General features: G+C 58.1%; 52 protein-coding genes (2 of these 52 cut by a window edge). 21 read left to right on the forward strand and 31 right to left on the reverse strand.

The window, feature by feature from the left end; translation table 11 throughout:
• On the forward strand, positions 1-133 hold the 3' portion of the coding sequence (locus tag LCM21_RS10885) for an OmpW/AlkL family protein (RefSeq protein WP_224890634.1). Its footprint begins 473 nt before the window's first position; the window shows 133 of its 606 coding nt (coding positions 474-606); its start codon lies beyond the left edge, outside the window; its stop codon occupies positions 131-133.
• Positions 134-177: 44 nt separating this feature from the next.
• Here LCM21_RS10885 and LCM21_RS10890 read toward each other — a convergent pair whose 3' ends face one another.
• From LCM21_RS10890 to LCM21_RS10900, 3 genes are all read right to left on the reverse strand, one after another.
• On the reverse strand, positions 178-1,341 hold the full coding sequence (locus LCM21_RS10890; RefSeq protein WP_068335571.1) for an isovaleryl-CoA dehydrogenase: 1,164 nt from the start codon (positions 1,339-1,341) through the stop codon (positions 178-180).
• Between the two features lie 169 nt (positions 1,342-1,510).
• Positions 1,511-2,701: a DegT/DnrJ/EryC1/StrS family aminotransferase gene (locus tag LCM21_RS10895; protein ID WP_224890635.1), complete on the reverse strand. Its 1,191-nt coding sequence runs from the start codon at positions 2,699-2,701 to the stop codon at positions 1,511-1,513.
• Positions 2,702-2,740: 39 nt separating this feature from the next.
• Positions 2,741-3,412 carry an HAD-IA family hydrolase gene (locus LCM21_RS10900; protein WP_224890636.1) on the reverse strand — a complete coding sequence of 224 codons (672 nt, stop codon included), beginning with the start codon at positions 3,410-3,412 and terminating at the stop codon, positions 2,741-2,743.
• A 134-nt stretch (positions 3,413-3,546) separates the two neighbouring features.
• On the opposite strand from LCM21_RS10900, the gene glmU reads away from it, so the two are divergent.
• The 4 genes from glmU to LCM21_RS10920 are packed head-to-tail and all read left to right on the forward strand — an operon-like array spanning position 3,547 to position 7,966.
• Positions 3,547-4,902, forward strand: coding sequence for a bifunctional UDP-N-acetylglucosamine diphosphorylase/glucosamine-1-phosphate N-acetyltransferase GlmU (gene glmU, locus LCM21_RS10905; RefSeq protein ID WP_224890637.1), 1,356 nt, complete (start codon positions 3,547-3,549; stop codon positions 4,900-4,902).
• 3 nt (positions 4,903-4,905) lie between these two features.
• Positions 4,906-6,726, forward strand: a complete 1,821-nt coding sequence (glmS, locus tag LCM21_RS10910) for a glutamine--fructose-6-phosphate transaminase (isomerizing) (protein ID WP_224890638.1) — start codon at positions 4,906-4,908, stop codon at positions 6,724-6,726.
• A 3-nt stretch (positions 6,727-6,729) separates the two neighbouring features.
• Entirely contained in the window at positions 6,730-7,272 is a 543-nt protein-coding gene (locus LCM21_RS10915; RefSeq protein WP_224890639.1) for a pyridoxamine 5'-phosphate oxidase family protein, read from the forward strand.
• Positions 7,273-7,279: 7 nt separating this feature from the next.
• Entirely contained in the window at positions 7,280-7,966 is a 687-nt protein-coding gene (locus LCM21_RS10920; protein WP_224890640.1) for a DNA alkylation repair protein, read from the forward strand.
• Here LCM21_RS10920 and LCM21_RS10925 read toward each other — a convergent pair.
• Positions 7,954-8,385: a hypothetical protein gene (locus LCM21_RS10925; RefSeq protein WP_224890641.1), complete on the reverse strand. Its 432-nt coding sequence runs from the start codon at positions 8,383-8,385 to the stop codon at positions 7,954-7,956. The genes LCM21_RS10920 and LCM21_RS10925 overlap by 13 nt on opposite strands.
• A gap of 90 nt (positions 8,386-8,475) precedes the next feature.
• Here LCM21_RS10925 and moaA point away from each other — a divergent pair, with 90 nt between their 5' ends.
• Together moaA and LCM21_RS10935 are read left to right on the forward strand one after the other, a co-directional pair.
• Positions 8,476-9,483, forward strand: coding sequence for a GTP 3',8-cyclase MoaA (gene moaA / locus LCM21_RS10930; protein WP_224890642.1), 1,008 nt, complete (start codon positions 8,476-8,478; stop codon positions 9,481-9,483).
• 1 nt (position 9,484) lies between these two features.
• A complete protein-coding gene (locus LCM21_RS10935; protein WP_224890643.1) occupies positions 9,485-10,807 on the forward strand; it encodes a 3-deoxy-D-manno-octulosonic acid transferase in 1,323 nt (440 codons plus the stop codon).
• 39 nt (positions 10,808-10,846) lie between these two features.
• Here LCM21_RS10935 and LCM21_RS10940 read toward each other — a convergent pair whose 3' ends face one another.
• From LCM21_RS10940 to LCM21_RS10970, 7 genes are all read right to left on the reverse strand, one after another.
• Complete coding sequence (locus tag LCM21_RS10940) at positions 10,847-12,010, reverse strand: M20 aminoacylase family protein (protein WP_224890644.1); 1,164 nt, start codon at positions 12,008-12,010, stop codon at positions 10,847-10,849.
• A gap of 55 nt (positions 12,011-12,065) precedes the next feature.
• Entirely contained in the window at positions 12,066-13,208 is a 1,143-nt protein-coding gene (locus LCM21_RS10945; protein WP_224890645.1) for an MFS transporter, read from the reverse strand.
• 69 nt (positions 13,209-13,277) lie between these two features.
• On the reverse strand, positions 13,278-14,555 hold the full coding sequence (locus LCM21_RS10950) for a DUF3422 family protein (RefSeq protein WP_224890646.1): 1,278 nt from the start codon (positions 14,553-14,555) through the stop codon (positions 13,278-13,280).
• A gap of 106 nt (positions 14,556-14,661) precedes the next feature.
• Positions 14,662-15,018, reverse strand: coding sequence for a VOC family protein (locus LCM21_RS10955; protein WP_224890647.1), 357 nt, complete (start codon positions 15,016-15,018; stop codon positions 14,662-14,664).
• 150 nt (positions 15,019-15,168) lie between these two features.
• A complete protein-coding gene (locus LCM21_RS10960) occupies positions 15,169-16,617 on the reverse strand; it encodes an NAD(P)(+) transhydrogenase (Re/Si-specific) subunit beta (RefSeq protein ID WP_224890648.1) in 1,449 nt (482 codons plus the stop codon).
• A gap of 13 nt (positions 16,618-16,630) precedes the next feature.
• Complete coding sequence (locus LCM21_RS10965; RefSeq protein WP_224890649.1) at positions 16,631-18,202, reverse strand: Re/Si-specific NAD(P)(+) transhydrogenase subunit alpha; 1,572 nt, start codon at positions 18,200-18,202, stop codon at positions 16,631-16,633.
• 129 nt (positions 18,203-18,331) lie between these two features.
• Entirely contained in the window at positions 18,332-18,781 is a 450-nt protein-coding gene (locus LCM21_RS10970) for a methyltransferase family protein (protein ID WP_224890650.1), read from the reverse strand.
• 174 nt (positions 18,782-18,955) lie between these two features.
• On the opposite strand from LCM21_RS10970, the gene kynU reads away from it, so the two are divergent.
• A complete protein-coding gene (gene kynU, locus LCM21_RS10975) occupies positions 18,956-20,149 on the forward strand; it encodes a kynureninase (RefSeq protein WP_224890651.1) in 1,194 nt (397 codons plus the stop codon).
• Here the strand turns inward: kynU and LCM21_RS10980 are convergent.
• A complete protein-coding gene (locus tag LCM21_RS10980) occupies positions 20,142-20,720 on the reverse strand; it encodes a TetR/AcrR family transcriptional regulator (protein ID WP_224890652.1) in 579 nt (192 codons plus the stop codon). The two genes, kynU and LCM21_RS10980, sit on opposite strands and share 8 nt — an antisense overlap.
• 99 nt (positions 20,721-20,819) lie before the next feature.
• On the opposite strand from LCM21_RS10980, the gene LCM21_RS10985 reads away from it, so the two are divergent.
• Together LCM21_RS10985 and LCM21_RS10990 are read left to right on the forward strand one after the other, a co-directional pair.
• Positions 20,820-21,284: a (2Fe-2S)-binding protein gene (locus LCM21_RS10985; protein ID WP_224890653.1), complete on the forward strand. Its 465-nt coding sequence runs from the start codon at positions 20,820-20,822 to the stop codon at positions 21,282-21,284.
• A 3-nt stretch (positions 21,285-21,287) separates the two neighbouring features.
• Positions 21,288-23,528: a xanthine dehydrogenase family protein molybdopterin-binding subunit gene (locus tag LCM21_RS10990; RefSeq protein WP_224890654.1), complete on the forward strand. Its 2,241-nt coding sequence runs from the start codon at positions 21,288-21,290 to the stop codon at positions 23,526-23,528.
• Between the two features lie 33 nt (positions 23,529-23,561).
• Here LCM21_RS10990 and LCM21_RS10995 read toward each other — a convergent pair whose 3' ends face one another.
• The 3 genes from LCM21_RS10995 to LCM21_RS11005 all read right to left on the reverse strand — a co-directional run bounded on the left by LCM21_RS10995 (position 23,562) and on the right by LCM21_RS11005 (position 27,126).
• The gene (locus tag LCM21_RS10995) at positions 23,562-24,338 is read right to left on the reverse strand and encodes a gamma-glutamyl-gamma-aminobutyrate hydrolase family protein (RefSeq protein ID WP_224890655.1); all 777 of its coding nucleotides are present in this window, start codon (positions 24,336-24,338) and stop codon (positions 23,562-23,564) included.
• 205 nt (positions 24,339-24,543) lie between these two features.
• The gene (locus LCM21_RS11000; protein ID WP_224890656.1) at positions 24,544-24,969 is read right to left on the reverse strand and encodes a GlcG/HbpS family heme-binding protein; all 426 of its coding nucleotides are present in this window, start codon (positions 24,967-24,969) and stop codon (positions 24,544-24,546) included.
• A 24-nt stretch (positions 24,970-24,993) separates the two neighbouring features.
• Entirely contained in the window at positions 24,994-27,126 is a 2,133-nt protein-coding gene (locus LCM21_RS11005; RefSeq protein WP_224890657.1) for a malate synthase G, read from the reverse strand.
• Between the two features lie 208 nt (positions 27,127-27,334).
• Between LCM21_RS11005 and pepN the strand changes: the two genes are divergently transcribed.
• The 5 genes from pepN to LCM21_RS11030 all read left to right on the forward strand — a co-directional run bounded on the left by pepN (position 27,335) and on the right by LCM21_RS11030 (position 33,838).
• Complete coding sequence (gene pepN / locus LCM21_RS11010; protein WP_224890658.1) at positions 27,335-29,887, forward strand: aminopeptidase N; 2,553 nt, start codon at positions 27,335-27,337, stop codon at positions 29,885-29,887.
• Positions 29,884-30,312: a hypothetical protein gene (locus LCM21_RS11015; protein ID WP_224890659.1), complete on the forward strand. Its 429-nt coding sequence runs from the start codon at positions 29,884-29,886 to the stop codon at positions 30,310-30,312. Before pepN ends, LCM21_RS11015 begins: the two co-directional genes overlap by 4 nt.
• Before the next feature lie 131 nt (positions 30,313-30,443).
• Complete coding sequence (locus LCM21_RS11020; protein ID WP_224890660.1) at positions 30,444-31,703, forward strand: hypothetical protein; 1,260 nt, start codon at positions 30,444-30,446, stop codon at positions 31,701-31,703.
• Positions 31,704-31,773: 70 nt separating this feature from the next.
• Positions 31,774-33,285: an Asp-tRNA(Asn)/Glu-tRNA(Gln) amidotransferase subunit GatB gene (gene gatB / locus LCM21_RS11025; protein ID WP_224890661.1), complete on the forward strand. Its 1,512-nt coding sequence runs from the start codon at positions 31,774-31,776 to the stop codon at positions 33,283-33,285.
• 142 nt (positions 33,286-33,427) lie between these two features.
• Positions 33,428-33,838, forward strand: a complete 411-nt coding sequence (locus tag LCM21_RS11030; RefSeq protein ID WP_224890662.1) for a DUF4177 domain-containing protein — start codon at positions 33,428-33,430, stop codon at positions 33,836-33,838.
• A gap of 116 nt (positions 33,839-33,954) precedes the next feature.
• Here the strand turns inward: LCM21_RS11030 and LCM21_RS11035 are convergent, their stop codons facing one another.
• Positions 33,955-34,209, reverse strand: a complete 255-nt coding sequence (locus LCM21_RS11035; RefSeq protein ID WP_068336346.1) for a BolA family protein — start codon at positions 34,207-34,209, stop codon at positions 33,955-33,957.
• 107 nt (positions 34,210-34,316) lie between these two features.
• Between LCM21_RS11035 and LCM21_RS11040 the strand changes: the two genes are divergently transcribed.
• Entirely contained in the window at positions 34,317-34,937 is a 621-nt protein-coding gene (locus LCM21_RS11040; RefSeq protein ID WP_224890663.1) for a J domain-containing protein, read from the forward strand.
• A gap of 5 nt (positions 34,938-34,942) precedes the next feature.
• Here the strand turns inward: LCM21_RS11040 and LCM21_RS11045 are convergent, their stop codons facing one another.
• Positions 34,943-35,848, reverse strand: a complete 906-nt coding sequence (locus LCM21_RS11045; RefSeq protein ID WP_224890664.1) for a Hint domain-containing protein — start codon at positions 35,846-35,848, stop codon at positions 34,943-34,945.
• A gap of 321 nt (positions 35,849-36,169) precedes the next feature.
• Between LCM21_RS11045 and cobS the strand changes: the two genes are divergently transcribed.
• From cobS to LCM21_RS11070, 5 genes are all read left to right on the forward strand, one after another.
• A complete protein-coding gene (gene cobS, locus LCM21_RS11050; protein WP_068335655.1) occupies positions 36,170-37,156 on the forward strand; it encodes a cobaltochelatase subunit CobS in 987 nt (328 codons plus the stop codon).
• Between the two features lie 3 nt (positions 37,157-37,159).
• Positions 37,160-37,882: a sulfotransferase family 2 domain-containing protein gene (locus tag LCM21_RS11055; protein ID WP_224890665.1), complete on the forward strand. Its 723-nt coding sequence runs from the start codon at positions 37,160-37,162 to the stop codon at positions 37,880-37,882.
• 263 nt (positions 37,883-38,145) lie between these two features.
• On the forward strand, positions 38,146-40,023 hold the full coding sequence (cobT, locus tag LCM21_RS11060) for a cobaltochelatase subunit CobT (RefSeq protein WP_224890666.1): 1,878 nt from the start codon (positions 38,146-38,148) through the stop codon (positions 40,021-40,023).
• A 74-nt stretch (positions 40,024-40,097) separates the two neighbouring features.
• Positions 40,098-41,879, forward strand: a complete 1,782-nt coding sequence (locus LCM21_RS11065; RefSeq protein WP_224890667.1) for an aminopeptidase P family protein — start codon at positions 40,098-40,100, stop codon at positions 41,877-41,879.
• A 58-nt stretch (positions 41,880-41,937) separates the two neighbouring features.
• Entirely contained in the window at positions 41,938-42,279 is a 342-nt protein-coding gene (locus LCM21_RS11070) for a DUF427 domain-containing protein (protein WP_068335669.1), read from the forward strand.
• Positions 42,280-42,353: 74 nt separating this feature from the next.
• Here LCM21_RS11070 and LCM21_RS11075 read toward each other — a convergent pair whose 3' ends face one another.
• The 14 genes from LCM21_RS11075 to LCM21_RS11140 all read right to left on the reverse strand — a co-directional run.
• Complete coding sequence (locus LCM21_RS11075; protein ID WP_224890668.1) at positions 42,354-44,039, reverse strand: chloride channel protein; 1,686 nt, start codon at positions 44,037-44,039, stop codon at positions 42,354-42,356.
• A 100-nt stretch (positions 44,040-44,139) separates the two neighbouring features.
• Complete coding sequence (gene recN, locus LCM21_RS11080) at positions 44,140-45,789, reverse strand: DNA repair protein RecN (protein WP_224890669.1); 1,650 nt, start codon at positions 45,787-45,789, stop codon at positions 44,140-44,142.
• Between the two features lie 35 nt (positions 45,790-45,824).
• Positions 45,825-46,667: an outer membrane protein assembly factor BamD gene (locus tag LCM21_RS11085; protein ID WP_068335676.1), complete on the reverse strand. Its 843-nt coding sequence runs from the start codon at positions 46,665-46,667 to the stop codon at positions 45,825-45,827.
• Between the two features lie 127 nt (positions 46,668-46,794).
• Positions 46,795-47,715 (reverse strand): UDP-3-O-acyl-N-acetylglucosamine deacetylase, encoded by a 921-nt coding sequence (lpxC, locus tag LCM21_RS11090; protein ID WP_068335679.1) that lies wholly within the window; start codon positions 47,713-47,715, stop codon positions 46,795-46,797.
• A gap of 213 nt (positions 47,716-47,928) precedes the next feature.
• Positions 47,929-49,551: a cell division protein FtsZ gene (gene ftsZ, locus LCM21_RS11095; RefSeq protein WP_224890670.1), complete on the reverse strand. Its 1,623-nt coding sequence runs from the start codon at positions 49,549-49,551 to the stop codon at positions 47,929-47,931.
• A 345-nt stretch (positions 49,552-49,896) separates the two neighbouring features.
• Entirely contained in the window at positions 49,897-50,313 is a 417-nt protein-coding gene (locus tag LCM21_RS11100) for a hypothetical protein (RefSeq protein WP_224890671.1), read from the reverse strand.
• Positions 50,300-51,634, reverse strand: a complete 1,335-nt coding sequence (gene ftsA / locus LCM21_RS11105; RefSeq protein ID WP_224890897.1) for a cell division protein FtsA — start codon at positions 51,632-51,634, stop codon at positions 50,300-50,302. The genes LCM21_RS11100 and ftsA overlap by 14 nt, the downstream gene beginning before the upstream one ends.
• Positions 51,634-52,644, reverse strand: coding sequence for a cell division protein FtsQ/DivIB (locus tag LCM21_RS11110; protein WP_224890672.1), 1,011 nt, complete (start codon positions 52,642-52,644; stop codon positions 51,634-51,636). The genes ftsA and LCM21_RS11110 overlap by 1 nt, the downstream gene beginning before the upstream one ends.
• Complete coding sequence (locus tag LCM21_RS11115) at positions 52,632-53,552, reverse strand: D-alanine--D-alanine ligase (RefSeq protein ID WP_224890673.1); 921 nt, start codon at positions 53,550-53,552, stop codon at positions 52,632-52,634. Before LCM21_RS11115 ends, LCM21_RS11110 begins: the two co-directional genes overlap by 13 nt.
• A gap of 104 nt (positions 53,553-53,656) precedes the next feature.
• Positions 53,657-54,619, reverse strand: a complete 963-nt coding sequence (murB, locus tag LCM21_RS11120; protein ID WP_224890674.1) for a UDP-N-acetylmuramate dehydrogenase — start codon at positions 54,617-54,619, stop codon at positions 53,657-53,659.
• A gap of 257 nt (positions 54,620-54,876) precedes the next feature.
• Positions 54,877-55,119: a DUF2484 family protein gene (locus tag LCM21_RS11125; RefSeq protein WP_224890675.1), complete on the reverse strand. Its 243-nt coding sequence runs from the start codon at positions 55,117-55,119 to the stop codon at positions 54,877-54,879.
• On the reverse strand, positions 55,116-55,364 hold the full coding sequence (locus tag LCM21_RS11130; protein ID WP_224890676.1) for a DUF2484 family protein: 249 nt from the start codon (positions 55,362-55,364) through the stop codon (positions 55,116-55,118). The genes LCM21_RS11125 and LCM21_RS11130 overlap by 4 nt, the downstream gene beginning before the upstream one ends.
• Before the next feature lie 76 nt (positions 55,365-55,440).
• Positions 55,441-56,850: a UDP-N-acetylmuramate--L-alanine ligase gene (gene murC, locus LCM21_RS11135; RefSeq protein WP_224890677.1), complete on the reverse strand. Its 1,410-nt coding sequence runs from the start codon at positions 56,848-56,850 to the stop codon at positions 55,441-55,443.
• A protein-coding gene (locus tag LCM21_RS11140; protein ID WP_224890678.1) for a UDP-N-acetylglucosamine--N-acetylmuramyl-(pentapeptide) pyrophosphoryl-undecaprenol N-acetylglucosamine transferase crosses the window boundary here: on the reverse strand, positions 56,847-57,671 show its 3' portion. Its footprint extends 273 nt past the window's final position; only the last 825 of its 1,098 coding nucleotides appear in the window; its start codon lies beyond the right edge, outside the window; its stop codon occupies positions 56,847-56,849. Before LCM21_RS11140 ends, murC begins: the two co-directional genes overlap by 4 nt.

The following is a 57,671-nucleotide window of genomic DNA, read 5'->3' on the forward strand; positions in this document are numbered from 1 at the left end:
TGAAAACGGTGCCGTTCGTCTGAATGTCCGCTGGTTCGACATCGACTCGGACGTCAAACTGGACGGAAACGATATCGGCACTGCCGAAATCGATCCCTGGCTGGTCGGCATATCCTACGTCCATCGCTTCTGAACCTTCTTCAAGACGCCCCGTCACATTCTGGCGGGGCGTTTTCCTCAGGTCATCTCGTTCATCATTTCGCGCCCAATCAGCATCCGGCGGATTTCGCTGGTGCCCGCGCCGATCTCCATAAGCTTTGCGTCGCGAAAAATGCGGCTGACCGCCGAATCTGACAGGAACCCGGCTCCACCCATCGCTTGAACGGCCTGATGCGCCTGCACCATCGCCTGTTCCGAGGCATAAAGACAACACGCCGCTGCATCCTGACGGGTCACATCACCCCGGTCACATGCCTTTGCGACCTCGTAAACATAAGCCCGCGCGGAATTCATCGCCGTGTACATATCGGCGATCTTACCTTGCATCAGTTGAAAGCTGCCAATCGGCTTGCCGAATTGCTTGCGCTCGGCCAAATACGGCATGATCTCATCCAGGCAGGCGGCCATGATCCCGGTTCCGATCCCGGCCAGAACCACACGTTCATAATCCAGACCGGACATCAGAACAGCAACGCCCTTGCCCTCTTCACCCAAGACGTTTTCAAACGGCACCTCGACATCTTCGAAAATCAGCTCGGCCGTGTTTGAACCCCGCATTCCCAGCTTGTCGAAATGAGGCGAGGTCGAGAACCCCTTCATCTCTTTCTCGATCAGAAACGCGGTTATTCCTTTTGAACCTGCATCCGGATCGGTCTTGGCATAAACCACCAGCGTATCCGCGTCCGGCCCGTTCGTAATCCAGTATTTGTTGCCGTTCAGGCGGTAGTGATCGTTGCGCTTTTCCGCGCGCAGTTTCATCGAAACCACGTCAGAACCGGCCGAGGCTTCGGACATCGCCAGCGCGCCCACATGTTCGCCCGAGATAAGACGCGGCAGGTACTTTGCTTTCTGCGCGTCATCGCCGTTCAGCTTAATCTGATTGACGCAAAGGTTCGAATGCGCCCCGTAAGACAGCGAGACCGAGGCCGAGGCCCGCGCGACCTCTTCCACAGCAACCGTATGGGCAAGATACGACATCCCCGCGCCGCCATATTCCTCGGGCACTGTAATACCAAGCAAGCCGAGATCGCCCATTTCTTTCCAAAGCTCATTCGGAAAAGCGTTAGACGCGTCGACATCGGCCGCCATCGGCTTGACCCGCTCCTGCGCCCAGCGATGCACCATCTCGCGCAAGGCATTCACGTCTTCGCCAAGATCGAATTGCATTGTGGCCGTGAACATTCGCGATCTCCTCCTTCGCATAAATGAACATACGTTCAATAAATTGATATCAGCCTGATCAAGCCGGGTCAACGATCCTCTGCAGCATGCCGATCAAAAAACGCAGACAACCGCCCACAAAGGGCGGCTGCAAAAAACTGAGCGTGCGCTGAAAGCGCACTCAATTGGATCAAGACTGATAGACCGCGCCGACCTCGGCCCGGATGATGCGCGCGATCAGGCGGCAATCATCCAGTGAAAAGGTAAGAGGCACGCGCATATCCATGACACCGGCGAGGATGCGGTCACTGGCTGGAAGCGGTTCACTATCCGCATAGCGCCAACTGTCATAGCGCGAGGTAAAACCCGTCGGCTCGGCCCCACCGAACCACTTCAACTCAACTCCTCGGGCCGCGCAGCGCCGGATGACCTCGGCTATACGTTCGGGCGACCAATCAAGCAGCAGGAACTGGATGGACGAGCCGACAAAGGTTTCTTGCGGTGGGCGCTCAACGATGGTTAGTCCGGGCGTGTTTCGAAGGCCGGCTTCAATCTCGTGATAGCGTTCGTTCCAGCGCCGCACCTGTCGGTCCAGATCGCGCAATTGAGGGCGCAGGATCGCGGCGCGCAGGTTGTCCATGCGTCCAGATACATTTGGGGTGGTGTATTTGATCCTTTCAAAAACTTCGGGACCCGGCGCGGCCAAATGGCGCTCGTACAGCATGTAAGAGCCTGACAGCATCGTAGCCTTGGCCGCAATCTCTTCGTGATCGGTGATCAGCAGACCACCCTCGCCGGAATTGACATGCTTATAGGTTTGGCAGGAATAGCACCCGATCGCACCCTGACGCCCCGACATCTGGCCGCGCCATGCGGCACCCATTGTGTGGGCGCAATCCTCGATCACCGTGACGCCGGCGGTATCACACATCTGCATCAGCCGATCCATATCGCACAAGTGCCCGCGCATATGGCTCAGCATCAGCACACGCGCCTGATGCAGCTTTGCCTCAAGATCATCCAGATCAATGGTGAGGTTTTCGGTCACGCCCACAAAGATCGGCTTGGCCCCGACCGAAGCAATCGACCCGGGCACCGGGGCGAGCGTGAAGGCGTTGGTCAGAACCGGATCACCCGGCTTGACCCCAACGGCCCGCAACGCGGTCGCCAAAGCATAGCCCCCGGACGACACAGCCAAGCAGTATTTTGCCCCCATATGGGCCGCAAATTCCCGCTCCAGAAGCGCGGTCTCGCCCAATTCACCGGGTACAATATTGTAACGGTGCAATCGTCCGTGACGCAGCACGGCCATCGCGGCCTCGATTGCCTCTTCGGGGATGGGTTCCTGCTGGGTGAAGCTGCCAGTGAATGTCTCGGTCATAAGCATGTTGTGGTGCTGCCGGGTGTCTGGGTCAAGGGATCAAGCCGCCGCACCGATCAGACCGGTGACGAGGTCAGGCAGATCGTCGAAATGATGCAACAGGGCTTCGGGCTCCAGTGCGGCCATATCGTCGCCGGATGGGCCAAACGTCACCAGGACCGAGGGCACACCCGCCGCCCGCGCCGTGTTCCTGTCAGTGTCCGAGTCGCCGATCAGCACACACCAATCCGGATGTCCGCCCGCCCGACGCGCAGCCTCGCGCAGCGGTTCCGGATCGGGTTTGCGCACTGGCAGCGTGTCGGCCCCCACAAGCGAGGCGAACTGATCACGCACCCCCATCTGGGTCAGTAACTGTTCTGCAAGTGCCTCTGGCTTATTGGTGCAGATACCCACGCCATAACCGGCAGATTTCAGCATCTCGACCGCTTCCAGCGCACCGGGATAGAAATGTGTATGGGTGTCGATGGCCTGCGAATAAGCCTGCAGTAACGTTGGATAATATGTATTAACAGTGCCCTCATCGTAGGCGCCGACCCGTTTCAGCCCATAGGTCAGCATCATCCGCCCGCCCCGCAATGCGACTGCCGCATCCTGCTCACGGCTCAGAACATCCCCATACCCCATCTGACGAAAACAGTGGTTCGCGGCGGCCAGCAAATCGCCCGATGTATCAGCCAAGGTTCCGTCCAAATCAAAGATAACCGTTCGCATGATACCTCCTGCCTCGGTGGATTTTTGCCGTATCGTGTTGCAAACGGTAATCTTGTTTGATGGCTGAACCGCTTGCGCCTTTACCCTCAGCGGATAAAACGGACGCCAACAAAACACAAAGAGAAATCGTTTTCATGAGCACTGCCCTTGTCATCCTTGCCGCAGGAAAAGGCACCAGGATGAAGTCGGATCTTCCAAAGGTTCTGCATTCCATAGCCCAAACGCCGATGCTGGTTCACGCCATGCGCGCGGGGGCCAGTCTTTCTCCGGCGCGTACCGTTATCGTGGCCGGCCACGGGGCCGAAGCCGTTGAAAAAACCGCGAAGGCAGAAGATGAAAGCGCAATCGTTGTGCGTCAGACGGAACAGCTTGGCACCGCTCATGCAGTCGCGCAGGCGCGCGAGGCTCTTGCAGGATTTGATGGTGACGTGATCGTCTTGTACGGCGATACGCCTTTTATCGAACCAGACACCTTGCGCCGAATGATCGACGCGCGGGCCTCGCATGACTTGGTGATGCTGGGTTTTGACATTGCCGAGGTTCAACCCCGGTACGGTCGCTTGATCATGGATGGCGATCGGCTAGAAAAGATCGTCGAATACAAAGACGCCACCGAGGAACAGCGCGCTATTCGGTTCACCAACAGTGGACTGCTGGCCTGCAACGCCGCGCTTTTGTTCGACCTGATCGACCAGGTCAGCAACGAAAATGCCTCGGGTGAGTACTACCTGACTGAGATCGTCTCCCTCGCCAATGCACGCGGTCTGAGCGCCACCGCGATCAAGTGTGCTGAATCCGAAACTCTGGGCGTGGACTCTCGCGCGGACCTTGCTGCTGCGGATGCTGAATTCCAGGCCCGGGCGCGTGCTGACCTGTTGGATGTAGGTGTTACCCTGATGGCCCCTGATACCGTCTACTTGGCGGCAGATACCGTCATCGGCCGCGACACAGTGATCGAACCAAACGTGGTCTTCGGCCCCGGCGTCACAGTCGAAAGTGGCGCGACCATCCGGGCGTTTTCGCACCTGGAGGGCTGCCACGTCAGCCGCGGCGCGATTGTAGGCCCATACGCACGCCTGCGCCCCGGCACTGAACTGGCCGAAAACACCCGCATCGGCAACTTCGTGGAAATCAAAAACGCTGAGATTGCCGAAGGCGCCAAGGTCAATCACCTCAGCTACATCGGTGATGCATCGGTGGGCGCTGCCACAAATATCGGCGCGGGCACGATCACCTGTAACTATGATGGCGTCATGAAGCACCGCACCACGATTGGTCAGAATGTATTTGTCGGCTCGAACACCATGTTGGTGGCCCCCGTAACCGTGGGCGATGGCGCAATGACGGCAACCGGCACAGTCGTTACACGCGATGTTGAGCCCGATGCACTGGCCGTGGCCCGCGCCAAGCAGGACAACAAGCCCGGCTATGCGCGCAAATTGTTTGACATGCTAAAGGCGAAGAAGGCTCGCCGCGACAAAGGAGCCTGATCCATGTGTGGAATCGTAGGTGTATTGGGCGATCACGAGGCCGCCCCCATTCTGGTCGAGGCTTTGAAACGGCTTGAATATCGTGGCTATGACAGTGCGGGTATAGCAACGGTCAATGATGGCGTTCTTGGGCGCCGCCGTGCGGTGGGCAAGCTGGTCAACCTCAGCGATTTGTTGGTGCATGATCCCCTGCCCGGAAAATCCGGCATCGGTCATACGCGCTGGGCCACTCACGGCGCACCCTCCGTGACCAACGCACATCCGCATCAGGCCGGACCAGTGGCCGTTGTGCACAACGGAATTGTCGAGAACTACCGCGAGCTTCGCGCCGAACTGGCCGAGAACGGCGTGAATTTCGTTACCGAGACGGACACCGAAACAGTCGCCCTGATGGCCGCGCACTACCTCGACGCTGGCCTTTCCCCGGTTGATGCCGCGTTCAAGACCATCAACCGACTGAAAGGGGCGTTTGCTTTGGCCTTTCTGTTCAACGGTGAAGATGACCTGATCGTGGCGGCGCGCAAGGGCTCTCCCCTCGCAATCGGGCATGGGGTGGGTGAGATGTTCGTAGGATCGGACGCCATTGCGCTGGCCCCGTTAACCGACCGCATCACTTACCTTGAGGAAGGCGACCGCGCGGTGGTAACGCGCACCTCGCTTGAAATCCGAAACGAGGCCGGTGAACTGGCGAACCGCAAAACCCGCCAGATCAAGCTGGATCAGACACGCGCGGACAAAGCGGGCCATAAACACTTCATGGCCAAGGAAATCGCTGAGCAACCTGTGGTAGTGGCCGAGGCTATCCGATCTTACCTGCCCACGGGCGGGGACGAGGTTGTTCTTCCGGGCAATCTTGATTTCTCCAAGCTGGACCGCCTTACAATGGTCGCCTGCGGTACAGCGTTCTATGCCTGCCTGACGGCGAAGTACTGGTTCGAACGTCTGGCCAAAATGCCCGTTGAGGTCGATATCGCCAGTGAATTCCGGTACCGCGAACCTCCGATTCCCGACCGAACGGCGGCTCTTTTTGTGAGCCAGTCGGGTGAAACCGCCGATACTCTGGCCGCGCTGCGCTATTGCGAAGGTAAGGCTGACAAGATCGTGTCGGTGATCAACGTCCCCGAAAGCTCAATCGCTCGGGAAAGCGACATCGCCCTGCCAATCCATGCGGGGGTCGAGATTGGTGTTGCGTCAACCAAGGCCTTCACCTGCCAACTCAGCGTGTTGCTGATGTTGGCTTTGAAAGCAGCCGCTGACCGGGGCACGTTGAGCGATGAGGATTTGGCCGACCATGCCGCCGCGCTGCGTGGCTTGCCAACGGCGCTGAACACGGCGCTGGATCAGGACCCCGCCATCAAGAAATCCGCCCAGCGCTTGTCCGAAGCGCGCGACGTGCTGTTCCTGGGTCGCGGCCTGATGTATCCGCTAGCGATGGAGGGTGCGCTGAAACTCAAGGAAATCAGCTATATCCACGCCGAAGGTTATGCTTCGGGCGAACTTAAGCACGGCCCCATCGCCCTGATCGACAAGCACATGCCGGTGGTTGTGATGGCACCGCGCGATGCGGTGTTCGACAAGTCCGTTTCAAACATGCAAGAGGTCATGGCGCGCAAGGGCAAAGTCATTCTGGTTTCAGACGATGACGGCATTGCCGAAGCCGGGGATGGCACCTGGAGCACAATTCGAATGCCTCATATCCATCCAAGCCTGGCTCCGATCCTCTATTCGATTCCAGCGCAGCTGCTGGCCTATCACACGGCAATCGCCAAGGGCACTGATGTGGACCAGCCCCGAAATCTGGCGAAATCAGTTACGGTGGAGTGAACCATGGCCAAGCAATTCCCGGAACTGCAAGACGCCCACAGCAAGTTCATCGAAGAGCAGCACATGTTCTTCGTTGGCACTGCCGCTCCGGATGGGCGAGTAAATATCTCGCCTAAGGGGATGGAATCCCTGCGCGTTCTGGGACCCAGTCGTATCGTTTGGATGAACCTGACCGGCAGTGGCAATGAAACAGCCGGGCACCTGCTAGAGACCAACCGCATGACCCTGATGTGGTGCTCCTTCACCACGCGGCCCATGATCCTGCGGGCCTACGGCACAGCTCGTACGCTGCATGTCGGAGACGTGGGCTGGGATGAAATGGCTGATCTGTTTCCCAGTCATCGCAGCGCGCGGCAGATATACGACTTGGAGATTGATCTGGTCCAAACCTCCTGTGGCTACGCGGTGCCGTTCATGGAATACCAATCTGATCGTGACACAATGCAGAAATGGGTTGATTCAAAGTCCGATGACGATATCCGTGCCTATTGGGTGGAAAAGAACCAACAAACCATTGATGGCAAGCCTACGCGCTTGGCCAAATGACGAACGGATGCTGAAAACCTATCTCGACCAGATCAAGGTACACGCTGATCCAAAGCGCGCTGTGCAAATGGCGGCCTACCACAAGGTCGACCGCCCTTACCTTGGTGTTGCAAATCCCGTTCTGAACGACCTGACAAAAGCCTGGCGTAAGGAGCTGGACGTGCCCGCGCGCGTGGAATTGGCAGACGCCCTTTGGCAAACCAACATTCATGAGGGCAGGCTGGCCGCTGCGAAACTGCTGACACAAGCGCGCATTCGCCCGGATGAGGCAGTCTGGGCGCTGTTGCAAAGCTGGCTATCCGATTTCGATGCCTGGGCCGTGGCGGATCACGCGTGCATGGCTATGCAGAAACGTCTGTCAGCCGACCCGGTCCGGTTGGATCAGGTCGAACTCTGGACGACCTCGGACCATATGTGGACCCGACGCGCGGCGCTGGTGGCCACGCTGCCTTGGACCAAGCAGAACCACCCCAAACCCGACGACTTGGCTCGGCGCGACCGCATCCTTGGGTGGGCTGCAGGTTACGTACCCGACCGCGATTGGTTCATTCAAAAGGCCATCGCGTGGTGGCTGCGCGAGTTGTCAAAACACGACGCACCAAGAGTGGTTGCTTTTCTGGCCGAACACGGAAGCGCGATGAAACCTTTTGCCCGTCGCGAGGCCGGGAAATACCTGAAAGATCAGTTGGAATAGACCTCAAGTTCAACCAATTCGTCGAAGGGCAACAAAAGGGCACGCATCGCGTCAAGGGACAGCCGACTGCCACCGCTTTCTGGCCCTCTGGCAGGGACCAGCGTGATGTAGGCCTGCGATCCGGTTCTTGGGACCACGACCCGCCCGGTGAATTCGGTATCAACCAAAGGAGTCTCTAGCCACCGGCCCGGCGTGGTCGGATCACCCAACCCGGCGATGGTCGTCTTTGCCCCGACCCAGCCAACGGCTGTGGCCGCAACGGGCTCGGGCGCAACGGGTTCTTCCACCACGGCCTCTTCAACCGCGACGTCATCCGCCTCGGGCGGGGTTTGGTCCCCACCAAAGACGCGGTCTGTCGTTGAGCGAACGGTGTCGCACCCGCACACGAGAACACATAGAGTGATTAGTACATACTTCATGCAGTCAGCTTATCTCTCCACGCGCATCGGTGCCAGCGCAAAGGAAACTTCGCTCTTGTCGTTGGCGACCCTCGCCTTTACCTATATCGCATGACTGCTCCGCTTATTGACCCGTTCGCACGTGCGATCACTTATCTTCGCGTCTCTGTCACGGACCGATGCGATTTCCGCTGTGTTTACTGCATGTCCGAGGACATGAAGTTTTTGCCGAAAAAGGACCTGCTTACGCTGGAAGAGTTGGACCGCATGTGTTCGACCTTTGTGAAGATGGGGGTTGAAAAGCTGCGCATCACCGGTGGCGAACCGCTTGTGCGCCGCAATATCATGTCGTTTTTCAATAGCATGACCCGACATCTTGATAGTGGCGCGTTGAAAGAGCTGACGCTGACCACCAACGGTTCACAGCTGCATCGTTTTGCCGACGATCTGTATGCGGCGGGTGTGCGCCGTGTGAACGTATCGCTGGACACGCTGGACGAAGACAAGTTTGCCAAGGTGACCCGCTGGGGTCGCCTGAAACAGGTGCTGAACGGGATCGACGCAGCGCAGAAGGCCGGGCTGCGGATAAAGATCAACGCCGTGGCCCTCAAGGGGTTCAACGAAGAAGAACTGCCCTTGATCACGAAATGGTGCGCCCAACGGGATATGGATCTGACCTGGATCGAGGTCATGCCAATGGGCGATATCGGCAACGAAGATCGCCTGGACCAGTATTGGTCTCTCAAAGATGTGCGCCAGGAATACGAGAACCATTACACCGTCAGTGATCTGGCCGAGCGGTCCGGCGGGCCGGCGCGCTATGTACGGCTTGAAGAAACTGGCCAAAAGATCGGTTTCATCACACCGCTGTCCCACAATTTCTGTGAAAGCTGCAACCGCGTGCGGCTGACCTGCACGGGCGAGCTGTATATGTGTCTCGGGCAGGAAGACATGGCCGACCTGCGCGCACCCCTGCGCGATCACCCCGACACTGAACAGCCATTGGAAGAGGCGATCCGCGCGGCGATCAACCTGAAACCCAAGGGCCACGCTTTCGACTACTCCCGCCAAACGGTCGACGGCAAGATGAGCCGCCACATGAGCCACACAGGCGGCTGATATGCCGGGCATTCCTGGCCGCCCTACGCTGCTTTATCATCTGTATTGTGGCCTGACTTCCGTTGCGGCCCCGCTTGTCTGGCGCACTGTGCGCAACAAGCTGCAAGCCGCGGACGTTCCCAAAACCCGACAACAGGAACGCTTGGGGCATGCCAGCCTTCCCCGCCCGGACGGAGTATTGCTCTGGTTTCATGCAGCCAGCGTTGGTGAGACCCTGTCCGTCATTAGCTTGATCAAACGGCTGGGTGAGCGCTTGCCCGGGGCCGAGTTCCTGATCACCTCTGGCACGCCTACATCTGCCGCGCTGATCGAAAAACGCATGCCACCCCGCACGCGCCACCAATTCCCGCCGCTGGACACCGCGGGTCCCGTACGGCGTTTTTTAGATCATTGGCGCCCGGATGCAGGTATTTTTGTCGAAAGCGAAATCTGGCCGCGTCTAGTTGTGGAAGGTGCCCGGCGGGGCATTCCGTTGGCGCTTCTGAACGCGCGCCTTTCGGACAAATCCGTCGAAAACTGGAAAAAACACCCCGAGACGGCTCGGTTCGTCTTGGATCATTTCCTTCTGTTCCTAACCCAAAATGACAAAACGGCCCGAAACCTGATTGACATGGGCGCACGTCCTGAGCGCGTTCAACCGGGCACGAATCTTAAGGCGATGTCCGACCCCCTGCCCGTAGATCAGGCCACGCTGTCTGATATCCGCGCGCAGATCGGGAACCGCCCGGTCTGGATCGCAAGTTCAACCCATGCGGGCGAGGAAGAAACGGTTCTGGCCGCCCATTCCGAACTGCTGAGACGGTGGCCAGATCTGTTGCTTTTGCTGATCCCGCGCCACCCTGAACGCCGGTCAGAAGTTACCGCGCTGCTGGACCAAGCCGGACAGAGATCTGCGATCCGCTCGGCGGGCGACACGATCTCAGAGGAAACTCAGGTGTACGTGGCGGACACGCTTGGCGAAACTGGTACGTGGTACGCGCTCTGCCCCATAGTGTTTCTGGGGGGATCTCTAAAAGAGATTGGCGGCCACAACCCGTTCGAACCCGCGCAAGCCGGTGCTGCGGTGATCACCGGGCCCGGCTATTACAACTTTGCTGAGACGTTCGCCCCTTTGATCGCATCGGGCGGCGCGCTGCAAGTCCAAACCTCGGCCGAACTGGCCGAGGCTGTAGCAACATGGCTTACTAACCAAACCGCGCTGGATAAGGCACGCGCCGCGGCAAAAACTTGCGTGAACACCCAAAAAACGGCGCTGGATGCAGTTGTCGAAACACTCTGCACCCAACTTAGCCTCTCAAGCCCGAATTCAACTGCGTCGGGCTGACGGCAAGTCGCTGTCAGGGCGTGTCCTTGCCGTTAACCTTCACGCCGCGGGCATCCGTTGCTCGACAATTTCAGCCCACCAGCTACACCCGGCCGGAATAGCCTCATCGTTGAAGTTGTACTCGGGATGATGCACCGCCGCCGTGTCGCCATTGCCAACGAGAATATAGGCGCCTGGTCGCTCTTCGAGCATAAAGGCAAAGTCCTCGCCGCCCATGATCAACGGCGCCTCATCACAGTTTCCGGACACTGACCGCGCGACTTCTGCTGCAAAATCGGTTTGCTCGTCGCTGTTCACCATCACCGGATACCCCCGGTAATATGTCACCTCAGTAGCTCCGCCGAAGGTCGCAGCAACGCCCTGGCATATTTCGCCGATGCGTTTTTCCGCCAGATCCCGCATCTCTTTGCTCATCGTGCGGACCGTGCCCTTAAGGTGGACTTTCTGCGGGATCACGTTGAACGCTTTGGACGAGGTTTCAAACGACGTGACCGATACCACAACCTGATCCACGGGATCAGCATTGCGCGCCGCAATCGTCTGTAACGCAAGAACCGCCTGCGCAGCCATGACTGTGGTGTCTATCGTCTCATGCGGTTTGGCTGCGTGTCCGCCTTTGCCCTCGAACGTGATGTCGAACTGATCGGTCGCCGCAAAGAAAGCACCCGGACGAATGGCGAAACTGCCGACGGGACGACCGGGCCAGTTGTGCATGCCGTAAACCTCTTGAATGCCCCAGCGGTCCATCATGCCATCTTCGCACATCTCACGACCGCCGCCGCCGCCCTCTTCTGCGGGCTGAAAAATCACAACGACCGTGCCGTCAAAGTTCCGGGTTTCCGACAGGTATTTCGCAGCCCCCAGTAACATGGCTGTATGACCGTCATGGCCGCACGCATGCATGGCCCCATCGGTTTTTGACGCATAGTCCAGCCCCGTTTCCTCGTGGATGGGTAAGGCGTCCATATCGGCCCGCAACCCGATCACCTTGCCGCCTGTGTCGGTTTTGCCCTTGATCACACCAACAACCCCGGTGCGGCCAATGCCGGTCACAACCTCATCGCAGCCAAACTCCTTGAGCTTGTCGGCAACCAAGGCGCTGGTGCGGTGCGTTTCGAACAGAATTTCAGGGTTCTCATGAATGTCGCGCCGCCATTCAGTGATCTGACCCTGCAATTCGGCAAAACGGTTTTTGATTGGCACAGTTCTCTCCCATCTTTTTTTGTCGGAGTGTAACCCCGATTGCGCCTTTATGTCCTTAGTCCAAGCGGGCTGGCCGAAGCGCGCCCGACAGCAAGACAATCAAAACGGCCAAGGGCAACAAGGCCGCGAACGCCAAGCGTAATGTAAGCATTTCGGCAAGAAACCCAATAAGCGGTGGACCGATTAGCAAACCCCCATATGCCAGAGTGGCCACGCTGGCGATGGCCTGCCCCGGTGGCACGTTCAGATCGCTGGCGGCCCTGCTGAACGCAAGCGGCATGATAACTGCGTAGCCGATCCCCATCAGGGCAAACCCGATCAGCGCCAACGCCGGCTCGGCAGTTGAAACAACTGTGAAAACACCCATCGCCGCGCATACTCCGCCAAACCGCGCAGTCGCGACCGGACCAAACCGAGAGATTACGAACCCGCCCGCCAGTCGGAAGGCCACCATGGTCACCGAGAACACCGCATACCCCAATGCCGCAATGCTTTCTTCCGCGCCTGTCACGTCGCGCAGGAATATCGCGCTCCAATCGGCGACGGCCCCTTCTCCAAGTGCGCCGCACAGAGCGGTGAACCCCACAAGGATCAACGCGCCGGACGGCAGCGCGAACACCGCAGCCCCCGAAGATGAGGCCTTGCGTGAAGTCCACCGAACCCTGGACAGTGCCAACGTCAAAGCAACAACAATCCCACCCATCAGCAGAAAGTGCTGCATTACCGTCAGCCCCATCTGCACCGCGCCATACCCGCTGAGGGCACCAAGGCCAGCACCCAAGCTCCACATCGCGTGAAACGAGGACATGACAGGTTTGTCATAGGCGTGTTCAACCTCGGCCGCCCAAGCATTCATGGCGACGTCCATCGAGCCATGAAAGGCCCCAAACACGAACAGAAAACCTGCCAACGCCCAAAAGCTGCCAGCCATCGCCAGCAGGATCAGGGACAGGGTATAAAGCACCGCGATGACCCGCGTGATGGATACAGCCCCAAACCGATCGGTAAGGCGACCCGTCACCGGAAACGAACACACCGCACCGGCCGCCATGAACAACAATCCATAGCCCAACGCCTCATGCGTCAGGCCCAGATGATCCCGCACTGCAGGAATGCGGGATGCCCAAATGCCAAACAGCGCACCGTTCAGGATGAACATGGCGGCAACGGCCCGCCAAGCAGCTGCGATTCCAATCACCGATTACCCTTTGCAGATCGCGTCAAACGGTCCTGTTTTACAGGCTTAGGATACTTTGGCAATCGCGGATTACCTGAGCTTTCCACGGATCTTCCGGACCGCAAACCAAACGATCAACACCACGGGGATTGTAACTGCTGCCGTCAGCGTTCCCTTGCTGACCTCGGAGCTTGTCAGGGGATACAAAAGATAGCTGACCAGCGAGACGGCATAGTAGCTGACAGCCACAACCGACAATCCCTCAACCGTGTGTTGCAACCGCAAGGCCAGGTCGGCACGGCGGTCCATGCTCTCCAGCAAGGCCTGGTTCTGTGCGCTGCGTTCCACATCCACGCGCGTCCGCAGCAATTCGCCCGCGCGGATCGCCCGATCGGACAAAGCCTGCAATCGGCGTTCGGTCGATTTCACCGTTCGCATAGCAGGATCGTAGCGGCGCATCATGAAATCAGCGAAACTCTGACCACCGTGAAACCGCTCTTCCCTAAGCGCCTCGATCCGTTGGTTGACAATCGCCTCATAGGCGCCCGTAGCCCCAAACCGGAAAGAGCATTGGGCTGAGAGGGTCTCCAACTCGATCGACGTTGCCAGCAAATCGGGAAGCAACTCGTCAGGATGGGCCGAGTTGTTGGTCATCTGGCCCATCAGGTCGGTCAGTTTGCCATCCAAAGCCCCGATGCGGGGCGACAACTGTTTGACGCGGGCAAAGCCCAGCATCGACATGGCCTTGTATGTCTCGATTTCGCACAGGCGCTGGATGATCCGCCCCGTCCTGCGTCGCCCCGTACCTTCAGTAACGAAAAGGGCAAACCGCATATGCCCTGTGGCATCTATCCGAAAATCGCTGGCACATATGGCCGAGTCGTCCAAAACCCGCGCCACTGCCAGGCTTTCCGGTTCGAACCAATCGGCCAAGGCGGTCTTGACCGCGTCATCCTCTTCGCGATCAACTACACGCAGCATCACCGAAGTGACCCGCTGACCCGGGCAGGTCGATAGCCAGTCTTTCGGAAAAACCTCGAAATCCACTGGGTCGAACGGGCGGTCACTGACGTTCTGCGTAATCGCAGTGTAGGTGACGAATTCGGTATGCTGTTCCCACTTGAGCCAGTGGCGACCGATCTGCCCCGCGAAATGAGTGGCGTTCGGCTGCGGATGCTGCGCACCGTGCCGGTCCAAAAGGTCGATCAGATGCGTCAAGTCCTCACTGCGATCACGGGCCACTGCGGCCACCGGCTTTTTGATCGCCAGAAAAACCACGGTACACGGCGTTTCGGCCACCGGAAAAGGGCGGGCGTGCAGTTCATTGGCCAAGGTATAGCGCAGCGGGTGGTCGTCCATGGGCGTCATGCGGGGCTCCGTTTCGTCCGTGGCACTATACGACACACCCAGAATACATCAATTCCGTTTTTTTTCAGTCACTTACACGGATACAACAGTATACATTCCCGCTATCTCATTGATTTGGCTGCCACAGCTCGATCGGATTGCCCTCGGGGTCGTGTATCCGTGCGAATTTTCCAACCTCGCTGTTCCAGTCCGGGTTGGCCTCAACCTCTATTCCCGCTGCCTGCAGCTGTTTGGTCAGGGCGTCCAAGTCATCAACGCGGAAATTGATCATCCATTGTTGCTCGTCCCGCCCGAAATACTTGGTGTCCTGAGCGAAGGGTGCAAAAACCGTGTACCCTTCCCGCTGCTTCCACGGCACTGGATCATAGTGATTGACGCCCAGATGCTTCTCATACCAGGCGCTCAACGCTTGAGGGTCGCGCGCACGGAAGAAAACTCCTCCGATGCCATTGACTTTTTGCATGCCCTTTCTCCGATACGGCTCGGACCAAGCATATCACACCCAGCGTGTTTTGACGGGCTACCAATATAGCGAAGGTCAGAAGGCAAAGCACGCGACAGGACAAAGAAAGGGCGCCCCTAGGCGCCCTTGTTACTCGGATTTACCCTATGATCACTCGATCATAGGTATCAGCTTGTCCAACGACTGCTTGGCGTCGCCATAGAACATGCGGGTGTTTTCTTTGAAGAACAACGGATTTTCGATACCCGAATATCCGGTGCCTTGGCCGCGTTTACTGACAAACACCTGCTTGGCGTTCCAGCACTCCAGAACCGGCATGCCGGCGATGGGGCTGTTGGGGTCTTCCTGCGCCGCAGGGTTTACGATGTCGTTCGAGCCGATCACGATGGCAACATCCGTATCCGGGAAATCCTCGTTGATCTCGTCCATTTCCAGAACGATGTCGTAGGGCACCTTTGCCTCGGCCAGCAATACGTTCATGTGGCCCGGCAGACGACCGGCAACGGGGTGGATCGCAAAACGCACCTCTTTGCCCTTGGCGCGCAGCTTGCGAACCAGTTCGGAAACCGACTGCTGTGCCTGCGCGACCGCCATGCCATAGCCGGGGATGATGATGATGCTGTCGGCATCGTTCAGAGCCGCCGCAACACCGTCGGCGTCAATAGCAACCTGCTCGCCCTCGACAGCCATCTGTTCCCCCTGCGGACCACCAAAGCCGCCCAGGATCACGCTGACAAAGTGCCGGTTCATCGCCTTGCACATGATGTAGGACAGGATCGCACCGCTTGATCCCACCAGCGCACCGACCACAATCAGCAGGTCGTTTCCAAGACTGAAGCCGATCGCCGCAGCCGCCCAGCCCGAATAGCTGTTCAGCATCGACACAACCACCGGCATGTCCGCGCCACCGATACCCATGATCAGGTGATAGCCAATGAACAGCGCCGCCACAGTCATCAGGAACAGCGGGAAGAAACCGCCAGAGCTGGTGTACCAGATCAGACAGATGAACGACAAACCCGCCGCCGCAGCGTTTAGCGCATGACCTCCGGGCAGTTTGGTCGCAGCCGACGTCACTTTACCTGCCAGTTTGCCGTAGGCCACGACCGAGCCGGTAAAGGTGATCGCACCGATGAAAATCCCAAGGAACAGTTCAACGTGCAGGATCGCCAGCTCAGCCGAGGTTTTCTTGGCAATCAACGCGGCGAAGGTGCCAAAGCTCTCTTTCGCCAGTTCAGCATCTGCCGACGCCAGTGCCTGAGCCACGTTGCCGATTTCAAAATGCGCGTTGAAACCAACAAATACAGCGGCCAGACCAACCAGCGAGTGCATTGCGGCAACCAGTTGCGGCATCTCGGTCATCTGCACGCGCTGCGCCACATATTGACCGATCAGACCGCCGCCGATGATCAGTAGGATCGACAGCAGCCACAGACCCGAACCCGGACCGACCAGAGTGGCAAAGACCGCCAGCGCCATACCGACGATGCCGTACCAGACCGCGCGTTTGGCGCTTTCCTGGTTCGACAGGCCGCCAAGGGAAAGGATGAACAGAACAGCCGCAACAACATAGGCGGCAGTAGTGAAGCCAAATTCCATGTGCCCGGCCTCCTTAAGATTTCTGGAACATGGCAAGCATGCGCCGGGTTACGAGGAAACCGCCGAAGATATTGATCCCGGCCATGAAGACAGACAGCGCCGCCAGCAGAATGACCAGGAACGACCCCGACCCAATCTGCATCAACGCGCCCACAATGATGATCGACGAGATCGCATTGGTGATCGCCATCAGCGGTGTGTGCAGCGAATGCGAGACATTCCAGATCACCTGGAAGCCCACAAAAATCGCCAACACAAAGACGATGAAGTGCTGCATGAAGCTAGCCGGAGCAACCAGCCCCACCAACAGCATCAGCGCGCCGCCCACACCCAGCAAGGTGAACTGCTGTTTGGTCTGCGCCTTGAACGCCGCGATTTCCTGCGCCTTCTTCTCTTCCGGGGTCAGTTCCTTGACCTCGGGCTTTTTCTGCGCCGCAATCGCCTGCACCTTGGGCGGCGGCGGTGGAAAGGTGATCTCGCCCTCATGGGTCACGGTCGCGCCGCGGATCACGTCATCTTCCATGTCATGATTGATCTGGCCGTCCTTCTCGGGCGTCAGGTCCGTCATCATGTGACGGATGTTGGTCGCGTACAGAGACGAAGACTGTGCCGCCATACGGCTGGGGAAGTCGGTGTAACCAACGATGGTCACGCCATTGTCGGTCACGACCTTCTCGTCCGGCACGGTGCCTTCGACATTGCCGCCCCGTTCCGCCGCAAGGTCAACGATGACCGAGCCCGGCTTCATCGCCTTTACCATATCCTCAAGCCAAAGCTTTGGCGCCGGGCGATTTGGGATCAGGGCGGTGGTGATGACGATATCCATTTCCGGAGCAAGCTCACGGAACTTGGCAAGCTGCGCGTTGCGGAATTCTTCCGACTGAACCGAAGCATAGCCGCCGGTGGCTGAACCGTCTTGTTGTTCTTCTTCAAAGTCCAGATAGACGAATTCCGCCCCCATGGATTCGACCTGCTCGGCCACTTCGGGGCGCACGTCGAACGCATAGGTGATCGCACCCAGCGAGGTCGAGGTCCCGATCGCGGCCAGACCGGCCACACCTGCGCCAACGATTAGCACCTTGGCAGGCGGCACCTTACCCGCCGCCGTCACCTGACCGGTGAAGAAACGACCAAAGTTGTTGCCCGCCTCGATCACCGCGCGATAGCCAGCGATATTCGCCATCGACGACAGCGCATCCATCTTCTGAGCACGTGAGATACGCGGCACCATCTCCATGGCGATCACGTTTGCGCCCTTGGATTTGGCCAGCTCCATCCCCTCTTCATTCCCTGCAGGATTAAAGAACGAGATCAGCGTCTTGCCCTTGTTCAGGCGTTTCATTTCGGTCTCGGTCGGCACCCGAACCTTGGCAATGATATCAGCCGCCTTCCACAATGCCGCAGCTGTTTTGACCACCTCAACCCCGGCAGCTTCATACGCTGCATCGGAAAAACCAGCTGCCTGACCGGCCCCTTTCTCGATCAGGCACTCATAGCCCAGTTTCTGCAATTGCACGGCAGACTCAGGCGTCATTGCAACCCTGTTCTCGCCGTCAAAAATCTCTTTCGGTGTGCCTATTTTCACTGGCAGTCCCCCTAAATTTCACTCTGTTCGATCGGGTGAGCGGTATTGTTTGTTAAGCAAACGTTTATCTTGCGCAACATTGTTTCACAAGCATGGCAATCGTTACGCTGTGTCACCGGTTGTGCCATGCTAAATCCATCTGCGTGTTTTGCGTTCATAGCGAGCGAAATCCGCACGAAAAGTGCGACGCAAGCGGTCCTCCTCGGGCAGGATAAAGCGGCGCTCTAACACCCAGACAAAAACCGGGATCAATAGCAAAGACAGTACTGCATCGAACCGCAGGACCAACCCAGCAAATATCAGAACATCGCCAACATAGATCGGGTTGCGGCTGCGCTTGTAAATACCCGATTGCACCAGCGCATCTGGTGTTTGATGCGGAACAACGGTTGTTTTGTGACGGCGGAATTCGACGACCGCCATGACCGCTATTAAGATGCCGCCCCCGATCAGAAATCCGCTGAGCAAATCGGTCAAACCGCTTTCCAGTGACAGCCCCATTGGCAGGTGACGCGCCTGTAGCCAAGCCAGCAATACAAAACCGGCAAGCCAAACAGGAGGGACATTGATCCAGCGCATAGTCAGTTCTCAGGCCTTACATCACGTAAAGCACGTGACATTTCTGAGCGCTGTCCTAACGCTTTGAGACCAGATTGGCAAAAGTTCAGGTTGTCGCATCGATGGACAGGCAGAAATGGATAGGATACGCCAGACGAAATCACCGCAACACAGTACAAAGGTAGAGACCCCAGTATGACCGACTTTGCCGCAACCAAAGCCATGTTCGATCTGCCCGAGGGCATCATTTATCTGGACGGCAATTCGCTTGGCCCCCTGCCAAGCACTGCGGGTAAGCGCGTGAATGACATGATGGCTAAGGAATGGGGACAGATGCTGATCACGGGCTGGAACAAGGCCGGGTGGATGGCTCTGCCCACGGCTTTGGGGGATCGTATCGGGCGGTTGATAGGTGCCGCGCCCGGATCGATCGTGACCGGCGATACCTTGTCAATCAAAGTGTATCAGGCCGCCGCTTCGGCACTGGAACTGCGCCCTGATCGAAAAGTTGTACTGTCGGACAGCGGTAACTTCCCGTCCGATCTTTATATGGTGGAAGGTCTGTTGCGATCGCTCGGGTCCGACTATGAGCTGCGCGTTGTTGCGCCCGAGGATGTGGCCGCGAATATCACAGAAGATGTCGCTGTTCTTATGCTGACCGAAGTCGACTATCGCAGCGGTCGCATGCACGACATGAAAGCACTGACCGAACTGGCACATGCCAACGGCGCAGTAACAGTCTGGGATCTGGCCCACTCTGCCGGTGCGATCCCCGTAGATCTGACCGGCTGCAACGTCGATTTCGCGGTGGGATGTACATACAAGTATCTGAACGGAGGACCGGGCGCGCCAGCCTTTATCTATGTCGCGCCACGCCTTGCGGATCGGGCACGACCGGCCCTGTCAGGCTGGCTGGGGCACGAGGCGCCCTTTGCTTTCGACTTGGACTACCGCCCCGGCACCGGGATTGAGAGGATGCGCGTTGGAACCCCTCCGATCCTGCAAATGACCGCCTTGTCAGCCGCGATGGATATCTGGGACATGGCTGATATGGCCGATGTGCGCGCCAAGTCCATTGAGCTGACCGAGTTGTTCATTGCCCGCGTCGAAGCAGCCTGCCCCGAGCTTGAGCTGGTCAGCCCGCGTGATCCGAACCAGCGCGGCAGTCAGGTGTCGTTCCGCTTTGATGACGGATATGCCGCCATGCAGGCCTTGATTGCCCGCGGTGTAATCGGAGATTTCCGTGCGCCCAACATCATGCGCTTTGGCTTTACCCCACTTTACATCGACGAGAAGGATGTGGAAGGCGCCGTTGAGATCCTCGCCGATATAATGAACAACCGCCTGTGGGACACGCCCGAGTACAAGGTGCAGCAGCGGGTTACCTGACCTCAAGCCCCGCACCGATCAGGGACGCGATCTGGGCAACCTGCTTTTCATAGGTCTCGGCCCCCGCGCCGGCCAGCTTGAGCCCCTTTAGCGTGGCGGTGATTGTCCACCCGGTTTCGGCTGCATCCGCTGGCATTTTGACCCGACCAGCCTGCGCTTGCTGAGTCAGCCAGTCTGCATAAAGACCCGCCAGTTTAGCTTCACCCTCGGCAATGATGTCGGCCGCCATGGACTTGGTGTTGTCCAGCATCTCAAGCCCGTGAGGCGAGGCCAATATGGTCGCCATCCCGGCAGTTTGTGCCTGCACTGCACGTGTGAGAACCTCGGGCACCGTGCCTGAGGTCGCCAGCGCCTCGGCCACGGAAGCGCTTTTGTCGGCGTAATAAACCTCAGTCAGTTTTCTGACGATCGCCTCTTTGTTCTTGTAGTGCAGATACACTGCCGGGCGGGACATGCCGGCGCCGCGCGCGATGTCATCCATCGACGTTTTCCGGTACCCATAAGCGGCAAACGCCTGAAAGGCCGATGCCAGGATTGCCTTTTGCCGTGGATCGTCAATTGTGTCCGTCATATCTGAACTGGTGACAGTTTCCGTCTATTTTGTCAATTGACATAGTGACATTTTACGACAATTATGTCAGAAACCAGCCACAGCTATGTGAGGTGCGCCATGGCAACCGCCCTGAAGATCAACGGAAAGCAACATCAGATTGACCTGCCCGACGACGTACCCTTGCTTTGGGTATTGCGGGATGAGGTCGGTTTGACCGGAACCAAATTCGGCTGTGGTGTTGCGGCCTGCGGGGCTTGTACCGTTCATATTGATGGTGAAGCCGTACGCTCATGCCAGGTGGCACTGTCGGATGTCTGGGGCGATGTCACGACAATCGAAGGGATCGGATCGCCTGATGCGATGGCTGCAATCCAACAAGCGTGGGTCGATCACCAAGTGGCGCAATGCGGGTACTGCCAGTCAGGTCAGATCATGCAGGCCGCTGCGTTGCTTGCGGAAAATCCTGCCCCCTCGGACACGGATATTGATGACGCCATGCAAGGCAACCTATGTCGCTGTGGCACCTACCCTCGCATTCGCGCTGCCATTCATGACGCAGCCAGCAAGTTGAAGGAGGCGTAAACAATGGCATCCGTTGGTAAAATCCTTCGTCGCACCTTCCTTATCGGTTCGGCCGCGATTGTCGGTGGCGTCGCGTTTGGCGCCTATTACGTCAGCCGCCCCGCTGCGAACCCGCTGAAACCCGGTGAAGGTCAGGCGGCGCTGAACCCGTTTGTTTTGATCGACCAGAACGGCGTTACCCTTTTTGCCCCCCGCGCCGAAATGGGACAGGGTGTCCAGACGACTTGGGCTGCGCTGATTGCCGAGGAACTTGATGTCGATCTGGATCAGATCACCGTTCTGCACGGCCCTGCGGCGGCGGCTTACTATAACTCGGCCCTGATAGGGGAAGGCCTGCCCAACAAAGGGTATGATATCTCTGATTTCCAGCACAATCTGGGCGAAGCGTTGGGTGTTCTTGGTAAAACGCTCAGCTTGCAGGTGACCGGTGGCTCGACCTCAATGAAAGATGGGTTCGAAAGGATGCGTCAGGCCGGCGCTTCGGCACGTGAGACGCTGAAGCGCGCTGCCGCCAACCGTCTGGGCGTTGATCCCGCTGACCTGAAAACGGCGTCGGGCCATGTCATTGCACCCAGCGGCGATAAGATCGCCTATACCGATCTGGCGGTGGACGCGGCTGTGCTGGAACCGGTTGATGTCCCTCTGCGGGATCCGTCAGAATGGCGCTATCTCGGACAGACCCAACCGCGTTTGGACATGGTGGAAAAGGCAACCGGCACCGCAGAATTCGCTGTCGACGTTCGCTTGCCCGGTATGAAATTCGCCGCCGTTCGCATAAATCCCAAGCTGGGCGGCGCGATGAACGGCTACGACGACAGTGCTGCGAAATCCATGCCCGGGGTTGAAAAAGTAGTCGATCTGGGCACCGGGGTCGCGGTAATCGCCAACAACACATGGCTGGCCAATCAGGCGGTCGAAGCGATTGATGTCGACTGGGCAGACGCCCCTTACCCGCCGGACACCGAAGGCATCTTTGCAAAAATTGCCGAAGCGTTTGACGAGGCCCCGAACTCGACCATGCGGGATGACGGCGATGTCAGCGTCACACCCGACGGCGCGACCGAGATTATGGCGGAGTATCAAGTGCCGTATCTGGCCCACGCAACGATGGAGCCGATGAACGCAACAGCGCTGTTTACCGGCGATGCGCTGGAAGTGTGGTGCGGAAATCAGGCCCCGACCCTGATCAAATTCCGCGTTGCAAACACGGCCAATCTGGACACAGAGGCAGTGCAAATTCACACCACTTACTTAGGTGGCGGTTTTGGTCGCCGGGGTGAGTTGGACTTTGGTGAAATTGCGACCAAGGTTGCCATGGCGATGCCCGGCACTCCGGTGCAGACAACCTGGAGCCGCGAAGAAGACATGCGCCATGACTATTTCCGCCCCGGTGCCATCGCCCGCATGCGAGGCGCAGTTCAGGATGGCAAGGCCGTTCTGATCGACGGCAAGGTGGCGGCGCAATCCTGCACACAGCAGGCAGTGACGCGCTATACCGGTATGCCCGGCGCTGGTCCGGACAAAGTTCTGGTCGAAGGTTTTTTCAACCAACCCTATGCGGTGCCGAACTACCGAATGAGCGGCCACATCGCCAAATTGGATGTTCCGGTGGGGTTTTGGCGTTCGGTCGGAAACAGCCATAACGGATTCTTCCACGAAACCTTTGTGGATGAGATGGCCCACGCCGCTGGTCAGGACCCGCTTGAATTCCGGCTGGAGCTAATGAAGACCGAGCATGCCCCGTCGGCCGGATGTCTGGAAGCCGTGAAGGAAATGTCAGGCTGGACAGGTCAGACGCCGGATGGTGTGGGCCGGGGCGTTGCCTTCACCTATAGCTTCGGCACTCCGGTTGCTCAGGTCATTGAGGTGGTTGACGAGGACGGCACCATTCGCATCAGCAAGGCCTGGATCGCCTGTGACATGGGGCTGGCCCTGGACCCCGAGAACGTCAAGGCGCAGATGTTTGGCGGCATGATGTACGGGTTGTCAGCCGCGTGTTACGGCGAGATCACCTTTGCCGAAGGTGAAGTCGAGCAGTACAACTTCCCCGACTATGATGCGCTGCGGATGCACACTGCGCCACAGGTCGAAGTGCGCGTCTTGGAAACCAACCGTCACATGGGGGGCGCGGGTGAACCCGGAACCCCTCCGTCGATGCCCGCGCTTGGAAATGCGCTGTTCGACCTAACCGGAGAGCGCGCCCGCAAACTGCCACTCAATCAGCAGTTTAACCTACTGATCTGACACGTATCAGGCGAGCGAAACAGACAGCAGGCTTCAAGCGATCCGGCGAAACGCGGCCCGTCCGCAGGTCGACCATGTCTGAACGGCCTGACCAAATTTCTGAAACAGCGGTCGAGACACAGGATCGTTGATTGCATCCCATTCCGGGTGCCATTGAACCGACAGAGTAAAACCTGGGGCGTCTTGGATATACATCGCCTCCGGCGTGCCATCCGGGGCATAGCCGTCAATGACCACGCGTTCGCCAACTGTTTTGATCCCCTGCCCGTGCAGCGTGTTCGTCATAACTTCGGTCGCTCCGAACAGTTGATGAAAAACTCCGTCCTCAGACAGAGTCACCACATGGCGCAGCGCAAACTTTTCCTCCAACGTGCCATCGGGTGGCATGCGGTGATTCATCCGACCCGGCAGATCGCGAATTTCAGGGTACAGCGTACCGCCCATGGCCACGTTGACCTCTTGAAAGCCGCGGCAGATGCCCATGAATGGTTGACCGCGCTCGACGCAAGCCCGGACCAGAGGAAGCGTGATTGCATCCCGCGCCCGATCAAACTCTCCATGGGCGTCGGTGGCGTCCTCGCCGTATTCCTCGGGGTGCACATTCGGGCGCCCGCCGGTCAGCAGAAACCCATCGCAGACCTCCAACAGTTCCTCGACCGAGACATAGCGTGGGTCGGACGGAATAAGCAGCGGCAGGCAGTTCGAAACATTCGCAACCGCGTCCGAGTTCATCGTTCCGCCCGCATGGGTCGGGTACTCATCATTCAGGATGTAGGAGTTACCGATGATACCGACGACCGGTCGAGACATGCCGCTTCCCTTGCTGTTTTCTTGTTCACACGAACGCTATCCGCAGTGGATCGAACGTGCAACAAAACACGCCCTGTATGACAGCGCAAGGCTGTGTTCAGTCGCGCACAGTGTGATCCAGAAACCTCAGGCGTACGGGAGAGTTGCCCACGCCGGGACCCGAACCTTAAACTGGCACGGCTCTTCCCCGGCGCGGTGATCCAAGTCAGCTTTCTCCGGTCAAACCAGCGGCCTCGATCCCGGCCATGCCTGCAACGACGTCATTGTCGGACGTGTCGCCCGTGACACCAATCGCGCCGATAACTGCCCCTTTGCGATCCCGCAGAAGGATGCCGCCCGGAACCGGGACGACCTGCCCACCATAAACACCGTTTACCGCCGCCATGAAATAAGCCTGTGCCTCGGCCCGCTGCATTTGCGCGGTGCCCGCCATACCCAACATGACCGAGCCATAGGCCTTACCATGCGCGATCGGGAACCGTCCCGGCGCCGCGCCATCTTCGCGTTCAAATGCGATGACGTGCCCACCCGCATCCAGTACAACAACTGAAAGGGGTTTAAGGTCCATCTCACGACCCTTTTCAAGGGTTTTTCGGATGATCGTGCGGGCTTTGCGCAAAGAAACTGCCATTTTCTGTCCTATCGTGTTTTCAGGTTAAAGGCTGGCTTTCAACTCAAGACGGCGGGCATGCAGGACCGGTTCAGTATAGCCCGAAGGCTGTATCCGCCCTTTGAACACCAAATCGCAGGCAGCCTGAAAAGCCACACCATCAAATCCCGTAGCCATTGGGCGATATTCGGGGTCACCTTCGTTCTGGCGGTCCACCACTGCCGCCATTTTCTGCATCGCGGCCATCACCTGCTCTTTGCTGACAACGTCGTGATGCAGCCAGTTGGCCAGTGCTTGAGAGGATATCCGGCAGGTTGCGCGGTCTTCCATCAAGCCAATGTCGTTGATGTCTGGTACTTTCGAGCACCCGACGCCTTGGTCGATCCAGCGCACCACGTACCCAAGAATACCCTGCGCGTTGTTCTCAATCTCGCGCGTGATTTCCTCATCGCTCAGATTGCGGCCGGCCAGTAATGGTATCGTCAACAAATCCTCAAGCGAGGCGCGCGCGCCACCAGCTGCCAGTTCGTCCTGACGGGCCAAAACATCCACACTGTGATAATGTGTTGCGTGCAGCGTTGCAGCGGTTGGGGACGGCACCCATGCGCAGGTGGCGCCAGACTTCGGATGGCCGATTTTGGCCTCAAGCATATCATGCATCCGGTCGGGCACCGCCCACATGCCCTTGCCGATCTGCGCCTTGCCTTTCAGGCCGCAAACCAACCCGATATCGACGTTGCGATCCTCGTAGGACGCGATCCATGGTGTGTTTTTCATATCCCCCTTGGGCAGCATCGGACCTGCCTCCATCGAGGTATGGATCTCGTCCCCCGTCCGGTCGAGGAATCCTGTGTTGATAAAGGCCACGCGCGTTTTTGCAGCACGGATGCACTCCCTGAGGTTAACCGAGGTGCGGCGCTCTTCGTCCATTATGCCCAGCTTCACGGTGTTACGCGGCAGGCCAAGGATGTCTTCGACCATATCGAAAATCTCGACCGAGTACGCAACTTCTTCCGGGCCATGCATCTTGGGTTTGACCACATAAACCGATCCCTTGACCGAGTTTCCGCCTTCACGAGCCAAATCGTGCATGGCGATCAGCGTCGTACAGAGCGCGTCCATCAGGCCCTCGCCGATCTCATTGCCCTCGGCGTCCAGAATCGCGGGGTTGGTCATAAGGTGCCCCACGTTCCGCACCAGCATCAATGAGCGGCCTTTCAGCTTGGCCTGACCCCCACCGGCGGTGGTGTACTCCAGATCATCCGCCAGCTTGCGGGTAAATGTGGTGCCGCCTTTGGTGACTTGCTCGGTCAGGTCACCCCTCATCAGGCCCAGCCAGTTACCATATGCAACCACCTTATCCTCGGCGTCGACACAGGCGACTGAGTCTTCGCAATCCATGATCGTCGACAAGGCCGATTCCAGCACGACATCCGCGATACCCGCCGGATCAGAGGCACCAATAGTGCTGGAGGCATCAATAACGATCTTGATGTGCAACTCATTGTTTTTCAGCAGAATGAACTCCGGGTTTTCCGCAGCGCCACCATACCCAACGAAACGTGAGGCATCCGCAAGTGTTGGCACCAGTGCGCCGTTTTCAACCCGCAACTCAGCCGCATCCGCCCAAGACCCGTTTGCCAAAGGCGCAGCGTCGTCCAGAAACCCCTTGGCCCAAGCGATCACCCTCGCGCCCCGGGCCGCGTCGTACCCGCTGCCGGTCGGCAGGTCACCCAGCGCGTCGGTGCCATAGAGGGCGTCATACAAGCTGCCCCAACGCGCATTGGCTGCGTTTAACGCGAAACGCGCGTTGGTTATTGGCACTACCAATTGCGGTCCGGGTGTTTGCGCAATCTCGGGATCAACATTGGTGGTTTCAATCTGGAAATCGGTGCCTTCTTCAACCAGATAGCCGATTTCGCGCAAGAATGCCTGATACGCGGCGGCGTCGTGCTGCTGCCCTTTCCGCTCCAGATGCCACGCGTCCAATTGCCCTTGGATTTCTTCCCGCTTTGCCAGCAGCGCGCGATTTTTCGGACCCAGCTCAGCCACCATGCGGGACAGGCCGTCCCAAAAGGCGTCAGCAGTTACACCCGTGCCCGGCAGAGCCCGATCTTCGATGAATTCGGCCAGAACGGTATCAACTTGCAGTCCGCTGCGCGTTTGTCTGCTGCTCATGAGGTCCCTCTCTCTCGTGTGTACGCCACTGTATTCCGGATGCATTTAGAACGATTGTTTCCGATAGGCAACGCGCACGAGGCCGCTGCGGTAAAACAGACTTACCAAAACTTCGGATCGCACCGTCTCGGTTGAAGATTGCACCGCTTGCAGCCCACCGCCGCAAGCCATAACGTCGCGCCAGACATGAACCGATGCGAGGCCCCCGATGCGTGACGCAGCCCCTACCACGATCTACCTTAAAGACTACACGCCCTTTGGCTATCTGGTGGACAGCGTGCATCTGACCTTTGATTTGGCCGATCACGCCACACGCGTCACGTCGCGCATTGCCTTCCGCCCCAATCCGGACGCCACAGATCGAACGTTTTTTCTGCATGGCGAGGATTTGACCCTAGTCCGCGCCGCCATCGACGGGGCCGAGATCACACCCGATGTCACCGAGACTGGCCTGACCGCCGACGTTCCAAACGCGCCTTTCATCTGGGAAGCGATTGTCGAGATCGACCCGGGCAACAACACCGCGCTTGAGGGGCTGTACATGTCGAACGGTATGTATTGCACGCAGTGCGAGGCCGAAGGGTTCCGCAAGATCACCTACTACCCCGACCGGCCAGACGTGATGTCCACCTTCACCGTGCGCATCAATGGCGATTTGCCGGTGCTGCTGTCGAATGGCAACCCCTCAGGCAAAGGCAAGGGCTGGGCAGAATGGACCGATCCGTGGTCCAAACCCGCCTATCTGTTTGCTTTGGTGGCAGGCGACCTGATCGCGCATCCCGGCCAGTTCACCACGATGTCGGGCCGCGATGTTGCATTGAACCTCTGGGTCCGCCCCGGCGATGAAGGCAAATGCGCCTTCGGGATGGAGGCGTTGAAAAAGTCCATGAAATGGGACGAAGACGTCTATGGCCGTGAATACGATCTGGATGTCTTCAACATCGTGGCGGTGGACGATTTCAACATGGGCGCGATGGAGAACAAGGGGCTGAACATCTTTAACTCCTCGGCCGTTCTGGCCAGCCCGGAAACCTCGACCGATGATAATTTCGAACGCATTGAAGCGATCATCGCGCATGAATACTTCCACAATTGGACAGGCAACCGCATCACTTGCCGCGACTGGTTCCAACTGTGTTTAAAAGAGGGTCTGACCGTCTTCCGCGATGCGCAGTTCACATCTGACATGCGCTCGGCCCCGGTGAAACGAATCCATGACGCCATAGACCTGCGCGCGCGGCAATTCCCCGAAGACAACGGGCCATTGTCGCACCCTGTCCGACCCGAGAGCTTTCAGGAAATCAATAACTTCTACACGGCCACAGTTTATGAAAAAGGGGCCGAGGTGATCGGAATGCTGAAACGATTGGTCGGGGATGAGGCGTACAAACAGGCGCTAGACCTCTATTTCGACCGCCACGACGGGCAGGCCTGCACCATCGAGGATTGGCTGAAAGTGTTCGAGGACACGACAGGCCGCGATCTGACCCAGTTCAAACGCTGGTACAGTCAGTCAGGGACGCCGCGCGTTACCGTGTCCGAAGATTGGGCGGACGGCGTTTATACTCTGACCCTGAAACAACGAACCGAAACGACCCCTGGTCAGTCAGAGAAGCTTCCGCAAGTGATCCCGGTCGCCGTTGGCTTGCTGAGCCCGAACGGGGATGAAGTGCGCCAAACCGAGGTGCTGGAACTGACAGAGGCCGAACAGAGCTTTGAATTCACCGGTTTGGCGGCCAAACCCGTGGCTTCGATTCTGCGGGATTTCTCGGCTCCGGTCATTCTCGAACATGACCATACGGATGCGGAACGCGCCTTTCTGTTGGCGCATGACACTGATCCGTTCAACCGCTGGCAGGCCGGACGATCGCTGGCGCAAGACACCTTACTGCGCATGATAAAGCACGATGCCGCGCCGGGGGCGGACTATCTGGATGGTATGCTGACCGTTTTGCGGGACAGAGATCTGGACCCCGCCTATCGCGCCTTGATGCTGGGCCTGCCGACGCAGTCAGAGTTGGCGGCCGCGTTGTTTGAAAGCGGTGAAACCCCTGATCCGATGGCGATTTGGACTGCAGTAGAGACCCTCCGGCAGGCGACGGCCCAACATGTTCAGGACCTGCTACCACGACTGCTCAGCGAAACGCAGATCGACGCACCGTTCAGCCCAGACGCCGAACAAGCTGGCAAACGCGCGCTTGGCGGTGCGGTTATGTACCTGACTTCGCGGCTTGATGGCGGCATCAAAGCAGCCGAAGAGTACGCCGCTGCTGACAACATGACCCGCCAGTTGACTGCTCTGTCCTGTCTCTTGCGGGCAGGCACGGGCCAGGCGGAACTGACAAGCTTTTACAATCAGTGGCAACATGACCGGCTGGTGGTTGACAAGTGGTTTGCCCTGCAAGTGTCTACAGCCACACCCGAAGCAACGGTTGAGGTCACACGCGCGCTGACACAGCACGCTGATTTCAATTGGAAAAACCCGAACCGATTCCGCTCGGTCATCAGTGCGCTCGCGATGAACCATGCCGGGTTTCACCGCCCTGACGGGGCCGGTTATGAGCTGCTTGCGGATTGGTTGATCCGTCTGGATCCGGTCAACCCACAAACAACGGCCCGAATGTGCTCGGCTTTCCAGACATGGAAACGCTACGACGCTGAGCGACAGGGCCTCATGCAAGCGCAGCTGACCCGTATCGCCGAAACACCAAACCTGTCGCGCGATACCACGGAAATGGTGTCCCGTATCCTTGGCGCATGAGCCCGTACAGTTTCACGCGCAACAATCGGACGCGACGCGGCGTCCTGACTCTGATCGGCATCTATGCGGGGCTGTTGGCGCTGGTGATCGTGTTTGATGCAGCATGGTGGCTTGTTGTGTTGCTCGGCCTGACCACCTTGCCTGCCCTTTGGGACATCATACAGGACACTCAAGCAGGGCTGACGTTGGATACCGACCGGATTCGTTGGTTTTCTGGCAACCGCGAGGGCGAGGTTGCGTTGTCCGATATTGATCACGTCCGTTTGGACACACGCTGGGACTTTTCGGTGCGCAGCGCACTGGTTCTGACGTCAGACAAACGGATTCGCCTGCCGGATGAGGCTATGCCGCCGCATAAGGAGCTTGAGGCCGTCTTGCAGAAAGCCGGGTTGCGGGTTGAACGGCATCATTTTCGCGTTTTCTGAAACAGTCATAATGAAAAATGCCTGTTAGTTTCTGCTTTATGTCCAATAAAGTGCCATAAGCTTGAATTTGAACCAACCTTCGGTCAGAGTTTTCGACAAGCTTACAAGTTGTTTTGATTTCGAGTTTTCCCATGTTTCGGTTTTTCAGGGCGCGTCAGGCCCAATCCTCTCATCCTTCCAAAAGCTCAACGCAGAGCCTGCCCAACGTGAATTGCGGCGTGACTTCGACGCTCCCGGATAGAGGGCAATTGAACATCCCATTGGCCGACGTCAAAGCCGAAGACTTGGCGGCCCGCGATGCGATTGGGCGTGGTCGCACGCTGGCCAGACAGGATCGATGGGCAGAATTGTCTCGTCAAATGCGCGCAGCAGACAAAAACCGTGCAGCCGCGCCGGATGGCACACCCATCGCGGATCTGCTTGCCTTTGGCGCTCGGTCCGATGTGGTTCTCGCGGTCGAACACGCGTTGTCTGATGGGAATGCACTGTGCGAGTACGACCTGCTTGGCGGAATTTCCGAGCTTGAAGACGAAATGCGCGCGCACCCGGATGATGCGATGATTGCGCTTGTGGTCGCGCTGACGCATATCGACCTAGCCTGGGCGTGGCGCGGAACGGCAACGGACGCAACCCTTCCGCCATTACACCGTTCCCGCTGTGCAGCCCATTTCGACCGGGCCGCAGCATTATTGCCGAAATGTCGCGCGGCGTTGCCGGACAGCCCGATCGTCGCCGCCGCAAGCTGCGCACTTTTGGCTGGCCAACGCAAAGCGAGTCTTCGTGTTGCTGATGAATATGAGCGGCTGATCTCGCTAGACCCCAACAATCAGCGCCACATGCGCGCGATGGGCACCCATCTGTTGCCCCGGTGGTTTGGCAGCTACGCAGAGCTTGAGGTTCAAGCCCTGCGTAACGCGGCCCGGACCCACGACATCTGGGGCGCCGGCGGTTACACATGGGTGCAATTCGACGCCATCACCTTGGACGAAGAGGCGTGCGCCCGGCTGGATGTTGAGTACTTTCTGGAAGGTCTCTATGACATTCTGCACCATCGGCCGGATCAGCAAACAGTCAACATGCTATCGGCCTATTGCGCCATCACGATACAGAACGGCCCGCGGCAGAATGAAAAAGCTGAAACTGTGCGCGCGCAAATTCACGAGGCCGCACACGGGCTAATCCGTGACCACATGACCGAACTGCACCCAATGATCTGGGCGCATGCGGCGAACGGGTTCAACAACTCAGTCCGTATAAACTCGGCCGAGCGGTTCGCGGCCCGCGGTCAGCGCGACGCACTGCGCGCCATCGGCGACCTGTTCCGTGAAGAGTTGCTCAGCGGTATGGATGTAACCTTCACCCCGTCGGGGTTGCGCCTGTCCCAGCACTGATTCCCCCTTGCCCCTAGCCCGTGCCGGGCCTAATACGCAGGTTTAGACTTCTGCGGAAATGAGGCGCGCCATGCTCGACCTGACATACGAAATGCCCAAACCCAAAACCATCGCCGGGGCCAAGCACGATTGGGAACTGGTAATCGGGATGGAGGTGCACGCTCAGGTCTCATCCAATGCCAAGCTGTTCTCGGGCGCGTCGACGAAATTCGGGGCCGAGCCGAATGCAAACGTGGCCTTTGTGGATGCGGCGATGCCGGGCATGCTGCCGGTGATCAACGAGTACTGCGTTGAACAGGCGGTGCGCACAGGGTTGGGCCTGAAGGCAGATATCAACCTGAAATCGGCTTTCGACCGCAAGAACTACTTCTATCCCGACCTGCCGCAGGGCTATCAGATTTCTCAGTTATACCACCCCATCGTGGGCGAAGGTGAAGTGCTGGTCGAAATGGGCGATGGCACCGCGCGCATGGTTCGCATCGAACGCATTCACATGGAGCAGGACGCGGGCAAGTCGATCCACGATATGGACCCGCATATGTCCTTTGTCGACCTGAACCGCACAGGCGTCTGCCTGATGGAGATCGTGTCGCGCCCCGACATCCGTGGGCCGGAAGAGGCCGCCGCCTATATAGCCAAGCTGCGCCAGATCATGCGGTATCTGGGCACATGCGACGGCAACATGCAGAATGGTAACCTGCGCGCGGACGTAAACGTTTCGATCTGTTTGCCGGGTGCGTATGAGAAGTATCAGGAAACACAGGATTTCTCGCACTTGGGAACGCGCTGCGAGATCAAAAACATGAACTCGATGCGCTTTATCCAGCAGGCGATTGAGGTCGAAGCCCGCCGTCAGATCGCCATCGTCGAACGCGGTGGACAGGTCGAGCAGGAAACGCGCCTGTACGATCCGGACAAGGGTGAAACACGATCCATGCGGTCCAAAGAAGAGGCGCATGATTATCGTTACTTCCCTGATCCCGACCTGCTGCCGCTGGAAATCGAGCAGGCATGGGTGGACGATATCGCCGCCAAGCTGCCCGAATTACCGGACGACAAGAAAGCCCGCTTTATCAACGAGTTTGGGCTGACCGACTATGACGCATCCGTCCTGACTGCCGAGGTAGAGTCAGCCGCGTATTTTGAAGAGGTTGCCAAAGGCCGCAACGGTAAACTGGCGGCGAACTGGGTCATCAACGAACTGTTTGGTCGCCTGAAGAAAGAAGATCACGACATCACCGACTCGCCGGTCTCTCCGGCGCAACTGGGTGCAATCATCGATCTGATTTCCTCGGACGCGATCTCGGGCAAAATCGCCAAGGACCTGTTCGAGATCGTCTATACCGATGGCGGTGACCCGGCGAAGATCGTTGAAGACCGCGGCATGAAGCAGGTCACCGACACGGGTGCAATCGAGGCCGCGCTGGATGAGATCATCGCCGCTAACCCCGCGCAGGTCGAAAAGGCGAAGGTGAACCCAAAGCTTGCAGGTTGGTTCGTGGGTCAGGTCATGAAAGCAACTGGCGGCAAGGCCAACCCTAAGGCGGTGAACGAGCTGGTCGGTAAAAAACTAGGCTCGTAACCTTTTAAGGGCACCCAATCCTGGCGGCAGGTTTTTGCAAAATCCTGCCGCTTTAAATTTTCCGGGTGTTTTCGCGCAATGCTGACTTTCGCCAAATCAACCGCATGTTAAGTTGCCATAACCCGGCAATCAGGAAGATCCAATGCAGCGCTATGAGTACAAGGTCGTTCCCGCCCCGCAAAAAGGCACGAAAGCCAAAGGTGTAAAAACCGCCGAAGGCCGGTTTGCCGCAACGATTGAGCAAGTGTTGAACCAATTGGGTCAAGACGGCTGGGAATATCAACGCGCAGAGCTTTTACCAAGCGAAGAAAGGGCAGGCCTGACCGGATCTACCGTGAATTGGCGCAATGTGCTTGTCTTCCGCCGCGCGATTGAGGCGGTCGAGGTTGCAGCCCCTGTCCTGGAAGGGACTCCCGACGAAACTCCGGTTGCGCAGCCCGTTCCAGGACCAGAAATCGTCACAGCGCCGGAACCAATTTCCGAAGAGGTCAAAGACCCTCCGTTGACGCTGAAGGACGCAAAGATTGAATTCCGCCACTCAGACAAATCATAGGGTTTGGCGTCGCGGCGGCCCATCCCGCATCAAAACCAGGGGCTTGCCGGTATGATCGCAGCACTTTGCGTTTAAAAGCTCTGGGCTGAACTGAAGTAAAGCGCCTAAGGCGCGCATTAGGTTCCGATATCCAGTGCCAGCGCATGTATCCGCGGCACGATGTCACCTAACGCCTTGTGCACCGCCCGATGGCTGGCGACACGGGATTGGCCTTCGAATGCACTGGCGCGAATAAACACGTTGAAGTGACTTTCCCCACCTTCCTGATAGCCTGCATGCCCTCGGTGGCTTTCGCTATCATCGACAACCTTCAGCTCTCGCGGGTGAAATGCGGCATCAAGACGTTCATAGATTTCGTCGGTCACGGTCATTTTTTCGCTCGGCAGCAAATTAATTGCCGCCCCCCTCTTCTACTTTTGGCTGCTTAGACTAAACTGCTGCCTCCGAGTCGAGAAGATGCGTTCTTAAGGATCACAGCATGACGAAATCAGACCCTTTCGGATTCGATATGTCCGTCTCCAGCGCCAAAAAGAAAAACCCGCGCGGGCGTCGGGGCATGTCGGGCGCGTCTGAAACTTCGGTCCGGGTCTGTGACCATCCGGGGTGCCAGGAGCCTGGAAAATATCGCGCGCCCAAGGCGCCAGACGTGCTGGATGACTTCTACTGGTTTTGCCAGCAACACGTGCGCGAGTATAACCAAAAGTGGAATTTCTTCGACGGCACGACCGAGGCTGAACTGAACGCGCAGCGGTCAAAAGACAAGGTTTGGGAACGTGAAACCAAACCGATGGGCGACCCCGAAGCACGCGCATGGGCGCGTCTGGGCATCGAGGACCCGCATCAGGTGCTGGGCGAGAATGCCACCAAGAACCCGGGCCGCGCCGCCACGGGCCGCCGCCTGCCCCCGACCGAGCGTCGGGCGATCGAGATTCTCGAAGCCAAGGACAGCTGGACCAAGGCCGAGGTGCGCAAAGCCTACAAAAAGCTGATCAAGGTGCTGCACCCGGATATGAACGGCGGCGACCGGTCACAGGAAGAGCAGTTGCAAGAGGTCGTCTGGGCCTGGGACCAGATCAAGGACAGTCGGAATTTCAAGTAGTTGATTTACGACGTCAGCGTAGCACGCAGCGCCTCGGCTTCGGAGCGTTTCAGGCAGGGCACGCGCGTTTGCATCCAAATGGATTCAGGGCTGCGTAGTTCGGGAAAAAGCGCGCAAAGTTCCTCGGCATCTTCTCGACCGAAAGACAACAACGCCATATCACCCAGAAACAAGCTTTCGGAAGGTAGCCCATTCGACATCAATATTGCGTGGCGACTGCACGCAATATGGTAGTAAGTCACCGCCTCATTGGACCAGATTTGGCGAATTGTCTTGTCGTTGACCAGATGAATCGCAGCGACGAAGACTTTCGGCTCGCCGAACAGCAGTTCTGCGCGCCAGCCTTCTAGAACTATTCTGTGTTGCGGCGAAACGTATAAATCGCGGTCAGGCACCCCCGCGCCAATCGCTCCTTTTTGGATGCAAACCGGGTGCAATCGCGGGTTTCGCTTCAACATTTCCACGCTCAAGGTCTTTTCACCAATCCACTTAATGGGCAGCAGTTCACCACTGGAAACACGGACCTTGTCGCCAACGGATAATTCCTCGACGGCGCGATAGCCTTTTTCAGTTTCTATCAAAGTCCCCTTCACGAAACACGGCACCGTCCCTGCAGGAAGGTCGACAGCTACGATGAGGGAGTCGTTATTGCCGTTACCAGGGCCCGTTGATGCGAATATTTCAACAGTAAGCTGTGTGTTTGGAGGAATGACGGCACCTGGGGTTAGTTCGACGCTCAAAACACCGCTTTGCGAAATCGAAACAGAATAGTCGGAAGGGGCCAATCCCCCGGTTCCTGAAACAACGACACTCCATGAAGCTCCTGCTTTGCTCGCGGTGTACAACTGCATAACAGAGGTCGATCCACTGGGGATCGCAATCGAAGAAGGACCTTGAATTGTTAACGCCATTCGCGCCTCTACCGCTTAACATCAAACCGGGAGCAGTCTTTGCATCCGAATATTTTAAAGTTAACTTGTTATATCCACATATTTCAATGTTAACACTTCTTAGAAATCCGCAGACACGAATACCGCATCCGGAAATCGGCGCTGTCGCAGGCTTTGGTGATCAACTGCGAACATAGGCGCGCGTACCGATAAGGCCAGTTTCAAAGAAAGCTTTGCCGAGTTCGCAGCACGCGCGGCTTTCCCTTGCCCTTGCCTGCAATATGTTGCACCACACACGGGTTCAGGCCCGACAATACGGGTCGAAGGATAAGGACTACGCACATGGCTGACGGATCGATTGACATCAACGCAAAACCCACCGAAGAAATCTCGGTCCGTGACGTATTCGGCATTGATACCGACATGGCGATCAAAGGGTTTGCCGAAGCAAGCGATCGGGTTCCGGCCATAGACCCGACATACAAGTTCGATCCTGAAACGACACTGGCGATTCTGGCAGGCTTTGCCCATAACCGCCGGGTGATGATTCAGGGGTATCACGGCACTGGCAAGTCCACCCACATCGAACAGGTCGCTGCCCGCCTGAACTGGCCAGCCGTGCGTGTGAACCTGGACAGCCATATCAGCCGGATCGACCTGATCGGCAAGGACGCGATCAAGCTGCGGGACGGTAAACAGGTGACCGAGTTCCACGAGGGCATTCTGCCGTGGGCGCTGCGTAATCCGGTTGCAATCGTGTTCGACGAGTATGACGCAGGCCGCGCTGACGTGATGTTCGTGATCCAGCGCGTGCTGGAGCATGACGGTAAGCTGACTTTGTTGGACCAGAATGAGATCATTACGCCGAACCCGAATTTCCGCCTGTTCGCAACGGCGAACACCGTGGGTTTGGGCGACACGACGGGCCTGTATCACGGTACACAGCAGATCAACCAGGCGCAGATGGACCGTTGGTCGCTGGTGTCCACGCTGAACTACCTCAGCCACGATGCCGAGACGATGATCGTGCTGTCCAAGGCTCCGCATTACAACACCGAAAAGGGCCGCAAGACCGTCAGCCAGATGGTGACCGTTGCCGACCTGACCCGGACTGCTTTTATGAACGGCGATCTTTCAACGGTGATGAGCCCGCGGACCGTGATCAACTGGGCCCAGAATGCCGAGATCTTCCGCAATGTCGGCTACGCCTTCCGCCTGTCTTTCCTGAACAAATGTGACGAGCTGGAGCGCCAGACCGTCGCCGAGTTCTACCAACGCTGTTTTGACGAGGAACTGCCCGAGAGTGCAGCAAGCGCCAGCCTCGGCTAGTCCATGCATTTCGCCAAGCAACACAGCGTTTTCATTCACGTACCGAAGACCGGAGGAAACTTCTTTACCCGCTGTTTTCTTCGGTTTTCCGATGACGCGATGGTAACCAGCGGTCATCAGGATGGCGCCGACCGGTTTGAGCTGAGTGGTGACACGACAAAATCCAAGCACCAGACGCTGGCTGAGTACAAAGATCTGATTGGTCCGGGTTTTGCCGATTACACGGTATACGCCTTTGCCCGTCCTCCGGTCGAGCGGATGATCTCGCTGTATTACTCGCCCCACCGTTGGATGCGTAAGAAGGACGGCGGTGGCTTTGACCTCGACGCGCGAAACGAACCCATTGATCTGGCAGAATTTAAAGCGCTTGTGTCGTCGAACAAATCTATTTCGGATTTGCTGGACGCCGGGAACATTTCGGGCAGGTTGAAGGTTAACGAAACTGCCCAACATGCGTCGGGCGCGCGCGTATCCCTGCTGGACTTCGCAGACCTGCGGGGCGGGCTCGAAAAATTCGGTCGTGAAAACGGATTTGACCTGACCGATATGCCTGCCCAAAAGGTGAATTCAAGCGCGGTCAATGACCCAATGGCGCTTAACGCTGGGCAGGTGGATCGGCTGAGGCAAATTATTTTGGAGTCCCACCACGGTGAGGATCAGCAGTTCTTTCCGCGTAAAGGCATTAAAGGCCTGATAGACAGCCTTGCAAGGTTTTTCAATCGTTAGGCTTTGACCTTGTTTGCGCCTCTGCACGCGTCTGGTTTTTGCTGTGCCGATACAGGTTTTCGTAGGTTTTAGCGATTACAAGCTCCCCCTGAACAAGAGCTTTAATGCACGAACACAGAGAGGGCGGATACAGCAACGCACCTGTCCAGCTTACAAATGCTTTCAAGCCGATTTTGGTTTGATGGGAAAACAGGGTTCGCCCTATGGCCAAGACACCCGTTTGGCACTAGGTTGCCGGGACAGAACTAGACCGGACTGCCCCGATGAGCAAACCCAACGACAACCCCGCTGATCCGTTCAAAAAGGCTCTGGCCGAGGCCACCAAGGTTATGGCCGACGATCCCGAGTTGAACGTCACCTATACGGTAGACCCGTCTGGGATGACCGGTGAGTCGATGCGTTTGCCACAGGTGAGCCGCCGGATGACGCGCGAAGAGGTTCTGCTGGCACGTGGTACCGCGGATGCGTTGGCCCTGCATCGAAAGTACCACGATGACGCGACCCATACGCGCTATGCCCCGCCGGGGGATATGGCCCGTGATCTGTATGAAGCGATGGAAGTCGCCCGGTGCGAGGCGATGGGCGCGCGTGACATGCCCGGCACCGCGTCTAACATCGACGTCAAGATCGGGCATGAGGCGCTGCGGCGTGGATATGACCAATGCAAGCAACCTGCGGACGCACCTTTGTCAGTTGCCGCAGGCTACCTGATCCGCCACCTAGCCACGGGGCGCGATCTGCCTCCGGCGGCTGAGAACATCATGAATCTGTGGCGCGGCTTCATCGAGGAACAGGCTGGCGGAACGCTCGAAAACCTTGATGAAATCCTCTCGGATCAGGCAGAGTTCGCCAAATTCGCCCGCCAGATGATCAAGGACCTTGGCTATGGCGATCAACTGGGTGACGACCCGGATGAGTTGGACGAGGAACAAGAGGATCAGGCCGAGGAAAACGCCGACGAACAGCCTGACCCGGACAGTACTGGCCAAGACGATCAGGACGAACAAGAAGCCGACGCCACCCCGGAACAGACTCAGGAAGAGCAACAGGATCAATCCCAGGCTCAGGTCTCGATGGACGAGATGTCCGAAGATGAGCTGAGCGATGAGGCCGAGATGCCAGAGGGGGAAGCCCCGCTGGAACCCCCTGCCCCTCAGCCCGCGTCCGAAGCTGATCCGGATTACAAAGTCTATCTGAACACGCATGACGAAGAAATCGCTGCTGAGGATCTGGCGGAACCCGCCGAGTTGGAGCGCCTGCGCGCCTATTTGGACCAGCAGCTCGAACCGCTGAAGGGGGCTGTCAGCCGGCTTGCCAACAAGTTGCAGCGCCGCCTGCAAGCCCAGCAGAACCGAAGCTGGGAGTTCGACCGCGAAGAAGGCATTCTGGACGCTGGCCGTTTGGCACGTGTGGTGGCAAACCCGACCACACCGCTTAGTTTCAAGGTCGAAAAGGATACCGAGTTCCGCGATACCGTGGTGACGCTTCTGCTGGACAACTCGGGGTCAATGCGCGGGCGTCCGATCTCAATCGCTGCGATCTGCGCAGATGTTCTGGCGCGGACGCTGGAGCGGTGCAACGTGAAGGTCGAGATTTTGGGCTTTACCACGCGCGCGTGGAAAGGCGGTCAGGCGCGTGAGGCGTGGCTGAACGATGGCCGCCCGCAACAGCCGGGCCGTCTGAACGATCTGCGCCACATCATTTACAAGGGTGCAGATGCTCCTTGGCGGCGGGCGCGGCCAAACCTGGGCCTGATGATGAAAGAGGGCTTGCTAAAGGAAAACATCGACGGCGAGGCGCTGGAATGGGCGCACCGCAGGATGCTGGCGCGGCGCGAGCAACGCAAGATCCTGATGGTGATTTCGGACGGTGCGCCGGTTGACGATTCAACACTCAGCGTCAACCCCGCAAACTATCTGGAAAAACACCTGCGCGACGTGATCGCAATGGTGGAAAAGCGGAAGATGGTGGAACTTCTGGCTATAGGGATCGGCCATGACGTCACCCGTTATTACGACCGCGCGGTGACAATAACAGACGTAGAACAGTTGGCCGGTGCGATGACCGAACAATTGGCTGCCCTGTTTGACAGCGACCCACGCGCACGCGCGCGGGTGATGGGGATGAAAAAAGCCAGCTGAAACTGGCCTTGCCGCCAATGCGTGGAATTTCCAAAAAGAAGAACGGGTAAAACCCGGTATGGGAGAGGTATGTGATGTTTCAATCCTTTGAGGTAACAGCGCGCCCGGAACAAGGGCCGCCCCGACTGGCGGCTTTGCGCGGTGAGATGGCAAAAGAAGGGTTGGACGGTTTCCTGATCCCCCGAGCGGACGCGCATCAGGGCGAATATGTTGCCCCGCGGGATCAGCGCTTGGCTTGGTTGACGGGATTTACCGGCTCGGCCGGGTTCTGCGCGGTCTTGACGGATGTGGCCGGTGTATTTGTCGATGGCCGCTATCGCACTCAGGTCAAGGCGCAGGTCGCCAAGGAATTCACACCCGTAGCTTGGCCGGAAATCAGCCTCAGCGCGTGGTTGAAAGATCAACTGCCCGATGGCGGCAAGGTTGGCTTTGACCCTTGGCTGCACGCCGCTGGCCAGATCGCCAGCACGCAGAAAGAGCTGGTCGGCAGCGATATCGAACTTGTCCGCAGTGACAATCTGGTGGACCGCGTGTGGGAGGATCAGCCAGAGCCGCCGATGAATCCGATCAAGGCGCATCCGATCGAGTTTGCCGGCGAAACGGCGGACAGCAAAATCACGCGTCTGGCCAAGGCCCTGCAAGAGGCAGGCTGTGCCGCCGCCGTGATCACCTTGCCCGACTCCACCATGTGGCTGCTGAACATTCGCGGTTCCGATATCGGATACAACCCGGTGGCGCATGGGTTCGCGATATTGCACGCGGATGGTCGGGTTGATCTTTTCATGGCTTCAAAGAAGTTGGTGGTGCCACTGGCGGATCAGGTCACATCGCATGAGCCCGATGGATTTCTGGACGCTGTCGCGGCGCTGAAGGGCAAGGTTCAGGTCGATCTGGGAACGCTCCCGCAGGCCGTGGCAGACGTGTTAAACGATCAGATGGTCGATGGCGGCGATCCCTGTGCCCTGCCCAAGGCCTGCAAGAATGATGCAGAAATCGAAGGCAGCGCCGAGGCACATTTACGCGATGCAGTAGCTGTGATCGAAACGCTGTGTTGGTTGGACGAACAGGCACCGGGTACCCTGACCGAAACACAGGTGGTCACCCGGCTTGAAGAGAACAGGCGCAGGGATAATGCGCTTCAGGATATCTCTTTCGACACAATCGCGGGCACGGGTCCGAATGGCGCGATCATGCATTACCGCGTGACCGAAGAAACTGACAGCCGTTTGGAAGATGGCCACCTTCTGGTTCTGGACAGCGGCGGGCAATATCTGGACGGCACGACCGATATTACCCGCACCGTTGCTATCGGTACGGTCGGGGATGAAGAAAAAGCGTGTTTTACCCGTGTCTTGAAGGGCATGATTAACCTGTCCATGCTCCGCTGGCCGAATGGGCTTGCCGGGCGTGATATTGAAGGGATTGCGCGGGAACCGCTCTGGGCCGCAGGGCAAGATTTCAACCACGGCGTCGGGCACGGTGTTGGTGCTTATCTCAGTGTTCACGAAGGCCCGCAGCGCCTGTCCAAGGTCAGTCATGTGCCCCTGAAACCGGGCATGATCCTATCCAATGAACCCGGCTATTACCGCGAGGGGTCTTTCGGGATTCGCATCGAGAATCTTGTGGTCGTGCAGGACGCCGCGCCCCTTCCAGGCGGGGACGACGACCGTGCCATGCTGAACTGGCGCACACTTACCTACGTGCCAATCGACCGGCGGCTGATCGTGGTTGAAATGCTGACATCCGCGGAACGCGCGTGGCTGAACGCGTATCATCGCGATGTTGCAGAAAAGATCGGGCCAAGGCTGAGCGATGACACGCGGCGTTGGTTGGATGCCGCAACTGCGCCGATCTGACACCGGGCTGTTACATAAACCGGGCAGAGGAGAAGCCCGAAAAAACGAGGGAAGAGAAATGGTTGAGATCACGATTCACAAGGCACCGGGCAAATGGTGCGTCCGTTCCGGTGGGGCCGTATTGGGTGAAAGCACGAATGCACTGGAATTGACCGAGGGAGACCTGCCTTCGGTGATCTATTTCCCGCGCGCGGACATTGCGATGGCGTTTCTGGACATGACTGACAAGACCACGCATTGCCCGCACAAGGGCGACGCCACGCATTTCTCGATCGTCAACAAATCCTCGGTTACTGAAAATGCCGCCTGGAGCTATGAAGACCCGATCCCAGCTATGGCCGAACTCAAAGGCTATGTCGCGTTTTACCCGAGTGATACCGTCAAGGTCGAGCAGATTTAGGTGGGTTGCCGAGCCTCTTCATACCGTTTTACCCATGACACCTATCCATGTTGTACAGCATCGGTGTGCTACGGCTACGAGTGCTCTTCGGCCGCAGTGGCCGCCAACGCGCGATTATAAGCCTTTAGCGCGTCGACGTGAAACAACGCACCCACAGGGTTTTCGCTGCCGTCTTCTTCGACGACCACCACAGGAATACAGGGAATGTCGTCTCGGTCGAAATAGGGCATCGCCGCTTCCAGCGTTGCGCTGGCATTCACACAAAGCCCCTGATTGATCAGGTCCAGCGCTTCGTCTTTCGTGATCGAACGGGGGTCACCTATCGGTCGCATAACCGCACCGGCGCGTAACATGGCCAGAAGATAGGCCTGCGGTCCAGCCGCCAGATGCACGTCACGTCGTTCCAACTGGGTCAGGAAGAAAGATCGGTCCACCAAACGCGAGGCCAGCGCGGTGGACATTGAAACCGAAACCATCACCGCAATCCCGATCTGCCAATCTCCGGTCAGTTCAAAGACGATCATGGTGGTGGAAATCGGCGCACCCAGAACGGCCGCGGCCACGGCCCCCATACCCGCAAAAGCATAGAGCGTATGCGTGCCCGATACATCTGGCAGCAGCCCGGTCGCGATCAGGCCAAAGGCCAGCCCGGTCAGTGCGCCGATCATAAGCGAGGGTGAAAACACACCGCCCCCCATTCGGCCGCCCATTGTTATGGCCACAGCAATCGTTTTAATCACGGCAAACAAAATTGCGGCCGTCAGGGTCAGGTCACCCGTCAAGGCGCGGATCGTCGTCTCGTACCCAACACCGATGATATGCGGGAACCAGATCGCCAGCAGCCCAAGCATCGCGCCAGATACCGCCGGACGCAGCCAGCGCGGCAAAGAGATGCGGGTCTGGATGTGGTTTCCGATATCCTCGGCAAAGAAGATCGACCGCATCATCAGCAGGGACACCAATCCGCAGATCAGGCCTAGGATCAGGAACGCAGGAAGCTCCACGTAGAATTGTAGCGATCCGGGGGTTTCAAGAACGAATTCAGTCACATCGCCGTATTCCAACCGGTTGATTACCGTACCGGCGACCGAAGCAATGACGATAGGCGCAAAGGCGTGAACGGCAAAGTGGCGCAACACCACCTCAAGCGCGAATAACGCACCGGCAATGGGCGAGTTAAAGCTTGCTGATACCGCCGCCGCCACCGCACACCCCAACAGGTCGCGCCCCGTAATACCATCAGCGTGGATACGATTGCTGACCCAGGTCGAAATCACCCCAGCCATATGCACAACCGGCCCCTCCCGCCCGGTCGAACCACCCGTGCAGAGAGTGATCAGCGACGCAAAGAATGAGGCAACACCAGCCTTTCCCTCGACCCGGCCATTGGTCAAAGCGGCACCTTCGATTACATCCGCGACCGACCGCACCCGGCCATCATCCGTGAACTTGTGCAGCACGACACCCACTATCAGACCGCCGATGATTGGCGTGATCAGGATCAGAACCCACGGCAGTTTTTCCGCATGGCTATGCAGCAAAAGGATATCATCGGTGTCGTAAACAAACGCCTGCAACGCCTGAATCGCCTTACGAAACCCCAAGGCCATAAAGCCTGCGGCAATACCGATAGCCAATGCAATGAACCAGAACTGAACTTGGCTTGGGCCGCGTCGCAACATGACCCGCCATGCGTCCTTGATCGCGGCCAGAGCCTGATTGAGCTGGTTGCGCAGAACGGTGCGGGTTGATTGGGTCATGGGCTCTCGGGGGTCAATACACACCCTTTAGTAAGCTACGGAGCCGCCTGATAAAAGTGCGATCGCTATGGTTTGAAGGTCAGACCGCGGCAGAATTTCCTCAGGTATCCAACAAGGCACGAGCGGCGGCGCGGGCCTCATCCGTTATGGTGTCTCCGGCGACCATGCGGGCGATTTCATCCACCCGGTCCGGCTGGGCCAGCGGAATGACGGTGGACAGGGTCTGGCCATCGGTTACTTGTTTTTGCACCCGCCAGTGATGTGAAGCACGGGCCGCGACTTGCGGAGAATGCGTCACGACAAGCACCTGCCCCCCATGCGCCAGAGACGCCAAACGGCGCCCGACCGCGTCAGCTGTAGCGCCTCCGACACCACGATCAATTTCATCGAAGATCATGGTCCGCGCGCTGTCATCGCCTGTCAGACAAACCTTGAGGGCCAGCAAAAACCGGCTGAGCTCACCACCTGAGGCGATCTTGTTCAACGGTCCTGAGGGCGCCCCGGGGTTGGTGGCGACGGTAAAGGCCACCGCATCTGTGCCTTCAGGGCCAGGATCTGCGGCGGTGATTTCGGTCTGAAACACAGCGCGTTCCATTTTCAGCGGTGCCAGTTCAGCCATAACCGCGGCATCCAATTGCCCGGCAGCGCGCCGACGCGCCGCACTCAGGGCTTGGGCGGCGGTGTCATACGCGGACTGTGCCGCATCGACTGCCGCTTGCTGATCCGCCAGATCAGCATCACCCGCATCCAGCCGGTTCAGGCGATCGCGCAGCGTGGTCGCAAATCGACCCAGATCATCAGGTGTGACATCGTGCTTGCGTGCCAACGCACGGATTGCGAACAGACGCTCTTCTGCGGCCTCAAGCTCTGCCGGGTTGAAATCCAAAGCCTGAAGACACGCGTTTACCCCGTCCTGCGCCTCACCCAATTCGATCAACGCGCGCCCTAGTGCTGCGATCGGCTCCTCTAGCTGCCCGCCTGCATTGTCAGAGACACCTTCAAGCCATCGTACGGCATCTGACATCGCGCCCTCGGCCCCTTCTCCGCCCAGCAGGTCAAACGCGCGCGCGACATCGTCTCTGATGCGTTCCGCCCCCTGCATCATACGGCGACGGGCATCCAGTTCCGCGTCCTCCCCGGGCTGAGGGTCCAGCTTGTCCAGTTCAGCAACGGCGTGGCGCAGGAATTCTTCTTCGGCCCGCATGGCGGCAAGCGTCGCCTCGGTCTCGGCCAGAGCCTTTCGTGCGCGTGACATTTTTGTCCACGCCCCGCGTACGGCCGTAAGATGCTCGTCCGTTTTTGCATAGGTATCCAGCATCGCCCGGTGCCCACGAGGGTTCAGCAATCCACGGTCATCATGTTGACCGTGCAATTCTATCAGCGTGTCTGACAAGGCGCGCAACACTTCGCCGGAACAACGGCGGTCGTTGACCCAAGCAGTTTTACGCCCTTCAGCCGTGTTGATACGACGCAGGATCAGTTCTTCGCCTCCCGGCAGGCCAGCCTCAGCCAGAACCAAATGTGCCGGGTGATCAGGGCCAAGTTCGAATACGGCCACAACTTCACCCTGTACGGCCCCCTGACGTACCAGTTCGGCCCGTCCGCGCCAGCCCAGTACAAAACCCAGCGAGTCCAGAAGAATTGACTTGCCCGCCCCGGTTTCACCCGTCAAGGCGTTCAAACCCGGCTGAAATGTCAGTTCCAGCCGGTCAATGATCAGCATATCGCGGATATCAAGGGCGCGCAGCATCGGGTCTTAGCGTCCCACGCCTTTAACCATGGCGATTACAACCACTCACCTTTGATAGTCTGGCGATAAATCTGACTCAGCCAGTTGTTACCGCGGCTCTTCAGGTCCAACCCGCGCGAGGTCAGCAACTGGTAACCTGCGTCGTACCATTCGGACGACTGGTAGTTATAACCCAGGATAGCACCGGCGGACTGCGCCTCATCCACCAAGCCAAGCGACAGATATGCCTCAATCAGACGATAAAGCGCTTCGGCGGTGTGAGTTGTCGTCTGAAAATCTTCAACAACGACACGGAACCGGTTGATGGCCGCGGTATAGTGATCTTGACGCAGATAATAACGCCCGATCTCCATCTCTTTGCCTGCCAGATGGTCAAAAGCCAGATCGAATTTCAGCACAGCCGAGGTTGCGTATTCGCTGTCTGGATAAACCTCGATCACCGTCCGCAAGGATTGCAACGCCTGAAACGTCAGCCCTTGATCGCGACCGACCTCGTCGATCTGATCATAATAGCTGAGCGCAAGAAGATACTGCGCATAGGCGGCATCTTCGTCGGTTGGGTAAAAGTCGATATAGCGTTGTGCGGCGGCCCGGCTTTCTTCGTAATTCTTGTCCGTGTGATACGAAAACGCCTGCATGATCAGCGCACGTTTCGCCCAATCGGAATAGGGATACAGACGTTCAACTTCTGAGAAATACCACGCCGCGTCATCCGAGCGATTCTGCGACAGTTCGAATTCACCGCGCGTATAGATCTGCTCGGGCGTGAAGCCTTCCAGATTTTGATTGCGGTCCGCGCCACTGTTGCCGCACGCCGTCAAAACTGCTGTCAGAAGAATCGCGCCCGCGAATCTGACTGCCGCTTTGGTGCCAACCATTCCGCCTATCCTTGTTGTACTGCTTGTCGGGACATACCCCGGATTTGCCCTTGGTCTAGCATATATAATTCCGGGGCAAAACGCCTTAGTAGGTCAGTTCGCGGAATTGTAGACCGTGGCGAACCAATCAGGCAACTTCGGGAATTTCGTCCCAAACTAAACCCTGACCCGGAAGGCGCGCAGCCTGTTCGGGAGTACACAGGATCGGTCGCACCGCGCCTGGCGTTTCAAACAGCTTGCGCAGCAGCGTGTTGGTCATCGCATGACCGGATTTGTCGCCGGTGAAGTGGCCTAGAATCGGCCCACCCGCCAAATAGAGATCACCCAAGGCGTCCAGCATTTTGTGGCGTACAGCCTCGTCCGCGTGACGGAAACCGCCGGGCGTCAGAACGTCGTCGCCCTGAACGACAACAGCATTGTCCAGCGTGCCACCCAAGGCCAAACCGCTTTCGCGCATTGCCTCAACATCAGTGCGTCGGCAGAAGGTGCGGCAATCGCTCAGCTCACGTGCGAACGAGCCGTTGCGCATATCCAACGTTTTGGTCTGGCTGCCAATCGCGCTGTCTTCGAAATCAATGTGGAAGTCGATGATTAGACCGTCTGCTGGGACGATGGATGCGCTTGCGCCTTCACGTGTCGCGGTCACGGGTTTAAGAACCTCAAAAGCCAGAACCGGGCTGCTTTGGCGGCGCACACCTTTCGCCATGATCCCACGTACGAAATCAATCGCGGATCCGTCCATGATCGGCACTTCGGGTCCATCGATTTCGATCAGCGCGTTATGCACACCGCAACCAGCCAGCGCGGCCATGATATGCTCAACAGTTGAGACCGAGACACCCGCGTCATTCACCAAACGTGTGCAAAGCGGTGTCCGTTCCACCACGTCGTAGATTGCGGGGATCAGCGCATTGCCCAGCTCAATATCCGTCCGTTTGAACCAGATTCCGTGACCGGCGGCTGCCGGTTTCAAAACCATCGTCGCCGGTTTGCCGCTATGCAGCCCGACGCCTTTAAACGTGATCGGGGATTTGAGCGTATGTTGCAAGGTGAGCCTCGATGAGTGGTGTCCGGCCTAGTCGGTCCGTGTTGGACATTGAGTTAAGGAAGCAAGCGTCAAGGCACAACTCACTCTTTGTAACCGAATGAAACATCAATGTAACAGATCGGCAAAAGCCTGCTTACATACAGCTTAAGTTATGATTTTAAAAAGAAAAGGGTCGCCAAGTGGCGACCCTAAATCGCTAATTTGTTACCCGGCTCAGTTGGCCTGGCGCCGCAAAAAGGCGGGAATTTCGATCCGGTCCTGTTCAGGATCAGCCTCATCATGCGCCGGTGCCGTAGCGTCAGCTTGGCGTACTGGGGGTTGTTGGCGGACCGGTTGAGCAGGTGTATCTGCCGCATGTCCGGTCATCCGATCAATGAGGCGATTGAAGCCGAACCGAGGACGATCCTGCGCCTCTGCCTGAGGTGCCGGTGCGTGTCGCGGAGCCTGCGGACGCGGCGCGGAAAACCCGCGTTCGGATGCAGGAACCTTTTGCACCGCCGTTTGCAAACGCTGCAATGCCTCGAGGGACGGAGTGCCAGCGGCGGGCTTGGGTTGCGGTGCGACGTAGCTTTCCGCGGCATGCTCAACCGGCTCAGGGGTCGGCTCAAACTCTGCCACGCGCGGCTGGTAGGCCGGCGGCGGCAAACCGTCATCATTCTGCTCTGCCCGAGGCTGGAACTGAGGCTGTGTAGGTTCCTCGGCCGTCTCGAATAAGGAAGGCTCGCGGTTTTCTTCGGGCTGCGCAACGGGTTCCGCCATGTCAGCCGCAACAGTGGGGGTCTCATCCTGCTGCGGCTCTTCGGCTGACACCGTGCGCGTCAGCGGGGCTGACATGGTACGGCGCGCGACCGGAATATCGACGCTTTTTTCGCTGGCATCGATACCGGTGGCCACGACCGACACACGCATGCCGCCTTCCATCGCGGTATCCAACGTCGAGCCAACGATGATGTTCGCCTCGGGGTCCACTTCCTCACGGATGCGGTTGGCGGCTTCGTCCAGCTCGAACAGAGTCAGGTCATGCGAACCGGTGATGTTGATCAGCACACCCTTGGCACCTTTAAGGCTGATTTCGTCCAGCAGCGGGTTAGCAATGGCCTTCTCAGCCGCCTGAACGGCACGATCTTCGCCCGTAGCCTCACCTGTGCCCATCATCGCCTTGCCCATCTCGTCCATCACAGCACGAACGTCGGCAAAGTCGAGGTTGATCAGGCCCGGGCGCACCATAAGATCGGTCACGCCCTTGACGCCCTGGTAGAGGACATCATCGGCCATCGAGAACGCCTCGGTAAACGTGGTCTTTTCATTGGCCAGGCGGAACAGGTTCTGGTTTGGGATGATGATCAGCGTGTCGACGACTTTTTGCAGGGCCTCAACACCGTCCTCGGCCTGACGCATCCGCTTGGCGCCTTCGAACTGGAACGGCTTGGTCACAACACCGACGGTCAGCACACCCAGTTCGCGCGCGGCTTGCGCGATGATCGGCGCGGCGCCCGTGCCTGTGCCGCCACCCATGCCAGCCGTAATAAAGCACATATGCGCACCGGCCAGATGATCAACGATCTGTTCAATGCTTTCTTCGGCAGCCGCAGCACCGACAGTCGGACGGGCCCCCGCCCCCAAACCTTCGGTGACTTTTACGCCCAGTTGAACCCGTGATGACGACTGGCTTTGCTGCAGCGCTTGCGCGTCAGTATTGGCGACTACGAAATCCACGCCATCAAGTTGTTTTTCAATCATGTTGTTAACGGCGTTTCCGCCTGCACCGCCAACGCCAAATACTGTAATCCGAGGCTTCAGTTCGTCGTGCCCGGGCATCGAAAGATTCAATGTCATGCTCTGTCCGCCTGTTTTATTGACCCGCCAAAGCGGTGTTTTTCTTACCTGTTCACGGACAATCCTACCGTTCGAAACCCAAAAGGTCACGCCAAAAATAGTCGAATCCCACAAAATATGGAGGAATTAAGGCGCTGCTAACCGGTATTTCGCATGAATTGCGATATGTTGCGGAATGATCTCAATCCACCACAAAATAAGCAACCACGCGGCGGAGACGGATCACGCGCCACTGAAAGATCACCGGTTTTGTTAAGCGGAAAACTGCTCATGTCCTGCCGCTTGGCCTCTGACGGGCCCTGTAGGTAACTTGCTGCAAATACGTTCGGCACGCAAGACATTTCTTCAGCCAATCTGGGCACTTGGGCAATTCAGGTCGTCCTCGGAGATGTTGCGCACCTCTTGGATTTCAGTGTGGTTAAAGCTGGCCAATCGCACCATGAGCCGCCCTTCATACTCAAAGGTCCACCAACAGACCGGCACCCCATCCGGATCGTCATCGTACAGAAAGCAAAGTTGCCCATTAGGCGTGGTAATCTGCCCATATACGCAGCCCCGGCCTTCCATCCGCCAAACGGATAGATCGCGACTCAGAAACTGCTCGGTGCCGACGAGGATACCGCTGGGAAAATCGTAAAACATGACGGTTTTACCTTGGACCGCGTCCAGGAAAACATCGGGGGAAATCCGAGTCTGAGCGTTGGCCGCAAGCGGAGCCAACGCAACCAACGCCGCGATCCCGAGTGTTCTACCAATTGTCACGGAACCAGCGCATAGCGCGTTTGAGCGGCCGTGCGGCATAAGTGTCGACCGGAATTTCGAAATCCCACCATTCGTCCTGCGGATGTGCTGCAAACAGGCTAAGCCCGACGGCCGAGGAAAAACCCGGCCCCGTTGCTGATTGTGGCAGGCCGTGGACGCGTAGAGGTCTGCCTAAACGGACGCGCTGGCCAAGAATACGTGTCGCCAGGCCATCCAGCCCCATGATCTGACTGCCGCCCCCGGTCAGCACGATCTGCTGACTGGGCATGTGTTCGAAACCGGCGGCATCCAGGCGAACGCGGACTTCCTCCAGAATTTCTTCAACACGTGGTCGCATGATACCGATCAGTTCGGCGCGGCTGACGGTGCGGCGGTCGTGTTCCCAATCACCGGTATCGCCGCCAATATCGATCAGGTCGCGATCATCGGCCCCAGTTGCGTGGACACCGCCGTTAAAGGTTTTGATCCGCTCTGCCACAGCAGCCGGGACGCCCAAGCCCATCGAGATATCAGCGGTGACGTGGTCGCCACCCATACGCACGCAATCCGCGTAAATCATGTGCTTTTTCATGAAGATCGACACGCTGGTTGTGCCACCGCCCATGTCAATACAGGCCGCGCCAAGCTCTTGCTCATCCTCCACCAAGGCTGAGATGCCCGACACATAGGCCGAATTCGCAATGCCGGCGAGTTCAAGATCGCAACGCTTGATGCAGCGCAGGATGTTCTGGATCGCAACGGCATCTACCGTCAGCATGTGCATGTCCACGGCGAGCGTCTGGCCCAATTGCCCCCGCGGATCAATCAGGCCGGATCGGTTATCCAGCGCAAAGTTCACCGGCTGGGCATGGAGCACTTCGCGTCCAGCCCCATAATCCGGCACGTCGCAGGCATTCAACACGCGGCCGACCTCAGCCTCGGTCACTTCCTGTCCGTCCAATTCGATCTGCGCGTCCAACCCATAGGACCGCGGGTTTGCGCCCGAGAAGCAGACAATGACGTGATCCACCCGGATATCTGCCATCTTCTGCGCGGCTTGCAGCGCGGTTCGAATGGCGCGTTCGGTTTCCTGCATCGCAGTGACTTCGCCGAACTGCACGCCCCGCGACCGCGTTGTTGCGGCACCGATCACCCTAAACCCGGTCTGACCCGCCAACGACCCGATGCTGTTATCCTCGCTTAGCCGACCCGCACCATCGAACCGCAGCACAAGGCAGGCTATCTTGGAACTGCCCACATCCAGAATGGCAACAACACCGCGCTGCATCGCCTGCCTGCGCATTTGCCGCATAGCCCTTTGGGACTGATATAGATCGGTCATCATGGTCGTTTCTGCCCGTTACCCACTGTCGCTTTTGTATTCCACCAGTCTTCGCTGGCAGCTTTGGTCATTCTGATTGTTGGCCGCTGTCCAAGGCGCATATCGACCACAGCCACATCGCGTTCCAACAGGTCCTGCACTTCGTTTACGGCCAACACACGCTCAAGCGCGCGCACGGGGCGTTCGGTTGGCAGCATAATGCGCTGGCCACGATCCAGAACTAAGTCCCATCGACGTTCACCAATACGGACGAGCCCACGCACACGCCCACCTAAGCTGCGGGCCGTGCTCATCAGCGCCAAAGCCTCAGCAACATGATCATCCGCGCCCTTCCCCGCAATCAGCGGCAGGTTGGCGTAGTCTTTGCGCGAAGCGATGCGTTCAACATGCGCGCCTGTATCGTCCAACAGTTCGATCCCGCGGCGTGTGCGCCAGACGACAACAGGTTGGCGTTCAACCACGTCCAGCTGAAGAATACCGCCCGGGCGAACACGGACGGTGGCGGACTTGACCGGATCAAGTCCGGTAACAGTGTCCCGAATCTGTTCTACGTCGAGGTCCCAGGAACTGATCGGGAAATCCAGTGGCACGATTTCGCGAATGTCTTCTGACAGGTTGGGGCCAGCACCATCGATGGCCATCAGGTTGACCATAAACTCCGGTCGCTGCTGGATTGAGGTCTTGATGTCGGAAACATAAGCAACCGCAGCGTCGCGCCGATCTTCTGAACCGAAGTAGACGCCGGCGACAGCAACAAGCAGGACCACGGGCATCCCCAATCTAAGGCCGCGCCGCACACCCCGCGTCAGCATCCAGCGCTGAAAGCGATAGCTAAACCGTGACGGTGCTGGATCAAAGCGTCGCGATCTGCGACCGAACAGTCTGACACCGCTTGGGTGCAATCCAGCCTCAGCCTCGTGCCGTGCGCCTGAGGCAAAGTCAGCATCCGGCCCAGTCACTTGTTTGGACCGGTGAATCACCGGCGCGCGGGCGGCTTTCAGCGGTCGCATGAAGCGTCCTCCACCATCCAGGCACACAGCTGCCCGAAGCTGAGCCCACAGAACTCGGCCTGCTCCGGCACCAAGGATGTCGGTGTCATGCCCGGTTGTGTGTTCGTTTCCAGCAGGAAGAGGCCATCCCTGCCCTTGGTATCGTCCCAGCGATAATCCGTCCGGCTGACGCCTTTGCAGCCCAAAACCTTGTGGGCGCGCATGGCGTAGTCGAGGCATAGTTCAAATATATCCGACGGAATTTCAGCAGGTAATACATGCCAAGAACCGCCGGGTTTGTACTTGGCATCGTAATCGTACCAGCCGTCGGTCATGATTTCGGTCACGGTCAGCGCGCGGTCGCCCATAACCGTAACCGTCAGTTCGCGCCCGGCGACATATTGTTCAACCATCACATGATCGGGCATATCATCCGATAGCTGCGGCGGGGTGTTTGTACCTTCCATCACAAGGTAGATGCCAACGCTGGAGCCTTCATTGTTGGGCTTGACCACGTAAGGCGGCTTCATCACGTGATCTGCCATCACGTCCGCCTTGGGAAGGATGACACTGTCCGCAATCGGCAAACCGGCACTTCGGAACACATCCTTGCTGCGTTGTTTGTCCATCGCCAAGGCCGACGCCAGAACGCCGGAATGCGTATACGGAATGCGCATCCATTCCAGCACACCCTGCACGCAGCCATCCTCGCCCCAGCGACCATGCAGGGCGTTGAAAACCACATCTGGCTTGATTTCGGAAAGGCGCGCGTAGAGGTCAGGACCAGCGTCCAGCTCGATCACTTCAAAGCCTTCTCCCACAAGGGCGGCCGCGCATTCGCGCCCAGAGCTGAGAGACACCTCGCGTTCCGCCGAGGGGCCGCCCATCAACACCGCCACTTTGGGGTTTGTCCTGCTCGACCTACCCACTTCGTGCGCCTCAATGTCCCCGGACCTTATGTCGTGGTCCGTGCTGCGTTATGCCTTTGATCCGCCGCCTTTTAATTGCCTGTTATGGTGCGACGTCTGGGGCTTTAATCTGTCAGCGGATCGCCAACCCGCATGATTTCCCATTCTAGCGTGATGCCGCTTGTTTGGTAAACCTTTTTTCGCACCTCTTCCCCCAGACCTTCCAGGTCTGCGGCAGTTGCGTTCCCGGTGTTGATGAGGAAATTCGAGTGTTTCGCGCTCATCTGCGCACCACCAAGGACAGCCCCCCGCATACCAGCATCGTCGATCACCTTCCACGCCTTGAGGTCGTGAACGTCATCAGCCCGGCCCGTCGAAGAGAACCCGGCAGGGTTTCGAAAGGTGGACCCGGCGCTGCGATCCTTGGTGGGTTGGGTTTCGTCGCGTTTTTTCAGTTGCGCTTCCATGCGGGCGTGAAGTTCCTCTGGGTCGCCCGAGGGGCCTTCAAACGTGGCATCAATCAACACTGCGCCCTCGGGCAGATCGGTTTGGCGGTAGCGGAAATTCAGATCGTCAGGCGTAAGCTCGACAACCTCACCTTGCCGGGTGACGATCATAACCTTGCGCAGCACATCCGCCGTATAGCTGCCATAGCAGCCTGCATTCATCCGCACTGCACCACCAATCGAACCGGGGATCGTCCGCAGAAAGGTCAGGTCCACCCCCGCATCCGCCGCCTTACGCGCCACATGCGCATCGAGCGCTGCCGCGCCCGCAGTGACGGTGTTGCCCTCGACGTTGATCGCGTTAAAGCCACGTCCCAACCGGATCACCACGGCCCGCAAGCCGCCATCGCGGACAATCAGGTTCGATCCGACGCCCATTGGAAAGACAGGAACACCCGCTGGCAGATCGCGCAGAAACGCCCTCAGGTCGTCAACATCGGCGGGTTGGAACAGGTAATCTGCAGGTCCACCGACGCGCAACCATGTCAACTCGTTGAGAGACCGGTTTTCGGTGAGTTTGCCGCGAAAGCTCTTGAGGTTCAGATCTGTTTTCGTTTCCGCAACCACGTCCCAATTCCCCATGCGACTACCGCAGTCATCCCAAACGACAGATGAACCACAATTACGTAGCCAATCCCTGCCCGTGCGATGTCATAGGTTTCAACAGAACGCCAATACAGTGCCAGCCCAAAAAGAACAAACCATAATGCCGTTGCACCATACGCAAGCCATAGTCTGTTAAGATACGCAGCGCATAGAAAAGCAAGAAACCACCCGACAGCACCAAAGAGGATCATATGGTAAAAGAGCAATGGTGAATGCCACATCAGATCGCTCGCTCAAATCCGACGACGCAGCCACCGCCCCAAGTAAATCACCGGCCAGCGCAGGACGGAAATACCCGCAGCCAGAACCAGCAGCCCGACCCACGGGCCGTTTTTATACGTGACATATCCCAGAATGGGGATGCCGACAGCAACCAGGATATAGGCTCGGGTCCAGTGATTATCCTTGCTGGGAAGCATCGCCAGTATATTTGCTGCTACGCCCCAAAGCGCGGCAAGGGCGATCGACCAGTTCATTCAGCAACCTCCCGCCCGGTCCAACGGCGCCAATAAAAGCGGATAGGGTTGCGGAACATTGACACGAAACCTCCGAACGCCAGAACCGACCAGAACCAGCCGTGGTCATAGCCCAGCCAGATGATCAGAACCGGCGCACAGATCAGCAAAATGAAACCCGGTGGAAATTGTAGCCGCATCGGAAGCAATCCAACGACTGTGGCGCATATCACCCAGAGGGCCGCAAAGGTCATCGAATAGTCCATTGGCCTCTCCGAAGGCGCGCAGTGGTAATTGTCCGGTTGTCACACTTGCAAGTTGTGCGACAAATATCAGTTTGGGTCAAACGGCTTGTTTTCTTTGCAGTCTTACGGGCAAACCGTTTGCCCATGCACTAATGGTTCCTGCACCGAGGCACACAACCATGTCGCCGGGGCGGGCTTGCTCTCGCACGAGGCGCTCAAGGTCATCTTCGTTCAGAAGTGCGCGCGCATGGCGGTGGCCGTGGCGGATCAGGCCCTGCACCAGATCGTCGCGTGAGGCACCGGGGATCGGGTCTTCTCCGGCGGCGAAGATATCCGCGATGGCGACCACATCAGCGTCGTTGAAGCAGGTGCAGAAATCTTCGAACAGATTGGACAGGCGAGAGTAGCGGTGCGGCTGATGAACGGCGATGACGCGACCCTCGGTCGCCTGACGCGCAGCTTTCAAGACGGCGGCGATTTCAACAGGGTGATGCCCATAATCGTCGATGATCGTCACGCCGTCGACCTCGCCTACCTTGGTAAAGCGGCGATTGACTCCGCCAAAATTGGCCAATGCCTTGCGGATCTCGGCAGTTTTCATGCCGAGGTGTCGGGCTACAGCGACAGCGGACAGTGCGTTCGACACGTTGTGGTCGCCCGGCATGGGCAATGTACACCCCTCGATCACGGTGTCTTCGTATTGCAGGTGGACATCGAAATGCGCGACCCCGCCCTTGTATGTCAGGTTCACCGCCCGCACATCCGCTTGCGCGTTGAAGCCATAGGTTCGCACGCGGCGGTCGGTAATGCGACCCACCAGCGTTTGCACCTCGGCGTGGTCGGTGCAACACACGGCCAGACCGTAGAACGGAAGATTCGAAACGAATTCGTAGAACCCATCGCGCAATTTGTCGAAATCGCCCCAATGCTCCATATGCTCGGGGTCGATATTGGTGACGATGGCGATGGTTGCGGGCAGACGGTTGAACGAGCCATCGGATTCGTCGGCCTCAACAACCATCCATTCGCCCTGCCCCATACGGGCGTTCGAGCCATAGGCGTGGATGACACCCCCGTTGATCACGGTCGGGTCAAAATCACCTGCAACCATCAACTCGGCCATCATCGTGGTCGTGGTTGTCTTACCATGGGTTCCGGCAACAGCGATGTTCGAGCGCAGGCGCATCAGCTCGGCCAGCATGTCGGCGCGGCGCACAACAGGCAGCCCCCGCGCACGCGCACCATCAAGTTCCGGGTTACCCGGTTTGATCGCGGTCGACACTACAACGACAGCAGCGTTTTCAAGGTTCTCTGCGCGTTGTTCTACAAAAATCTCAGCCCCCAGACCTGCCAGCCGATCCGTGATTTTCGAGGTCTTCAGATCTGATCCCTGAACCCGGTATCCTAAGTTCAGCAAAACCTCGGCAATTCCAGACATCCCTATCCCGCCGATCCCCACGAAATGGATCAGCCCGACGTCTTGCGGCAGTTTGGTTGCAGGATTCATGCGGTCTCCTTCTGCGCCAGATCTTCGACAAGATGTACCAAGCGCTCGGTTGCATCCGGGGTGCCCGTCGACAGGGCGGCCTGGGCCATCTTTTGCGCCGCTTCCGGGTTGGTCAGAACTGAGGTGATTTGCTCGGTCAGCGACGAAACGTCAAGGGCATTCTCGGGGATCATGATCGCCCCGCCCGCCTGTACCAAGCCACGGGCATTCGCAGTCTGGTGGTCGCCAGCAGCGGCAGCAAACGGGATCAGAATCGATGGCCTTCCTATAACCGAAATGTCGGCAACACTGGACGCGCCCGAACGTGAGATAACCAGTTGCGCGTCCGAAATGCGGCGCGGGACATCCAGAAAGAAAGGTTCAACCTCGGCCCTGATGCCGTGGTCGGAGTAGAACGCCGCAACACGTGCGCCATCCTCGTCACGGGCTTGATGGGCAACACGAATATGGCCGCGCAGGCCGTCTGGCAAAGCGGCAATCGCACCGGGCACTACGTCGCTGAGGATGCGTGCACCCTGCGACCCACCCATCACCAGAATCGACATCGGATAATCGCCGGGCGGAATATAGCCCGCTGCTGCGCGCTCCAGCACGGCGGCACGGACGGGGTTGCCAGTGTGAATCCCTTTGGCACCTTGGGGCAAGTCTGTGGGCCAAGTGCCGCAGGCGACTTGCGAAACGCGGGTAGCAAACAATTTGTTAACCCGCCCCAGAACCCCGTTCTGTTCATGGATCATACGCGGGACGTTCAGCAAGGTTGCCGCGCCCAGCGCAGGAATCGAGGGATAGCCACCGAACCCCACAACAACATCCGGCCGGTC

Source organism: Ruegeria profundi, from assembly GCF_020171505.1.
In the GTDB taxonomy this organism is placed as follows: Bacteria; Pseudomonadota; Alphaproteobacteria; order Rhodobacterales; family Rhodobacteraceae; genus Ruegeria; species Ruegeria profundi.

Bases quoted from the DNA above. Each gene is read 5' to 3' on its own strand.
- murC (WP_224890677.1), bottom strand. From the start codon at position 56,850: ATGAATCCTGCAACCAAACTGCCGCAAGACGTCGGGCTGATCCATTTC.
- LCM21_RS10955 (WP_224890647.1), bottom strand. From the start codon at position 15,018: ATGCAAAAAGTCAATGGCATCGGAGGAGTTTTCTTCCGTGCGCGCGAC.
- LCM21_RS10925 (WP_224890641.1), bottom strand. From the start codon at position 8,385: ATGAAGTATGTACTAATCACTCTATGTGTTCTCGTGTGCGGGTGCGAC.
- LCM21_RS11070 (WP_068335669.1), top strand. From the start codon at position 41,938: ATGGTTGAGATCACGATTCACAAGGCACCGGGCAAATGGTGCGTCCGT.
- LCM21_RS10990 (WP_224890654.1), top strand. From the start codon at position 21,288: ATGGCATCCGTTGGTAAAATCCTTCGTCGCACCTTCCTTATCGGTTCG.
- LCM21_RS11110 (WP_224890672.1), bottom strand. From the start codon at position 52,644: ATGCGACCGCTGAAAGCCGCCCGCGCGCCGGTGATTCACCGGTCCAAA.
- LCM21_RS11000 (WP_224890656.1), bottom strand. From the start codon at position 24,969: ATGGCAGTTTCTTTGCGCAAAGCCCGCACGATCATCCGAAAAACCCTT.
- ftsZ (WP_224890670.1), bottom strand. From the start codon at position 49,551: ATGACATTGAATCTTTCGATGCCCGGGCACGACGAACTGAAGCCTCGG.
- LCM21_RS11020 (WP_224890660.1), top strand. From the start codon at position 30,444: ATGTTTCGGTTTTTCAGGGCGCGTCAGGCCCAATCCTCTCATCCTTCC.
- gatB (WP_224890661.1), top strand. From the start codon at position 31,774: ATGCTCGACCTGACATACGAAATGCCCAAACCCAAAACCATCGCCGGG.
- ftsA (WP_224890897.1), bottom strand. From the start codon at position 51,634: ATGACCGATCTATATCAGTCCCAAAGGGCTATGCGGCAAATGCGCAGG.
- LCM21_RS10915 (WP_224890639.1), top strand. From the start codon at position 6,730: ATGGCCAAGCAATTCCCGGAACTGCAAGACGCCCACAGCAAGTTCATC.
- LCM21_RS11085 (WP_068335676.1), bottom strand. From the start codon at position 46,667: ATGGTTGGCACCAAAGCGGCAGTCAGATTCGCGGGCGCGATTCTTCTG.
- LCM21_RS11045 (WP_224890664.1), bottom strand. From the start codon at position 35,848: ATGGCGTTAACAATTCAAGGTCCTTCTTCGATTGCGATCCCCAGTGGA.
- LCM21_RS10935 (WP_224890643.1), top strand. From the start codon at position 9,485: ATGCCGGGCATTCCTGGCCGCCCTACGCTGCTTTATCATCTGTATTGT.
- LCM21_RS11055 (WP_224890665.1), top strand. From the start codon at position 37,160: ATGCATTTCGCCAAGCAACACAGCGTTTTCATTCACGTACCGAAGACC.
- cobT (WP_224890666.1), top strand. From the start codon at position 38,146: ATGAGCAAACCCAACGACAACCCCGCTGATCCGTTCAAAAAGGCTCTG.
- LCM21_RS11130 (WP_224890676.1), bottom strand. From the start codon at position 55,364: ATGGACTATTCGATGACCTTTGCGGCCCTCTGGGTGATATGCGCCACA.
- recN (WP_224890669.1), bottom strand. From the start codon at position 45,789: ATGCTGCGCGCCCTTGATATCCGCGATATGCTGATCATTGACCGGCTG.
- glmS (WP_224890638.1), top strand. From the start codon at position 4,906: ATGTGTGGAATCGTAGGTGTATTGGGCGATCACGAGGCCGCCCCCATT.
- glmU (WP_224890637.1), top strand. From the start codon at position 3,547: ATGAGCACTGCCCTTGTCATCCTTGCCGCAGGAAAAGGCACCAGGATG.
- LCM21_RS10900 (WP_224890636.1), bottom strand. From the start codon at position 3,412: ATGCGAACGGTTATCTTTGATTTGGACGGAACCTTGGCTGATACATCG.
- LCM21_RS11015 (WP_224890659.1), top strand. From the start codon at position 29,884: ATGAGCCCGTACAGTTTCACGCGCAACAATCGGACGCGACGCGGCGTC.
- pepN (WP_224890658.1), top strand. From the start codon at position 27,335: ATGCGTGACGCAGCCCCTACCACGATCTACCTTAAAGACTACACGCCC.
- moaA (WP_224890642.1), top strand. From the start codon at position 8,476: ATGACTGCTCCGCTTATTGACCCGTTCGCACGTGCGATCACTTATCTT.
- LCM21_RS11075 (WP_224890668.1), bottom strand. From the start codon at position 44,039: ATGACCCAATCAACCCGCACCGTTCTGCGCAACCAGCTCAATCAGGCT.
- murB (WP_224890674.1), bottom strand. From the start codon at position 54,619: ATGGGGAATTGGGACGTGGTTGCGGAAACGAAAACAGATCTGAACCTC.
- LCM21_RS10950 (WP_224890646.1), bottom strand. From the start codon at position 14,555: ATGACGCCCATGGACGACCACCCGCTGCGCTATACCTTGGCCAATGAA.
- cobS (WP_068335655.1), top strand. From the start codon at position 36,170: ATGGCTGACGGATCGATTGACATCAACGCAAAACCCACCGAAGAAATC.
- LCM21_RS11035 (WP_068336346.1), bottom strand. From the start codon at position 34,209: ATGACCGTGACCGACGAAATCTATGAACGTCTTGATGCCGCATTTCAC.
- kynU (WP_224890651.1), top strand. From the start codon at position 18,956: ATGACCGACTTTGCCGCAACCAAAGCCATGTTCGATCTGCCCGAGGGC.
- LCM21_RS11040 (WP_224890663.1), top strand. From the start codon at position 34,317: ATGACGAAATCAGACCCTTTCGGATTCGATATGTCCGTCTCCAGCGCC.
- LCM21_RS10895 (WP_224890635.1), bottom strand. From the start codon at position 2,701: ATGACCGAGACATTCACTGGCAGCTTCACCCAGCAGGAACCCATCCCC.
- LCM21_RS11125 (WP_224890675.1), bottom strand. From the start codon at position 55,119: ATGAACTGGTCGATCGCCCTTGCCGCGCTTTGGGGCGTAGCAGCAAAT.
- LCM21_RS10985 (WP_224890653.1), top strand. From the start codon at position 20,820: ATGGCAACCGCCCTGAAGATCAACGGAAAGCAACATCAGATTGACCTG.
- LCM21_RS10960 (WP_224890648.1), bottom strand. From the start codon at position 16,617: ATGGAATTTGGCTTCACTACTGCCGCCTATGTTGTTGCGGCTGTTCTG.
- LCM21_RS11005 (WP_224890657.1), bottom strand. From the start codon at position 27,126: ATGAGCAGCAGACAAACGCGCAGCGGACTGCAAGTTGATACCGTTCTG.
- LCM21_RS11030 (WP_224890662.1), top strand. From the start codon at position 33,428: ATGCAGCGCTATGAGTACAAGGTCGTTCCCGCCCCGCAAAAAGGCACG.
- LCM21_RS10995 (WP_224890655.1), bottom strand. From the start codon at position 24,338: ATGTCTCGACCGGTCGTCGGTATCATCGGTAACTCCTACATCCTGAAT.
- LCM21_RS10970 (WP_224890650.1), bottom strand. From the start codon at position 18,781: ATGCGCTGGATCAATGTCCCTCCTGTTTGGCTTGCCGGTTTTGTATTG.
- LCM21_RS10890 (WP_068335571.1), bottom strand. From the start codon at position 1,341: ATGTTCACGGCCACAATGCAATTCGATCTTGGCGAAGACGTGAATGCC.
- LCM21_RS11065 (WP_224890667.1), top strand. From the start codon at position 40,098: ATGTTTCAATCCTTTGAGGTAACAGCGCGCCCGGAACAAGGGCCGCCC.
- LCM21_RS10920 (WP_224890640.1), top strand. From the start codon at position 7,280: ATGCTGAAAACCTATCTCGACCAGATCAAGGTACACGCTGATCCAAAG.
- LCM21_RS10980 (WP_224890652.1), bottom strand. From the start codon at position 20,720: ATGACGGACACAATTGACGATCCACGGCAAAAGGCAATCCTGGCATCG.